Here is a 57,671-nt window from a genome sequence, read left to right on the forward strand (position 1 = left end):
GCGCCGGAATGCACGAGTGGGTCGAGCATCTCAGCGCGGCTCTGCTCGACTCCACGGCACCACCCCTCGAAGCTGCCCGTACAGCAAACGGCTTCTCCTCGGAGCAGGCCGCGGACCTCGAGCAGCGCTGGGGTCTGTCCGGCCGTCCTTACGTGTGGACGGCCCTCGAGAACCGTTGTGCGCCTGGCACACTCGAAGTCGGGGTGACCGCCTCGGGAACCGCGGCGCTTCTCGACGCCGCAGTGCACCTCGCACGTTTGATCGATGCGTCGCACGACGGACTGATGTTTCCGGCGGCGGTGGAGACGATGACCGTTGCACCGGCCCGGCCGGTCACCACAACGCACGGCGAGGCAACCGTCGAGGTCCGGTATCGCGAGGCACGCCGCGGTGGCTTCGCCGCGGACGTGACCGCCGGGGCAGGGGCACCGTTCACCGTCGATATCCGGGGCCTGTGTTTCGTTCCCGCGGCGCCGGCGGCGGGCCCAGCGATCGGCGGAGCGCCCGACGCGGCCATCGACGCGCCAGACTGGGAGCTGCTATCCGAGCGAGAGACCCGCTCGGAACTGGTGAGCCGGATGCGGGTGATCCTGGCACGTGAACTGGGCATGCCGACCGACGCCGTGCGCACGGATCAGCCGTTCCCGGAGCTGGGTCTCGACTCGATGATGGCGATGACGGTGTTGCGCGATGCCCGTCACCTGGTTGGCCTCGACCTATCGGCGACCATGCTCTGGAACCATCCCACCATCGACGCCCTGAGCGAGATGCTCACCGGTCTTCTCGCCCCCCGCCGGGCGGCGACGCAAGCCGCCGCGGCCGAGGCGCGAGGCGAGCAGCAGAACGAGGTCAGTGTGCTCGACAGTCTCTTCGACAGCGTCGAATCCCTCTCGGATCCGTTGGCCGGGTCCGAGTCCCTGTCCGACACACAGCCCGTGTCGGCCGTCCCCGAGAGTGGGCAACGATGAAGACCACCTTCGATCGCGTTTCGGCGATGACGCCGGCGCAACGCAGCGCCTTGGTTGAGCAGTTCGACAAGGCCGCACGCATCACCGGTGCCGAACCCATCGCCGTCACCGGCATCGGGTGCCGCTTCCCGGGCGGCGTCCGCGGACCGGAATCGTTCTGGGAGTTGTTGACCCAGGGCCGTGACGGAGTGGTGGAGGTACCGTCACAGCGATGGAATGCCGAGGAATACTACGACCCGGATCCGATGGTGCCCGGCCGGATGCCGTCCAAGTGGGGTGGATTCCTGGAGGACATCGCGGGTTTCGACGCGGACTATTTCGGGATCACCCCGCGCGAAGCGGAGGCGATGGATCCCCAGCAGCGCATCGCGCTCGAGGTGGCGGTCGAGGCGCTCGAGGATGCCGGCTACCGTTCCGACGCCCTCACCGGGGTGCGTGCGGCAGTCACCCTCGGTGTCTATTACAACGAGTACCAGAGCACCTCGGCGTCGCATCCGGAGTCGATCGACGCGTATTCGGCAACCGGTAACGCACACAGCATCACTGTGGGACGCATCGCCTACCTGCTGGGCCTGCGGGGACCGGCCGTGGCCGTCGACACGGCGTGCTCGTCGTCGCTGGTCGCCCTGCACCTGGCGTGTCAGAGCCTGCGTTCCCGGGAATCCGACCTGGGGCTGGCCGGCGGTGTGAGCGTGATCCTTCGGCCGGAAACGCAATTGGCACTGGGCAAATGGGGAATGCTGTCGCCTCGCGGACGATGCAATGCCTTCGACGTGGCGGCCGACGGTTTCGTCCGCGGTGAAGGTGCGGGCGTAGTGGTCCTCAAGCGCCTCGCCGACGCGGTCCGCGACGGTGACCGGGTGCACGCGGTCATCCGCGGTTCAGCGGTCAACTCCGACGGTCGGTCCAACGGCCTCACCGCACCGAATGCGCCGGCCCAACGCGAAGTGATTACCCGTGCACTCGCGGCCGGTGACGTGCCCGCATCCTCAGTGAATTTCGTCGAAACCCATGGCACCGGAACATCTCTGGGCGACCCCATCGAGTTCGACGCCTTGTCCGCGGTATACGGCCGCGAGTCGTCTTGCGCTTTGGGGGCGGTCAAAACCAACTTCGGGCACCTCGAAGCGGCCGCGGGTATCGCCGGCTTCATCAAGGCGGTCCTCACGGTGGAGCACGGGCTGATCCCGCCCAACCTGCATTTCACCCAATGGAACCCGGCCATCGACGCCCGGCCGACGAGCATCGTCGTGCCCATCGAGACGATGCAATGGCCGCAGACCGATACGCCCCGCCGTGCCGGGGTCTCCTCCTTCGGCCTGGGGGGTACGAACGCGCACATCGTCATTGAGCAGGGGCCCGGATTTGCCGCGTCGAGTGGCGCGCCGGCGACGCCGACCGTGTCACGACTGTCGGTGACCGGTCGATCCGAGCATCGTGTCCGCGACCGCGCCCGTGCACTCGCGCAGTGGCTCGAGGCCGGTCGGTCGGTCGCACTGACCGACGTCGCGGCGACCCTGGATCGGTTGCGCACCAACACCGATCCCGTCGGCACCGTGTGTGCCCGCGACACCGACGAGGCACTGGCCGGTTTGCGCGCGCTCGCCGACGGAAGCCCACGGCCCGGTGTGCTCGCCCCGCGCCGGTATCCGACTCGGGCCGGCACGGTGTTCGTGTTCTCGGGGCAGGGGTCGCAGTGGGCGGGGATGGGTCGTCGGTTGTTGGTGGCGGAGCCGGCGTTTGCTGCTGCGGTGGCGGAGTTGGAGCCGGTGTTTGTTGCGGTGGTGGGTTTTTCGTTGCGGGAGGTGTTGGCGTCGGGGGAGCCGGTGGTCGGTATTGACCGGATTCAGCCGGTGTTGGTGGGTGTGCAGTTGGCGTTGGTGTCGTTGTGGCGGTCCTATGGGGTGTGTCCGGATGCGGTGATCGGTCATTCGATGGGTGAGGTTGCTGCGGCGGTGGTGTCGGGGGCGTTGTCGGTGGCTGATGGGTTGTCGGTGATCGCGACGCGGTCGCGGTTGATGAAGACCCTCTCGGGCCACGGCGCCATGGCGCTCCTTGAAGCCGACGCGGCGACCGCAGACGCACTCGTCCGGGCACACCCCGGGCTGTCTACAGCCGTATACGCCTCCCCACGGCAATGCGTGGTAGCAGGTGCGCCCGAGCAGATCGACGCGGCGATCGCCGAGGTCACCGCCCGCAATCTGCTCGCCCGGCGCGTCGAGGTCGACGTCGCCTCGCACCATCGGACCGTCGATCCCATCCTCGACGACCTGCGGGCGGCACTGGCCGACCTCACCCCCCAGCGGCCGACGATTCCCATGGTCTCGACCGTCGAAGACGCGCAGACCGCTCCGGTGACCGACGCCGACTACTGGGTCCGCAACCTGCGCAACCCGGTGCGCTTCGGCGAGGCGATCACCCTTGCCTCCGAAGACTATTCGACCTTTATCGAGATCAGCCCGCACCCGCTGCTCACCCATTCGATCCACGACACGCTGGCCGCCGCACGTCCCGGCGGCGACGTGGAGGTGCTGGGCACGCTCGTGCGCGATGACGACGAGACCCTGACCTTCCACGGTGCGCTCGCCGTCGTCGAGTCCATCACCGCGGAACCCGGCCCCGGCAAGTCCGGGACCACCGACCCCGCCGTCATGCCCCCGCCCCCGGTGACACTCGCCCCGACGAGTTGGCAGCACACGCGCTATTGGCCGACGGTTCGGGCCACACCCCTTCGGTCCGGTGAGCACCCACTCCTCGGCACTCATGTCGAAGTTCCTGGGGGAGAACATATTTGGCAGGGCGACATCGGCACTGATCGTCTGGCGTGGCTCGGTGATCACCAGGTGCACGACCGTGCCGTTCTCCCGGCTGCGGGATTCGCCGAGATGGTGCTCGCCGCGGCCGCCGAGGCGCTGGGAGCGTCGGGGACAGGGCTCGAAGTGCATCGTCTCGAGGTCGAGGAGATGCTCGCCGTGGACACCGCAGTGGCGGTGACCACGCGCCTATGCCGCGCGGCCGATGGAGAGGTGCGCGTCGAGATTCATTCCCGCACAACCGAAGGCGCATGGCGCAAGCATGCCACAGGGCGGGTGGTCACCTCGACGTCGGCGGAGATCCCCGCCCCGGTCGCGTTGATCGGTGGAACGACAGTGGCGCCCTCGGACTTCTACTACGCGTTGCGGAGAACTGGCGCTGCCCACGGTGAGGCGTTCGCCGCGCTCACCCACATTCTTCGGATGGGATCGACCGATGATGCCGGCCGACGTAGCGGGGCATCGGAATCGCGTATCGAGCTTCCCGCCGCGGCCGGCGTCCACCGCGGTTTCCGGCTGCATCCGGTGTTGCTCGACGCCGCCCTGCAGGGCGTGGCGGCCGCCATGCCCACGGAGTCGACGTCGGTCACCGCAGCTGCCGGCGCCGACGCCGCGACCTACCTTCCGGTGGCCATCGACTCCCTGCGCGTCACCGGCGTGATCGGTCGTCGCGCAACGTGTTCGGCACGGGTGACCGAGATCCCTGGCACCGCGGACAAGCTCGGTTCGTTCATCCTGTCCGACGAGTCCGGGGCAGCCGTTGCCGTCGCATCCGGTATCTACCTGCGCAGGGTCGAACGCCACTCGGTGCCGCTGCCCCTCGAGCAGAAGCTGTTCGACACCGAGTGGGTCCCCGCCGATCTCCCGAGCGACGCATCGGGACAACTTGCCGACGGCAGCTGGCTGATTCTCACCGGGCTCTCATCCACCAGCGAGTCCTCGGCCGACGACCTCGCCGATGTACTGGGTCGCTCGCCGTCGCGGCGGGTGATCCGCGCGATGCCGGCGGGAACGACCGGATCAGGGACGACCGGATCAGGGGCGGCGCACACCGAAGCCGCGATTGCCGATCTCCACGCAGATTCTGCGGCGCCGGCCGCCGGCGTGGTTGTGATGCTCGACACCGAGACCTTCGATCCCTGCGGTGCGGCGTCCGAGCAGTCCCGCGAACTCGTCTGGTCGGTCACCTCCGCGATACGGGCGGTCGCCGCCCGGCCGGGTCACGCGCCTCGTGTCTGGCTGGTCACGCGCAACGGAATCGGCGTCGGCGCAGATGAATCGGGCAGTCCTACCGTTGGAGCGCTGGAAGGGCTCGTGCGCGTGATGACCTATGAACATCCCACGCTGCGCGTCACCCTGGTCGACCTCGACGGTGATGAGAATGCTGCGCTGGTCGCCGAACTGGCCGCCGATTCCCGTGATGACGTCGTCGCCTGGCGCGCCGGTGCGCGTCACGTCCGCCGTCTGCGTCGCGCTTCGCTCGCCGCCCCCTCGGTCACCCCGGTCGCGGCCGGCGCGGCCTACATCGTCACCGGTGGCCTCGGTGGCCTCGGCACCCTCATGGCACGTCACCTCCTCGACGCAGGCGCCGGACGAGTGGTGCTCAATGGTCGTCGAGCGATCACACCCGACCAGCAGACGCTCATCGATGACCTCTCGCACAGGGGTGAGGTGACCTACATCGCCGGTGACATCGCCGAGCCCGGCGTTGCCGCCGCACTGGTCGACGCAGCGGGGGAAACGGGCCGGGTGGTTCGCGGTGTGCTGCATGCGGCCGCTGTCATCGACGACGCACTGCTCAGCGCACTCACCCCCGACAGCCTGAGCCGGGTGTGGGCGCCCAAGGTCGCCGGTGCAATCGCACTGCACGAAGCGACAACACATCTGCGACTGGACTGGTGGGTGGTGTTCTCCTCGGCGGCGTCATTGCTCGGCTCGCCCGGGCAGGGTGCATACGCGGCCGCCAACGCCTGGGCCGACGCCTTCGCGCTGTGGCGCCGCCACCAGGGATTGCCGGCCACCGCGATCAACTGGGGCCAGTGGGCCGAGGTGGGTGTGGCAGCCGCCCTGACGATGGACGCTCTCGACCCGATCAGCCCGGCGGAAGGAATCGAGGCGTTCGACGCCCTGGTGGCCGCCGACGCCACCCGAGCCGGCGTCATCCGCCTCCGGCTCGACCGCGCGGCCGTCGCATTCCCCGAACTCGATCACGTGGGCTACTTCGGCCCACTCGTCGCCGAACTCCACGCTCTCTCCGACGACACCTGGGGCGGGGTGGAAGCCTTACGCGACCTTGATGCGACCACGACACTCGAGGCCGTCACCGACCGTGTGCGCACCCGGATCGCGGCCATCATGGGCTTCGCCGACAGCCGGGCCGTCGACGTCGACAAGCCGTTGACCGACCTGGGTATGGATTCGCTGATGGCCGTACGCATCCGCAACGCCGTGCGCGGCGATTTCGGGGCCGAACCACCGGTGGCATTGCTACTTCAGGGCGCGAGTCTGCGTGCGCTCGCCGCCGATCTCATCCGTCAGCTCGATCTCGCCGTCGCCGACGACACCGACGCCTCGGGCGGACTCCGGGAACGAGCACAACTGCGCGCCGCCGCACGCCAACGGGCCGGCCGGCGCAGAACAGGACAGCGGGCATGACAGAAGCTGGCATGACACAACCGGGAACTTTCGAAGCCGTAACGTCAGAACGATACGGAGCCAACGCAATCGCGATCGTCGGTATGGCCGGCCGCTTCCCGGGATCGGCGTCTCTGGCCGAGTACTGGCGCAACCTCGAGTCCGGTCGAGAAGGGATCGAGACCCTTACCGCCGAGGACCTCGCCGCGCACGGAGTGAGCCGCACGACCCTCGACAACCCGGCCTACGTGCGGCGCGCACCGCTGCTGACGGGCCTTGAGGAATTCGATGCGGAGTTTTTTGGGTTCACTCCTCGCGCCGCCCGGATGATGGACCCACAACACCGACTCTTCCTTCAGACTGCGTATCACGCGCTTGAGGACGCCGGACTCGATCCGTATGACATCGAGGCAACCGTCGGGGTCTTCGGAACGAGTTCGGCCAGTGGATATCTGCTACACAACTTGATGTCGCACCTCGATCCCCACCGCATCATCGGCGAGGGCGCGAGCTTCGAGATGATCAATCTCTCACTGGAGAACGACAAGGACCACTTGGCCACCCGCGTCGCCCACCAATTCAACCTGCGCGGTCCCGCGCTGGCGGTGCAGACGGCCTGCTCGTCGTCGCTGCTCGCGGTGCATCTGGCCGCCGCGAGCATCCTCAGCGGCGAATGCGAGATGGCGTTGGCCGGCGGATCCTCGATCCGGGTGCCCAACCGGGTGGGTTACTTCTACGAGCCCGGGTCGATGGCCTCACCGACCGGATATTGCCGACCCTTCGACTCGCGGGCCGACGGCACCCTGTTCGGTTCTGGCGTGGGGATCGTGGTCCTCAAGCATCTCGACGACGCGCTGGCACAGGGTGATCGCATCCATGCGGTGATCCGCGGGTCGGCGATCAACAACGACGGTGCGACCAAGATGAACTATGCGGCGCCCACCGCGGCCGGACAGGCGGAGGTCATCGCCGAGGCACATGCCGTCGCCGAGGTCGATGCCGCCACCATCAGCTACGTCGAAACACACGGCACGGCCACACCACTGGGTGATCCGATCGAGGTGGAGGGGCTGCGGCAAGCCTTCGAACTGGCCGAGCAGCAACGCCTCGGTCCGTGCGTCCTGGGATCGGTCAAGGCCAACATCGGTCATCTCGAGACGGCCTCGGGTATCGCGGGTCTCATCAAAACCGTGCTGTGCCTGGAGAATCGGTCGTTGCCGGGCACCTTGCACTACACCCAGCCCAACCCGGAACTGCATCTCGAGCGCACACCGTTCGAGGTCCGGGCGCAGACTACCGACTGGGAGAGCGACGGTCCGCGCCGCGCCGGGGTGAGTTCGTTCGGTGTCGGCGGGACCAACGTCCACGTGGTGCTCGAGGAAGCACCACCGGCCCCACTGCCTCCGGCGACGCGCGGCCCGGTGATCGTGACGCTGTCGGCGCAGCAACCCGATTCGCTCACGCAGGCGCGCACCGCACTCGCCGACGACCTGCAGGCGCGCCCTGACCTCGACGTAGGCGTTCTCGCGCATACCCTGAACCGGCGGCACCGGTACCGACATCGCCTCGTCGCCGTCGTCGACGACGCCGCCCACGCCGTCGAGGTCCTGCGCACCGACGAGCACGACAACGTGATGATCACCGACGAGGTCGCAGGCGCCGACACGGCGTCCGATCGCGTCGCGTTCCTCTTTCCCGGCCAAGGCGCGCAACACGTCGGCATGGCGCGAGGTCTGCTGGACTCTGAGCCGGTCTTCGCCGAACACTTCGCGCAGTGCGTCGCGGCGTTCGACGCCGAGCTCGGAATCGACCTGCGCGCGGAGATCTTCGAGGGCAGTGCACGGTCACTCGAACGCACCGACCGAACCCAACCCGCGTTGTTCGCCGTCGAATACGCACTCGCGCGTCTCGCACAATCACGCGGGGTGCATCCCGCGGTGCTGGCCGGGCACAGCATCGGCGAATACGTCGCAGGCACCCTTGCCGGGGTGTTCGATCTGCCGACCGCGGCATCGGCGGTCGCGATGCGCGCCCGGCTGATGAATGCGGCGCCACGTGGCGTGATGGTCGCCGTGCCGGCCGAACCCGCCGTGGTCACACCGTATCTGGCCGGTGAGGTCGACATCGCCACGATCAACGATCCGGGTGGATGCGTGGTCGCCGGCACCGATACCGCGATCGCCGCGTTCACGGCACGGCTGGCGCAGGCGGGGATCACCGCACGGCGGGTCCGCACCTCCCATGCGTTCCACTCGCGGCTGATGGACGGCGTAGTGGCCGAGTACACGGCCTTCTTGTCGCGAATAACATTGCGCGAGCCGCAGATCCCGCTGTTGTCGAACGTCACCGGCACCGTGATGTCGGCAGCCGAGGCCACCAACCCGGCTACCTGGGCACGGCAGATCCGGGCAACGGTGCGGTTCGCCGACGAGATGGGGACGTTGCTCGAGAACCCCGCCCGCGTCCTGGTCGAGGTCGGGCCCGGCGGAACGCTGTCCAGTGCCGCCACGCGCCACCCCCAATGGGGAGATGGGCACCGAGCGGTGCGCCTGATGCGTCACCCCGCCCACAATCGGGACGACCGCACCACCTTCCTGTTGGGCCTCGGTCAACTGTGGTCGGCCGGAGTTCCGCTAGACCTCGACGACGACCGTGATCGACCGATCGTCACACTTCCCGGATATCCGTTTGCCCGCCAACGTCATTGGGTTGACCACAATCGGTCGGCACGAATGACGCGCACGGGTGCGCCCGGCGCCGTGGGCGACATCGCCGAGGGCGCCGCGACGACGGAGTCATCGGCGACGGAGGGTCGCACGCCGATGGAGACCACGCTGGGCCGGATCTGGGCCCAGTGTCTGGGAGTCGAGTCGGTCGAGCGCACCGCCAACTTCTTCGAGATCGGTGGGGATTCGCTGATCGCGATCAGCGTCGCGATGGGCGCGGCGAACGAGGGGTTGGAGATCACCCCGCAGGATCTCTACGAGAACCAGACCGTTGCCACCCTCGCCGCGACCCTGACCCAGCGCTATGCCGCAGGCGGCCTGGGCCGTGCGGTGACGGCCGATCCGGACCATCTTCCCCTGACGCCCACCATGATCCGGTTCCTGGACTTCGGTATCACCGACAGCAACCGCTGGCGCGTACCGCTGATCCTGCGTGTCCGTGACGACGTCGGCAGCGAGCGAATTCGCGACGTTCTCACTGCGGTGGTCAATCAGCATGACGCACTGCGCATACGGATCGTGGAGGAGAACAGCATCCGCGAGGTCCGTCTCGCAGCACCCGTCGAGGCGGCCGACCTCACGGTCGCGGCAGTGTCCGGGGCGCAGGAGATCCCCGAGTTCCTCCGCACACTCACCGGAGACGGAGACCTCACCCCCTACGTCGCCGCACATGTGCAAGCCGGTGACGGACACTCGTATTTCGCGATGAGCGTGCACGGGTTGGTGGCCGACGAAGAAGCGCGCGACATCCTGATGACCGATCTGTTCACCGCATTCGGCCAGGTGCTGGCCGGCGAGGACATCGCGCTCGCGCCCGTGCCCGTTGCGTGGCGCCAGTGGGCACAGCTGTCCTCCGATCTCGCCGCCCATCCGGCTGTTCTGGGCTCCCGCCGGTATTGGCTGAACGGGCGCGGGCGGGCCACGCGCAGACCTACCACTGGCGATGCGATGCGGACGACCTCCACTGCGCTGGAGCGTATTTCGACGGCGTTGACGACGACCCACACGATCGAACTCGACGACGCGCGTCGCAGACTCACCTTCCCGGTGGATCGCTTCCTGCTCACCGCACTGGGGCGCGCGCTGGCGCAGACCTTCGGCGACGGCGTGATCGAGGTCGACATCGCCGGACCCGGCCGACGGGTCCTGCGGCCCGACCTCGACCCGCGTCGGACGCTGGGATCGTTCACCGCCCTGTACCCCGTGGCACTCGGCTGCACTGCGCTCAGCGGGGAGCCGACTGCCGCGCAGATCGAGGCCGTCCACCGGGTACTGCTCGAGGTACCGCATCACGGCGTCGGCCACGGCGTCCTGCGCCACCTGCACGCCCCGAGCGCGCGCGCTCTGGAGGCGACTGCGGCACCCGATATCGCGCTGGTCGTCGGCAGCCCCATTCCCGATCTTCCGACCACCGACGACCAACCCGTATCGATCGATCCGACGATGGCAGATGCACTTCGGGCATCGGCACCCGGTTTCGGGCACGCGGTCGAGATCCGTGCCCAGCGCAGCGGGGGAATCCTCCACGTCGACTGGTGGTACGACCCCGCTCGCATCAGTGCCGACGTCGTGTCCCGGCTCGCCGACGCGTGTATTGCGTCGCTCGCCGACCTGGCGCGCGAGGCCATCGTCGAGGACGAGGCGGAATCCGCCGACGGCGAGCTGGAACTGATTGACCTGACTGCCGACGTGGATCTGGGGGAATCCGGTGCCCTTCACTGACACTCACGGCCACATCCGCTATACCGACCTCGGTGGTGGTCGGCATCGCCGCCCCGACGAATCACACGCCGCGGTCGTCGTACGGGATCTGCGCAAGAACTTCGGCGACTTCCAGGCGCTGCGCGGTATCAGTTTCACCGTGGGACGCGGCGAGGTCCTCGGCCTCCTCGGCCCCAACGGCGCGGGCAAGACCACCACGGTGGACATCCTGTGCACCTTGAGTTCTCCCGATTCCGGAACCGCGCTGGTCGCCGGGCACGACGTCGCGCGGGACCCGGCCGCAGTGCGGCGTTCGATCATGCTGACCGGGCAGCAGGTGGCCCTCGATGACATGCTCACCGGCCGGGAGAACCTTGTGATGTTCGGCCGGTTACAGGGATGGCGCAAGTCGATGGCGCGCCGCCGGGCCGACGAGCTGCTCGAACAGTTCGACCTGCAGTACGCGTCGAACCGGCCGTTGGGAACCTACTCGGGTGGCATGCGGCGTCGTATCGACATCGCGTGCGGTCTCGTCGTCCGACCGGAGGTCGTGTTCCTCGACGAGCCGACCACCGGGCTCGATCCGCGCAGCAGGCAGGCGGTGTGGGATCTCGTCGAACGGTTCAAGTCCGACGGCATCGCCACCGTCCTCACCACGCAGTACCTCGAGGAAGCCGATACCCTCGCCGACCGGATCGTTGTCCTCAACCGGGGCACGGTGATTGCCGAGGGCACAGCCGATCAGCTCAAGGAACGCACCGGGGCGACCTACTGCGAGATCGTGCCCCGTCACACCTCTGCGATCCCGGCGATCGTCGCGGCGTTGACCCCGATGATGCCGCCGTCGCGGCGCGCAACGGTGACCGCCCATCCCGACCGCGTCTCCATGCCGGCACCGCACGGTGCCGACACGATGGTCGAGGTGTTCGGTCGGTTGCACGGCACCGGGATCGAACTCGCCGACGTCGCCTTGCGACGCCCCTCGCTCGACGAAGTGTTCTTGGCGCTCACCGCCGAGACCGCCCGGCCGGCCCAGGACGAGGTGGCGCCATGACACCGACGTCGTGGTCGTCGGGGCGGTTCACCGGCGCCGGCAGTCGAGAGACCTACCCGTCCGGAGTGCAGCAGTGGTGGGTGCTGACCACCCGGAGCATCGTGCCGACGCTACGCAACGGCGAACTCCTCACCCAGGTCGCGGCGTCGATCATGTTCACGGCGGGCTTCTACATCCCACTGAAGAACTTCATGGGGCTCTACGCCGCCGAGATGAGCAGCTACGCGCAGTATCTGATGCCGCTCATCGCACTTCAGGCGATCAGTTTCGCGGCGATCTCCGGTGCTTTCCGTTCGGCGTCGGATGCCATCGAGGGGATCAACCGGCGGTTCCGGGCACTGCCGATCTCCCGTGTCACCCCGCTGGCGTCCCGCATGACCGCCAGCATGTATCGCTGCACGGTCGCGCTGGTGATTTCGCTGATCTGCGGATATGTCATCGGATTTCGGTTCTACGCAGGGACCCTCTACACCGTCGCGTTCTGCGGACTTGTGCTAGCGATCGGACTCACCCTGTCATTCCTGGGGGAGGTGGTGGGCACGGCGTCACGTAATCCCGATGCCACCACCCATCTGATGATGTTGCCGCAGTTGATCTTCGGACTACTGTCGGTCGGGGTCCAGCCGGCGTCGGCGTTTCCGCGGTGGATCCAGGGCTTCGTGCGCAATCAACCGATCTCACAGTTCGTCTACGCGTTGCGGGCACTGGCCGGCGACCGGATCCCCGGCGCGGCCGGTGCCATTACCTGGCAGACCATCGGGCCATCGTTGGCCTGGATCGCTGCGCTGTGGGTGGTCCTGATGCCCGTCTACGCGGTGCTGACAGGTCGGAAGGGATGAGCTGTTGACCCCGCTCACCGATGAGATGACACCTGCCCCAGCACATCCGATTCCGGCTGCGCCGCGCAGGCCGGCGGAGTGGTCGCCGCGCGCTCTGCTCTGGCACACCGTGACGCTCACCTCTCGCACTATGCGTCGTTGGCTGCGCGATCCGGCGAGTACCTCGGAGACCATCCTGGTTCCGGTGGCGTTCCTGGTCGCTCTGAATATCGTTCTCGGCGACGGCATCACCCGGGTCACCGGCATCGGCGCACTGTACGGCAGCGTGCCCTTGGTGGCGATGGTCGCCGCCACCCAGGGCGCCACTGTCGGCGGCTTGTCACTGATGCACGAACGCGACAGTGGGTTGCTGGCGCGGCTGTGGGTGTTACCCATCAACCGCACGGCCGGGGTGATCTCTCGGCTGCTGGCCGAGACCATCCGCATCGTCGTGGCCACCCTCGCGCTCCTGACCGCGGGTTACGCCATGGGATTCCGATTCCACATGGGTGTCGCCGCCGCCCTCGGCTGGGTGTTCGTGCCGTGTGTCTTCGGGCTCGCCTTCGCCGTCGGTGTCGCCACACTCGCGTTGTACTCGGCCAAGACGATCGTGGTCGAAGCGACCGCGCTCGTGTCCGGGGTATTCATGTTCTTCAGCACCGGATTCGTACCGCTGCATCAATATCCCGAGTGGATCCAGCCTGCTGTGTGGCATCAACCACTCAGCTACACCGTCGACACCATGAAGGGCCTTTCGGTGGGCGGGCCCATCGCCGCTCCGCTGACGGGTCTGCTCGAGTGGTCGGTGAGCATCATCGTGGTCTGCGCGATCCCTCTGGCCCTCGGCTACCGAAAGGCCAGCATGCACAGCTGATCCGGAGAAGCCCGCACTGACCGTCATCGATCACCAGGAGGACCCGTGAGCGCCTCAGCAGTCATCCGCCACCTCGCCAAGAGCGAGCAGATGTTCGCCGAGACACACAATTTCGTCGGTCTCGGAGCCCACCTCGACGGACCCGTCGACACCGACGCGCTCGCCGAGGCCTTCGACACGCTGCTCGAGGTGCATCCCGTCTTGGGCGGCCATCTCGAACGCGACGCCGATCAACGCTGGCAGATCGTCGTCGACGATCTGATGCATCCGGGAATCATGGTAGTGGACAACCATGACGGCAGCGTCGAGGTCGTACTTCCGAATTTCGATCAGACCGAGGCGCTGGTACACCTGCGCGTGGTGCTGCTCGACGGTGGAGCCCAGCCGACCCTGTACGTCCACCACAGTCTCGCCGACGGACATCACCAGTTCGCCCTGATCGAGGAATTGTTTTCCTACTACACCGATCTGGTCACCACCGGAGACACGCGGCCGGGCCCAGTGGAGCCGGCGCCGGACTCACTGGAAACCGTTCTGGCCCAGCGCGGGATCACCAAGCTCCACCGATCTGGTCTGGAGCGCTTTATGCCCGCGTTGTTCGCCTACGAGTTGCCGCCGTCCCGGCGCACCACATCGAATGCGCGGCCCTCGGCTCCCCAGCAGGTACCGATGGCGTGGTGTGGGCTCGACGAACGCCAGACCCGGGCCATCGTCGACTACGCGCGCAGCAACGGCGTGGGGCTCAATGGCGTCCTCGCGGCGGTGATCCTGATTGCCGAATGGCAGGTGCGAGGCCGCAGGCGAATCCCGGTGCCCTACATCTATCCGGTCGATTTGCGCTACGTGCTCAGCCCGCCGGTATCCGCGACGGCCGCCACCAACCCTGTCGGGGTGGGCACCTTCCTTGCCGAGATCGACCCCGGCACCCAAGTTCTCGATCTCGCCACCCGGATCTTCGAGGCGTATCGCGCCGACCTCGCCGACGGTGTCATCGCCCAGTCCCTGCTGCACTTCACGCCGAGCTACGAAGGCAACCCGCCCGGCCTGCCCGACGTCGTCATGATGACCGACAACGGTATGGTGCCACCGATGCGCACCCCACCGGGTGTGCGACTGACCGCGGTTCACGGGGAACTGCACTTCCAGGTCGGCGGAGGTATTGAGATGTACACGAGCAAGATCTTCGACGGGCGGCTGATGGTCGAATATCACACACATGGACCGGACCCGCAGCGGTCGATCGACGCCATCGCGACGTTGCTCGCCGAGATCGCGGCACCGGCCGATCCCGTCATCGGAGCGGGGGCGCTCCGATGACGCGGCCGTCAGAACGCATATCGGTGGTACTGAAGAGCCTTTCGGCCCGCAGGAATCGCCCGCGACAGCACTCCCGCGCCCGCGAACGGGCCATTCACCCGGGCGAAGGTCTTCGCGGAGAAGAGAGTGGCCGAGTCCACGACATGCAGAGCCGGGATTTCACCGACGATGTCGGCGGGGGAGTTGACCGCCCAATGCAGTCGAGACCCCGATCGCCGATTGAGCATGTGTACGCGCTGGGTGGCGATCGCCAGCCAGTTGTAGAAGTCGATCTGGACCTCGCCGGTCCGGAAGCGCTCGACAACCCGCGAGATCAGGCCGAGTCCTTCGTCGCGGGTGAGGTACATGCTGATGCCCTCGGCGAGGAACAGCACTGGCCGATCCGCGGGGATGGCGTCAAGCCACGATGGATCGGTCGCCGACGTCGCCACCAACCGGTAGTGGGCGCGATCGGGATACACTTTCTGCCGCAGCTCAATCACCTCCGGGAAATCCGCGTCGATCCATTCGACGCCGGGTCCCGGATCGAGGCGGAACACCCGCGAATCCAGGCCGCACCCGATGTGCACGACAGTCGCCTGAGCATGTGCCGCAAGGAAGTCACGCGCCCAGAGGTCGTACTGCGCGGTGCGCACGGTCACGATCGGCGCCCACCGCGCGGTGACGCCCAGCTCGCTCCAGTCGACATCGAGTCGCTCCACCGCCAGCGGCGCGAAGCGATCTCCGAGGACCGGTTGCGGAAGAGCCGCATCGAGCGACTTCAGATACAAAGTGGTGAGCATGGTCTTGGCCGCACCATGCAGGTCAACGGCAACCTTGGTCGTCATACCCTTTACTGTAGTACCGAATATGACTGTGCGCCAAGGCTATTGGATTTCCATCTCGGCCGGATGATAAGGGAGTCCGGAGATGGTACCCGCTAATCCGGACGCGGTCGGCGCGCCGCAGCCCCGGGTTCTGCTGCTGTACTACAGCTACACGGGGCAGACCCGGGCCATACTGACGGCCGCCGGAGACGTCTTCGCCGCGCACGGCTATGCGGTCGACGAGGCGGCGATCGAATTCACCGACGACCGGTACGCGCGCCGATTCACGCGGTTTCCGATGGCGCGCGTGTGGCCCGACATGCTCAGCGTCCTGCCGGCGCAGGTACGTAAGAAGACCGGATCGATTTGCGTGCCGGATTTCGTGACCGAGCGCCGCTACGACCTGGTCTGCATCGGATCGCCAACCTGGTGGAGTGCACCGGCGATGCCGATGCGCTCGTTCCTAGCCTCACCCGCGGCCCGGCAAGTGCTGGCGGGCACTGCCTTTGCGGTATTCGTTGTCTGCCGTGACAGCTGGCGGAGAAATCTGAGAGAGGTCCGCGCACAGGGCCGCTGGCAGGGCGGGCGCTACCTCGGCAGCCTCGTCACGACCTATCCGGGTGGTCAGCTACGCTCAATGCTCTCGCTGACCAGCTTTCTCGGCTCCGGGGAGTACCGTAAACGCTATCTGGGGGTACCGATCCCGATGACCAACGTCGGACCCCACGACTTGATCCGCGCACGGGACTTCGCCGAGGACATCTGCGCTCAACTCACCACCGCGGGAAGTGCCTGATGCCGCGCACATTCGAGGTTGCCGTCACCTCCCCGCACAGCACCCGACAGGTCTTCGACGCGTTCGCCGCGACCACGTACTGGCACGACCGTTACGCCGCCTTCGGGTCATCGATGACCCTCGACGAACTCGACAGGACATCGACGCCCGACGGCGAGTCGGTACGGCTGGTCATGACCGAAGACCTCCGCGCGGATCGCCTCCCGTCCGTGATCGCACGGGTCTATCCCGGTGAGCTCAAGGTGCGCACAACCGAGCACTGGCAGGTCGGCGGCGACGATCGCGTCCACGGTACGATCGAGATCACTGTGCTCGGGGCTCCCGGTTCCGGTCGCGGACATGCACGTATCGAACCCGCATCGGGCGGGTCGCGCATGGTCGTCGATGGCACCGTCGAGGTACGCCTCCCACTGGTCGGCGGGCGCGTTGAGAGTGCCATCGGCGCCGAATTCCGACGCCTCATACCCGATGTCGGCCGGTTTACCACCGAATGGATCGACAACCATGACTGAGATCGCCACGCCATCGACACCGCCGCCACCACACGAACCCGCACCGATACCGACCGTCGATGAGGCCTTGCAGCGACTGACGATGCCGTTGCAGGAAGCCATGATGACCCAGCGCGCGATTCGGCGGGTGCGTCCCGACCCGGTCGACGACGAGATCATCCTGACCTGCATCGAACTCGCACAGCATGCACCGACCGGCAACAACGGCCAGCAATGGGAGTTCATCGTCGTCAAGGACCCCGTGGCCAAGGAGAAGCTGGCGCGACGGTACCGGCAAGCGTGGAACCTGTACTCACGCTTCGCGCTCCGTCATCTGGTCCGATCCGACGATGCTACGCGGCGCACCATCAAGGCCGTCCAGTGGCAGGTTGACCACTTCGCCGAGATCCCGGTCCTGGTGGTCGCCTGCCTACGCCTCGGTGTACGCGAGGGGCGCCTCACGGGTGTGCGAATGCCGCATCCGGCCGAATCCGGCTACTGGGGATCGATCTATCCCAGCGTGCAGAACCTGCTGTTAGCCGCCCGGGCAATGGGTCTCGGTGCATCGCTGACGACGATGCCGTTGTGGAACCTCACCTCGGTACGTCGAACCCTCGAGCTGCCCGTCAACGTCACCCCGCTGTGTATCGTGCCCCTGGGCTGGCCGCGGGGGCGGTACGGCCCAACGGCACGGCGGCCTGTCGGGGAGGTCACCCATCTCGATGGTTACGGGGGCCGAGTCTGGCTCGGGCGACTCGAGGAAGAATCACCGAATGACAACCCGTGACGACTTCGATTTGCACCCCCGGCAACGGAATTCTCTCGATCCGCGCAGACCTCGCCCCGCTGGTCGAGGGGTGAGCACCCGCGGCCCCACCGCCAGGGGTCAGACTGTCAGATCATTCGGGGGACCAGCACCAATTTCATCGAATTGTCCAACCGCGATCCACGCGCGGCAACGGGAGGGAACACATACTGATGACGACAACAGCGGTGACGACAACAGCGATGACGACGACAGCGAGTCAGCGCTCACCGCACCGGGGTTCGCGATCGGTGGTCGCCGCCATGGCCGGTGCGGGAGTGGCCGCAGCGATCGGCGCGCAGGTCGCCGCGCCCGGCGCGCAGGCGCACGCCGAGGCATCCATCGCCAACATCCCGACGAACATCTACCAGACCTTGGCCAATATTCCCGCCGTGCAGTATCAGGCACTGCGACAAACCACCAAGGCGTTCAACGACTCCGGCAACTGGTGGGTGTACATCCCCACCAATGTGGTCGGCTTCGACCAGCAGGACTACGAGAAGGTCAAGGCGATCAGTCTGCTGCTGATGCCGGTGCCGTTGGTCGCGGATGCGCAATCAGAGCAACTCTGGATGACATTGGCCTCGTTCGCACCGATGACACCGAACTGCACCGGCGTTCCGGGGCCGTGTAGCGATCCGCTGTACTTCCTGCAGTACGGGCAGGTTCCGGCCTGGGAACTGGTGACGGGCTACACCTTCCCGGAAATCAGCAACACGATCGATCCCAACGACGCGACCTACACCACCGCTGACGGAACGGTGGTGAACATCCAGCCCTTCTGGTCGGGTGAGACGGTCCACCTCGATCTGCTCGGCCCGCTCAAGGCAGTGTGGGAAACTCTCACCCAGGACCCGACCGGCGTGCGGCAAGGGCCGACCACCGCACAGTGGGCCAGCGCCTACGGCGACTTCGCCAAAGCGGTGTGGAACGGGCTCAATCCGTTTGTGCCGGGCACGTTCTGCTTGCCGTGCCAGCTGTTCGGCGCGCAGGGCGCGCCCGGGTCGTTGCCGAAATTCGGGCTGTTCGGCAAGTACTACACGGCCTTCGACCTCGGCCAACAACTGACCGACGGCAACTGGGTGGACAATCCCGCCCCCGGTTACGACAATCCGGATCGCCCCGACTACGTCGAGGTCACCAACCTGTGGACCGCGCAGGCATGGGAGCAGATCTATGCCGACGCCATCACCTCAGTGGATCAGTCGCTCGCGATGATTCCACAACTGCCCACCCTGATCCCGCAGAATCTCGAAGCCTTCGCCACGCAGGTGGAAGCGTTCGCGAGACTGTTGGCCGCCAACGTAATCACCAACATCAACGGACTCGGCCAGGCAGCCGAGATGACCGGCACCTCGGCCGAGCAGCTCGCCACAATGATCGGTGAATCGATCCTGAACGCCGTGCCCTCCATCAGCTCTGCCACCACCAACACCGGTACCGCCGCACCTGCTCTCGCAGCGACATCGCCGACGAAGGCCGTCACGAGTTCGGTCACGCTGACCTCGGAGCAGGCATTGCGCGGTACGTCGGCGACGGCAGCCCCGGGTGACACGCCTGCCACGAGTTCGCCATCCACCACCGGTACAACCGCCCCCGCGCCGACTCCGAGGGAATCGACCACCACACCATCGAACCCGTCGACAACCACGAGCTCCGGTGCGCCGAGCGCCTCCGGTTCCGCGTCCGGTTCGAGCACCGGAAGTTCGAGCACAGCAAGCTCGAGCACAGCAAGCTCGGGAACGACAGACTCCGGGGCACTCGGCTCCGGCGCCGTGAGCACGTCGTCCTCCGGGGCAGCGTCGTCGGACGCACCTTCGTCGACCGCCTCGTCGTCCACAGGGTCGGGTGCATCCTCATCCGACGCATCCTCATCCGGCGGATCGTCGTCGAGCACCGGGTCGGCGCCATCCCCGTACGTCGGCAAGCATCGTGCCGCCGACTAGCCGGTCAGCGTTTGCTGCGCTGGCCGTCGCTGATGGCGGCCACCAGCCGGTCGCTGTGGGTGACACGGGCGAGCGCCGCCGAGGTGGCTGGTGCAAGTCCGCCGAGCGTCGTGGCCAGTCGCAGTGGCAAGGGCGCCACCGTGGTCTCGAGCCGATTGCGTTCGATGGCTCGGATCGTGGCGGCGCCCACTGCGGCAGCGGTGACCGTGCCCGCACGCGGCAGTCGCACCCGGGAATCGGCGATCATGCCGGCGTCACGCACCGGTCCGGGATAGATCGATGACACGCCGATCCCGTGGGGCCGCAGATCCTCCCGCAGCGCCAACGCGAACCCGCGAAGACCGAATTTCGTCGCGTTGTAGAGAGACGTGTTCGACGATACCGATTTTCCCGAGAGCGACGACATGAACACCAGGTGGCCACCTCCACGCGGAATCATTTGCGTCGCAGCCGCTTTGGCCATGAGGATCGGAGCCCTGAGGTTGATCTCGAGAGCGCGATCGATTTCGTCGGTCGCGTATTCCAGCACGGGCCCTGACGCCGGCAAGCCGGCGTTGGCGACGAGGATGTCGACGCGACCGGCTTGTGCGATCACCTCGGCCGGGGCTTCCGGCTCGGTCAGATCGGCGATGATCACCCGGCCGCCCACTCGATCGGCGAGCTCGGCGAGCGCATCGGAGCGCCGCCCGGTGAGTGTCAGCTGGGCCCCGCGACGGGCCAGCGCGATCGCCAGGAATTTGCCGATCCCGCCGGAGGCGCCGGTGAGGAGCACGTGCGCATTCGAGACGTCCATATCGACCAGAGTAGGCAGCCCGATACGCGAGTCGTCAACTCCCACAGGAAGGTAGTTATGAATTCCGCGGACCAACAGTCACCAGAGAAGGGCTATTCATCGCAGCCGGGACCCGAACTCCACGACGTGATCATCGTCGGTGCGGGATTCGGCGGGATCGGTGCCGCGATCGCCCTGAAACGACTCGGTTATGAGAACTTCGTCATTCTCGAGCGCGAGGACGACCTCGGCGGCACGTGGCACGTGAATCGATACCCCGGTCTGGCCGTGGATGTTCCGTCGCCCACCTTCTCATTTTGGTTTGAGCCGAACCCCAACTGGTCGCGGTTGTACGCGCCGGGAACAGAACTCAAGCAGTACGCGGTCGACGTCGCCGACAAGTACGATGTCCGGCGGCACATGAGATTCGGTGTCTGTGTCGACGGCGCGCGGTGGGATGCCGAGACCAACACCTGGCGTGTCGACCTCGCCGGCGGGGCCACGATGACGACGCGATTCCTTATGTGCGCCACCGGATTTCTGTCCCAGCCCGCCACCCCCGACATCCCCGGTATCGATACCTTCGCCGGGCGGGTGATGTATGCGTCACGGTGGGATTCCGACTACGATTTCGCCGGCAAGCGCGCGGCGGTGATCGGGACTGGATCGACTGCGGTGCAACTGATTCCGGAGATTGCCGATCTCACTGAGGAGTTGACGGTCTATCAGCGCACGCCGATGTGGGTGATGCCCAAACTCGACGCACCCATCCCCGCTCCGGTGCGCGCTCTGTTCCGGCGGGTCCCGGCCAGTCAACGGGCGATGCGCTGGGTCACCGATGTGACCCAGGAGATGGCCATGCTGATCGCGATGTGGCGTTTCCGACGATTTCGCCGCGTCAACGAGGCCGTCAAACGTATTGCCGCGCTCTTCCGGCATCTGCAGGTGCGTGATGCGCAGATGCGTCGCGACCTCACACCCGCCTACGACTACGGCTGCAAACGCCCTACGGTCTCCAACGACTACTATCGCACGCTCGCACGCGAGGACGTGAACCTCGACACCACCGGGATCGATCACATCGAGCCCGACGGGATCGTCACCGCCGACGGCCGTATCCGTGAGATCGACGTCCTGATCCTCGCCACCGGATTCGACGTGTGGGAGAAGAATCTCCCGGCGATCGAGGTGATCGGACGCGACGGTCGCAATCTCGGAAAGTGGTGGCGGGAAACCGCATTCGCCGCCTACGAGGGTCTGACGATGCCCTACTTCCCGAACTTCTTGAACTCCGCCGGCCCCTACTCGTGGGTGGGTTTGTCCTGGTTCACCACGGTCGAATGCCAGATGCGGCATATCACGCGGCTTTTCGGGGAGGTCCGACGCCGGGATGCAGCCTCCTTCGAGGTCCGTGAAGAGGCCAACGAGAAGTTTCTTGACGACATGACCACCCGGATTGCCGATTCTGTGTTTGCCCTTGGCAACTGCGCTCGGTCACGTTCGTACTGGTTCAACGCCAAGGGGGAGACCCCGTTGTTCCGGCCGACCTCTGTGGCCGAGGCGGTGCGGGCACAGGACACGTTTCCGCTCGAGGACTACCTGTTCTCGTGAACCCGGCGCGTGTGATAGCCGTCGGGGCCGGCCTCTACCCGCAGATGTGGCTCGGTGGGGGAGCCGCATCTGCGCTCGCACCCGACCCAGTGCTCGCGGTCGGTCACCGGCTCACCAACCGCGACCCGGTTTACGAGATCGGTACGCACCGGCGCGTGCGCATTGGCGCATCCCGGGGCCCCGGCACACGAAGTGACCCGCACCCAGGGTGAGGCGGCGTCGAAGATCAGGCCCATTGGCGCGAGGACGCGGACAACGGTCTCGGCGATCGACTCGGTCAGATCGCAGAGAAGGATTTCCCGGTCGGTGGTGATCGTGATCGGTGCCCCGACGGCAGCCAGGAACTCGGCGAGCCGCGACGGCAGTCGACCCAGCTCGACGACCGCACCGAGCAGTACCCGGCCGTCGTCCTGCCCGAACCATCCGACGATCGGTTCCGGCGTCGCCGCGTTTGTCCACGTCTGGAGTCCGGGTGGTCCGAGGCGGCGCCGGGCCGTGTCGATCACCGACACGCGCGCCGCCGCGTCGAGATCGCGGATGCGCCAGCGGCGCGGCGCGGTCAGCGCCGCCATGGCGCGCGCAACGTCGAGGAGCGCCGGCGCGACAGCCGCGGTCGCATCGACCGAACCGGCCACCTCACCGTCGACCACGATGTCGGCCACCCCGTCCTGCGCCGGATGGCGCAGGACGGCACACACATCGGGCCGGCGACGCACCACGTCACCGCGTCCGTCGTCCACCCCGAACAGAAACCTGCCCGAGAGACCGTCGAGTCCATCGGCACGACGCAGTTCGGCATCGAGCGCGTCGGCGATCGGCGACGCATCGGCGTGCCCCCCGATCCGGCCGGTCAGCGGACTCACCACGATGTTGCGGATCTTCTCCCGGCCGCCGACGTCGACACCCCCGACCCCGTCGTCGGATAGCAGCCCGGCCGCGGTCAGTGCGTCCGCGACGGGCTCGAGGTCGCTGATCCCGCGTAGCTGGATATTGGCGCGCGCAGTCAGCTCGAGGTACCCGTCACCGTGCTCGGCACTGACCTCGGCCAAAGTCTGCAGCTGTGCGGCGGTGAGCACCCCGCCGGGCAGTCGGATCCGCGCGAGTGCGCCGTCGGCGGCCGGGTGCGGAGTGAACACACCGGGACACCGGTCCTCGGCGCTGCGCTGACGGGGTTCGGTCACGGGATTCAGCGTAGACGTGGGTGTGGGCCGCCCACGGTGCCTGCACTACGCTCCAACCACACGTCCAGTGCATCAGAAGCCGGTGCGAGTCCGGCGCGGTCGCGCCACTGTGTCGGGGGTGTCCACAGATGCGCCCGGAGTCAGACCTGTCGCTGGGCACCCCGACCACACGACCGGGCGCGCCACCCCGGTGAGGAGTTCTCATGATTGTGTTGCTGTCGACCTCCGACACCGACCTCATCACTGCCCATGCCGGTACCGCCGACTACGCGATCGCCAATCCGTCGCGGCTGCTGGTCGATGACATCGCCGATCTCCTCGCGCCGGCCGACATCGTCGTCGTGCGAATCCTCGGCGGGCGTCGCGCGTGGGAAGACGGACTGGAAGCTGTACTGGCCGCCGGTCGCCCGGTCGTCGTCCTGTCCGGTGAGCAGCAGCCCGACCCCGATCTGATGGCGTGCTCCACGGTTCCCGCCGGAGTTGCCCAGCAGGCCCACAACTACCTCGCGGCGGGGGGCGTGAGCAATCTGGAGAACCTGCACAACTTCCTCTCCGACACCCTGCTGCTCACCGGCCTCGGCTTCGATCCACCCGCCCAGACCCCCGCCTGGGGAATCCTCGATCGAGCCGGCACCAGGCGGGCAGAGGCTGCCCATGCGGGCGGGGACGGGTCGTCTCCGACAATCGCCGTGCTCTACTACCGGGCGCAGCATCTGGCGGGCAACACTGCCTACATCGACGCGTTGTGCCGCGCCATCGAGGACACCGGCGCCCGCGCACTGCCGGTGTTCTGCGCGTCGCTGCGTACCGCTCCCGACGATCTCATCGAGCTGCTCGGTACCGCCGACACGCTCGTCGTCACCGTCCTCGCGGCCGGCGGCGCCACCCCGGCCACCGCGTCGGCGGGCGGTGACGACGATGCCTGGAACATCGAACGCCTCGCCGCCCTGGATATCCCGATCCTGCAGGGCCTATGCCTGACGTCCTCGCGGGCCGACTGGGACTCCAACGACGACGGTCTCTCGCCACTCGATGTCGCCACTCAGGTCGCAGTGCCCGAGTTCGATGGTCGGATCATCACGGTGCCGTTCTCGTTCAAGGAGTTCGACGAGAACGGGCTGCCCACCTATCGTCCCGACCCCGAGCGGTGTGCACGGGTCGCGGGCATCGCCGTGGCCCATGCCCGGTTGCGCCACACCCCCGCGGCCCGACGCCGTATCGCGTTGATGCTCTCGGCATATCCGACCAAGCACGCCCGCATCGGCAACGCCGTGGGTCTGGACACCCCGCGCAGTCTGGTGTCGTTGCTCCGGGCCTTACGGGACGCGGGATACGACATCGGCCCGCAATCCGGCCCGGACGCCATTCCCGGTCTGGCCGAGGATGATTCCGATGCCCTGATCCATGCCATCATCGCCGCGGGCGGTCAGGACGCGGAATGGCTGACCGAGGAGTCGTTGGCCGCCAACCCGATTCGGGTGTCCGCGGCGGACTATTCCCGCTGGTTCGCGACGCTGCCCGCCACGTTGCGTTCGGCCGTGACCACACACTGGGGGCCGCCGCCGGGGGAGTTGTTCGTTGATCGCTCGACCAATCCCGAGGGTGACATCGTTGTCGCCGCACTAGTTTTCGGCAACACTGCGATCATGGTGCAGCCACCACGCGGATTCGGGGAGAATCCGGTCGCGATCTATCACGACCCGGATCTGCCACCGTCGCACCATTATCTGGCGTCATATCGATGGGTCGCCGGGCGGGCGGACCGAGCGGGCGACATACCGGGCTTCGGCGCCGACGCGGTGGTGCACATCGGCAAACACGGCAACTTGGAATGGTTACCCGGCAAGACACTTGGCATGTCCTCGGACTGCGGGACCGACGCCGCCCTCGGCGATCTCCCACTGGTGTACCCGTTCCTCGTCAACGATCCCGGCGAGGGCACCCAGGCGAAGCGACGCGCCCATGCGGTGCTCGTCGATCATCTGATCCCGCCGATGGCGCGCGCCGAGTCCTACGGCGACATCGCCCGCCTCGAGCAACTCCTCGACGAGCACGCCAACATCTCCACCCTCGATCCAGCCAAGCTGCCGGCCATCCGTCAGCAGATCTGGACATTGCTCACCGCGGCGCAGATGCATCAGGATCTCGGGCTGACCGAGCGCCCCGACGAAGAGGTCTTCGACGACATGCTTCTGCATGTCGACGGCTGGCTCTGTGAGATCAAGGACGTGCAGATTCGTGACGGACTGCACGTGCTCGGGCAGGCTCCCGCCGACGAGCACGAGGTCGACCTGGTCCTTGCGATGCTGCGTGCCCGACAGTTGTGGGGCGGGAGGGCGGCCCTCCCGGGATTGCGTGAGGCGCTGGGGCTGACCGAGGGCAGCGGCGAAGCCGCGCGCACCGACGTCGACGCGGTCGAACACCTCGCCCGCGAGCTCGTGCAGTCGTGCGCGGCGGGGGACTGGTCGGAGCAGACGGTCGCCGAGGTGGCCGTCGGACATCCGCCCGCGGTCGCCGACATCCTGCGCTTCGCGGCCACCGAGGTCGTCCCGCGGCTGCGCCAGACCTCTCAGGAGATCCCGCGCGTGCTGCACGCCCTCGACGGTGGTTTCATCCCGGCCGGGCCCAGCGGATCGCCGCTGCGTGGTCTGATCAATGTGTTACCCACCGGCCGCAATTTCTATTCGGTCGACCCCAAGGCCGTGCCCTCCCGCCTCGCGTGGGAGACAGGGCGGGCGATGGCCGATTCTCTGCTCGAGCGCTATCTCCGCGACCACGGCGAGTACCCCGCGTCGGTCGGGCTGTCGGTGTGGGGCACCAGTGCGATGCGTACCTCGGGCGACGACATCGCCGAGGTGCTCGCGCTGCTCGGCGTCATGCCCGTGTGGGACGAGGCGTCGCGTCGGGTGTCGGCGCTCGAACTGATCGACCTGCCCGAACTCGGCCGGCCCCGGATCGACGTGACCGTCCGTATCTCCGGCTTCTTCCGAGACGCGTTCCCGCATGTGGTCACCATGCTCGACGATGCGGTCGCACTCGCCGCCGATGCCGACGAGCCCGATGTCTCCAATTTCGTTGCGGCCCATGCTCGTGCCGCACTGGCCGAGCACGGCGACCGGCGTCGGGCCACCACCCGTATCTTCGGGTCCAAACCTGGAACCTACGGTGCCGGTCTGCTCGAGCTGATCGATTCGCGCGACTGGCGTACCGACGACGATCTGGCACGGGTCTACACCGAATGGGGTGGGTACGCCTACGGGCGTGACCTGTCGGGTATCCCGGCGGTCGACGACATGCGCAGCGCCTACCGGCGGATCTCGGTGGCCGCCAAGAACACCGACACCCGCGAGCACGACATCGCCGACTCCGATGACTATTTCCAGTACCACGGCGGCATGGTAGCGACGGTGCGCGCGTTGACGGGTCGCTCTCCGGAGGCCTACATCGGCGACTCCACCCGCCCGGACGCCGTGCGCACACGCACGCTGTCGGAGGAGACCAGTCGCGTGTTCCGGGCGCGCGTGGTGAACCCCCGGTGGATCTCGGCGATGCAGCGCCACGGGTACAAGGGCGCCTTCGAGATGGCGGCCACCGTCGACTATCTCTTCGGCTATGACGCCACCACCGACGTCGTCGCCGACTGGATGTATGAGAAGCTCACCGAGTCCTACGTCCTCGATGAGCACAATCAGAAGTTCATGGCGGAGTCGAACCCGTGGGCGCTGCACGGCATTGCCGAACGACTGCTCGAGGCCGTCGAGCGCGACATGTGGCACGAGCCACCCGCGCAGATGCTCGACGACCTCCGGTCGGTGTATCTGCAGACCGAGGGTGACATCGAGGGCCGCGACGGCGAGTAGCGCGGGTTTCACAGCATTTCCCAGAACTGGTGGGCCCGGGTTGCGGAGCAAAACCGGCGTCTCGTTCGTTGAGCGGTGCAGACACGCAACGAAAGGACGATCCATGCGACTCGCCTATGCCCTCCTCTATCTCGCCGTCGAGATCGGCGTGTTCGTGGCGATGACCATGAGCGTCGGCTTCGGGTGGGCGGTGCTCATCACCGTCGCTGCGTCCGTCGTCGGCTTTCTCATGCTGCGCTGGCAGGGAGCGAAGCTCTTCGGCGAGCTCCGACGTGCCGCCCGCAACGAGGTCGACGCGCGGACACCCCTCGCCGACACCGCCATCATGGCCGGATCCTCGATCCTGCTGGTCATTCCCGGCGTGGTCTCTACACTGGCCGGAATCGTGCTGCTCGCACCGCCCACCCGACGCCTGGTCCGGCCCGCGGTGACCGCGTTCGGCGCCCGCCGTCTCGTGGTGGCGATGGATCGCGCCGGAATCTATGCGACCTCGGGTTTTCGACGTGGCTCCGTCATCGACGGCACCGTCGTCGATTCGCCCGCTCCCGGCGATCCGGCGCATGCAGGTGCCACCTCGGCCCGCGACCGGCACCTGCCGCCCGGACACTGATCACCGACCCGAGCCTCACTGCACCAAACCCCCCGGCACCAAACCCCCCGGCACCTTCCGACCCCACTCAGGGCACACTGGACGATCGTGGCTACCGAACTCCTGCTCGGCGGACTCGTCTATTCGTCGAGCGTTCCCGACGCGACCGCGCTCGCCGTCACCGACGGCGTCGTGACGTGGGTCGGCTCCGACGCCGTGGGCCGAGCCCTGCACCCCGATGCCCGGGTCACCGATCTGGCCGGGCGCTTCGTCGCACCCGCATTCGTCGATTCCCATGTGCATCTGACGTCGACTGGACTGGCCCTGGATGGATTGACACTGAGTGAGTCCACCAGCCGTACCGATTGTCTCGGCCGCCTCGCGGCCGCAGCGGCCGGAGCCGACGAGAACGAGCTGATCTGGGGGCTCGGGTGGGACGATTCCACCTGGGCGGGCGTCGATCCGGATGACCGCAGATGTCCCACCACCGCCGAGATAGACGCCGTCGTCGGTCATCGTCCGGTGTATCTCGCGCGCATCGACGAGCACTCGGCGGTCGCCTCCACCGCGCTGCGCCGGTTGGTCACCGACCTTGACGCCGCCGAGGGATACGACCCCGATGGACCGCTTGTCGCCCACGCACATCACCTCGTGCGTGCCGCTGCCCGCACGCTGGTGACCGCTGCGACCCGCGCCCGGTGGCAGCGCCGGGCACTGGACGCCGCGGCCGCCGCCGGAGTGGTGGCGGTACACGAGAACGGCGGACCCGAGATCGCGGGCCTCGACGATTTCCTCGCCCTGGCCGACCTCGAGCATCCGGTCGAGGTGCGCCGCTATTGGGGCCAGGCGGCGCAGGACGCCGATCAAGCCGCCGAACTTCTCTCCATCACTCGCGCCGACGGCCTGGCCGGCGATCTGTTCGTCGATGGGGCCCTCGGCTCGCATACCGCCTGGTTACGCGAGCCCTACACCGACGATCCGGACACCAGCGGTATCAACTATCTCGAGCCCGAGACCGCCCGTAGGCATATCCACGCCTGCACCCTGGCCGGCGTGCAGGCGGGCTTCCATGTGATCGGCGACGCCGCGACCAAGATGGTTGTCGCCGCGTTCGCCTCGGTCGCCGACGAACTCGGAACACCGGCTCTGGCGCGCTGCGCCCACCGGCTCGAACACGTCGAGATGACCGACGCCACCGACGCAGCGATCCTCGCCCGCTGCGGGGTGATCGCAAGTATGCAGCCGCTGTTCGACGCCGAATGGGGTGGACCTGAACGGCTGTATGCCCAACGGCTCGGGCCTCGCGCCGACGGCCTCAATGATTTCGCGATGCTCGCCAAAGCCGGTGTGGCGCTCTCGTTTTCCTCCGATTCGCCGGTGTCGACGATCGACCCGTGGGCATCCATCCGAGCCGCGGTACACCCACATCGGGCGTCGTCGGCGATTTCGGCGCGGGCGGCATTCGGCGCCTGCACACGCGGCGCGTGGCGCGCCGGCGGCGTGCATGACGGACTGACCGGCACGCTGGAACCCGGTGCGCGGGCCGACTATGCGGTGTGGGAAGCCGACGACCTCGTGGTTGCCGGCTCGCACGCCGGGGTGCAGCGGTGGTCGACGGATCCGCGGTCGCGTGTACCCGCACTGCCCGACGTCTCACCCGATGCCCGGCTGCCACGATGCGTGCGGACCGTCCGCGCCGGGTCGATCATTTACGATGCCGACGGAGGCGGTCGGTGACGCCGGCATCGGGAACCGGCGCCGTCCCCGGGACCGATGCCAATGCGGATCGCACCGCCGGTACCACGCAGAACTCACCGCGGCGCTGGGATCGGCTGGCCGACCGTTGGACCACCGCCTCGCCCGCCGCACGCCGCCGAACGCTGTGGGCGGTACGCACCGTCCTCGCAGCCCTGGCCGGGCTCGCCATGTTCTCGGCCTTCCCGCCCCGCAACTGGTGGTTCATGGCGGTGGTGTCACTCGGACTGCTCTACGGGCTGCTGGCTGAGGGTCGTCCCCGCGCGCGGAGCGGGGCCTGGATCGGCTTTGTCTACGGCCTCGGGTTCTTCGTCGCGCTGCTGCCCTGGATCGGTGTGTACGTCGGACCCCTGCCGTGGTTGGCGCTCGCCGCCGCGCTCGCCGCCTACCTGGCCCTGTTCGGGGTGTGCGCGACGCTGACGATGCGACTGCCCGTGCCGCCGTTGTGGTTCGCATTGTCGTGGGTATTGGTCGAGGGACTGCGGTCGTCCTTTCCCTTCGGTGGATTCCCTTGGGGACGAACCGCATTCAGTCAGGTCGACGGCCCGTTGCTGCCGCTGGCGTCGGTCCTCGGGGCGCCCGGGGTATCTGGGGCGGTTGCACTGTTCGGCGCATCCGCGGTCTGGGTGATTCAGCTCGCCACCCGCCGAGAAGCCGCCGTCGGCATGGGCACCCGATCCACTGTCGTCCGGAGCGCCGCACTGGGCGTCGTCCTTGCCTTGCTCGCGCCGATCTCGGCGATCGCGTTGCTGCCAGACACCGTCGACCGCAATGTTTCAGGTGCCTCGGCACAGATTGCGGCGGTCCAGGGCAATGTGCCGCGACTGGGACTCCAGTTCAACGCCCAGCGGCGCGCCGTTCTCGACAACCATGTCCGAGAAACCATGACGCTCGCCGACGAGATCAACGCCGGCCACATCGAGCAACCCTCGTTCGTCGCCTGGCCCGAAAACGCCTCCGACATCGATCCGCTGGCCAATCCCGACGCCGCCGCAGAGATCACCGCGGCCTCCGACGCCGTCGGCGCACCGATCCTGGTGGGCACGCTGATCGTCGAACCAGACGGCCGTCCGACCAACACCGTGCTGGTGTGGGACGGCAGCCGTGGCCCCATCGCGCGGTACGACAAGCACATCATCCAGCCTTTCGGCGAATACCTGCCGTGGCGTCCGTTCTTCCGGGTGTTCTCGTCCTACGCCGACATGGCAGGCAACTTCCGCCCCGGCACCGGTTCGTCGGTGCTGACCGTGCCGGGACGTTCCGGCGACGTCACCGTCGGGGTCACCACGTGTTGGGAGGTCGCCTTCGACCGGGCCGCACGCGATGCGGTCGATCAGGGCGCCCAGATCCTGTACGTACCCACCAACAACGCCACGTTCGGTCGCACGAACATGACCTATCAGCAGCTCGCGATGTCGCAATTCCGGGCGGTCGAGCACGGTCGGGCCGTAATTGTGGCCGCGACCAGCGGAGTCAGCGCGCTCATCGAACCGGACGGAACGACGACGTCGGAATCGGACATCTTCACCCCGGCGATTCTCGCCGATCGGCTTCCATTGAGTTCCGCCACGACGATCGCCACCCGTCTGGGAGCATGGCCGGAACGCATCGCGATGCTCCTCGCGGTGGTGGCGCTTTTGGTCGCGGTGGCAATGCGTACTAGGTTCACTCAGAGATTCACGGCGGTGCGGCCTCATCAGGGTGCCGACCCCGCCCCGGAGAAGTCGGAGGAGTACGCCGGTGACGAACAGTGACCGATCACCCGCCGGTGGTGTCGAGCGACCCACCGTGGTCGGGCCCGATGGCGAGAAGGCTCTGGTTGTCATCCCGACCTTCAACGAGCGCGAGAACCTGCCCCTCATCATCGGTCGCCTGCAGACCACGCTGAGCGCCATCCACGTGCTCGTCGTCGACGACTCCAGCCCGGACGGCACCGGTGAGGTCGCCGACGAGTTGGCCGCCGGCGATGCCGCGGGCCGTATCCACGTCCTGCACCGGGCCGACAAGGACGGACTGGGCAAGGCATACCTGGCCGGATTCGACTGGGGGCTCACGCGTGACTACGAGGTCGTCATCGAGATGGATGCCGACGGCAGCCACGCCCCCGAACAACTGCCCGCTCTGCTTGCGACGATCAACGACGGCGCCGATCTGGTCATCGGCTCGCGCTACGTCCGGGGCGGCGAATTGGTCAACTGGCCGCGTCGGCGCGAGATACTGTCCCGCGGCGCCAACACCTACGCGCGTGTCGCGCTCGGTGCCGGAATCCACGACATCACGGCCGGTTACCGCGCGTACCGCCGTGCGGTGCTGGAGAAAATCAGCCTCGATACCGTCGAATCCGCCGGGTACTGCTTCCAGATCGACCTGGCATGGCGGTCGATCCAGGCGGGCTTCGACGTGCGCGAGGTTCCGATCACCTTCACCGAGCGCGAGATCGGTCAGTCGAAGATGAGCGGTGGCGTCATGTCGGAGGCATTCGTCAAGGTGTTCCGCTGGGGTGTGCAAAGTCGGCTTGCCCAACTCGGCGTTCGGCGCTGACGCCACCAGACAGACAGACAGAACGACGGGCGGCCCAGGAGGACAATCTCCCAGGGCCGCCCGTCGTCAGTGTGCCTGAGTCGGCGATGATCAGACGATCAGTTCGTCGCTCCGCTGAGCTCGATCAGTTCGTCGCTCCGCTGAGCTCGATCAGTTCGTCGCTCCGCTGAGCTCGATCAGTTCGTCGCTCCGCGACGGCGCTGCTTGAGCAGGTCGAGGCGCTCATTGAGCAAGACCTCGAGCTCTTCCTCGCTGCGCCGCTCGAGCAACATGTCCCAGTGGGTACGCGGCGGCTTGCCCTTCTTCTCCTCGGGCTCGGCGCCCTCGAGGATGGTGCCCTCCATGCCGTTCTTGCACGGCCACTTCGACGGCACCTCGGCGTCGTCGGCGAACGGGACATCGAAGATCTCCCCGTTGTCGGTGCGATATTGGACAATCCGCCGCGGCGCGAGATCGTGATCACGATCGGTTTCGTAGCTCACCGCACCGAGGCGGCTACCCCGAAGTACTCGATCTGCCATTTGCTACTGCTTTCCTCTCGGCTTGCTCGCTGACCAAACCAGCTGCTGAACAGAACCATTCTACTCTTCTTGATTCGTGACCCCCGACGCACGCGACACCGACCTCTGCCTGTGTCGCGATGAGTACCGCGCACGGTACGGTCTGTGCCGTGGATGCGATCCGTTCCCGGCGAACCTACGCGTGCGCGTGGTGCGGCTCGATCATGACCGATTCCGAGATGGGTCGGCGCCGCAAGTACTGCAAACGCTCATGTCGACAGCGAGCGTACGAACAGAGAGCGCTCGTAGCGGGCACCTCTATTCCCGACGATGCGGTCATCTTGTCCTCCGCCGAGGTCGCGGAGTTCGGGGACCGGATGTTCGCCCTGCGATGTGCCGCCGAGGATCTCGCCACCGCGGTGGGCGAAGACGCCGATCGCGCCACTCTGTCCGGTCTCGCCGATGATCTATTGTCCTTGGCGCGAGACGCGGAGCGACTGCGGTGAACGCCGGCGGCACTCCCGACTCACCCGACCCGAATCCCGAACCGCCACCGCTGAGTGCCCGGGCCGCAGATGCCCTCGCCCGCGCCGACGCCAATTCCACCGGTATCCGGGCGATCCGCGCGGTCCGCGGGTTGCTGCCGGACGCACCACCATCGATCACCGACTCCGGACCGTCGGACCGGCTGGCTCGGTTGATCGCCGGCGCCAGATCTGAAAAGCCAAGTGCCACCAGAGAGTTGGGCCTCGCCGCGGTACAGGCCTGGCAATCGCTGACCCGGCGGCGCGGGCACTCCGCGGACACTCCGATCGAGGTGACCATTCTGTTCACCGACCTCGTGGCATTCTCCACCTGGGCTCTCGCGGCCGGCGATGACCAGGTGCTGCGTCTCTTGCGCGAGGTGAATATCTCAACCGAGCAGGTGATCCGGCAGCATGACGGCCGGATCGTCAAGAACCTCGGGGACGGGGTCATGGCGTTGTTCACCGATCCCGACGAGGCGATCGCGGCCGCCTACGAGGCAATCGGCGCGGTCAGCTCGCTCACGATCGACGGTTACCGCCCTCAGTTGCGGGCCGGCCTGCACACCGGTACACCTCGCGCGGTGGGCGACGATGTCGTCGGTGTCGACGTCAACATCGCGGCGCGCGTTGCCGGTGCCGCCGGGGCGGGCGAATTGCTCATCAGTGACGTGACTCTCAACAGCGTCGACCCGCACCGCTACACACGTCGTCGGCGCCGACGTTTCAAGGCCAAGGGTGTCCCCAGGGAACTGACCGTATACGCGGTGGTTCCCCGATACGACGCATAGGGCAGCGGGTCCGACCGGTTCCCGCCGACCGCGTCGCGACGCTTGACCCCACGATGAGGGATAGGTACTCCCAGATAGTTCCTGCACGCCCACCACAGCGAGAAGGCACGACGTGGTCGGCCAGTGCGACAAGGTGTTTCGATGCCGGTGGAAAGGGCTCGCGGCGATTAACCTCAGCGGTGCACAAATGACTGCCCTCGGTCACCGTCGCGGTGTACAAAGGACGTCAACCGCACTCCGCGACATTCTCGGACGAGCCAAGACCGAGAGTGTTCTGAGTGCACGGGAACACCACGATGGTTGGGCGGCACCATGACAGTGATCAACAATAAGCAACAGCAGATGATCGACTTCGAGACGAGTTGGTACACATTGGGCGGCGGGTCGTCCCGTGAGATCACCGAGCAGTTCGGGCTGACCGATCGTGACTTCTTCGCGCAAGTGGATCAGCTCGTTGACGAGGCACCACCGATCGGGCTGAGCAATTCGGAATTGCTGCGGATGCGCCAAGTGATCCGCCGACGGTTGTGGATGGCGCGCTGACGCGGTGACATGCCGACGGGGATGGCAGGCTGGATATGTGCCCACCCGATCAGGCAAGCACCCGGATGCTTGCGTTCGACACAAGACATCGACGCACTGTTGTGCATCGCCGGTGCTGCTGAGATGACACCGTTCTCCGACGACGACCTCGAGCAGTTCTATCGGGGTATCGAGTCCAGGACCGACGCGACGCCGCGGCATCCACGGCGGTCGGCGCCGGTGTATCGGCCATGTCCCACGCCAGATAAGGACGCATTCGGCTCAGAGGCGGCAGCCAATGAGGGGATCGGCCGGATTCGGCAGGTCGGTCGGCGTGCGCCGACACTGCGGTGTTATCGCTGTGACTGCGGGTCATGGCATATCACCAGCAGCCCACCGCGCGTGCAACCACCCGCGCGGGACCGTCGCGGCCGACACCGACGATGAGGAGTGCTTCTCCGATGGCCGACACTGACATCCCGAGCGGGATCGAGACCGGACTCACCGACACGGCACCGACCGGACCGCCCAATCCGGTTGCCGTTGTCGACCTCGGCACACCCGACGTCGATGCATCGGCCGCGGCATATGCGAGACTGCTGGGCTTGCCGCAGCCGACTGTTGACATGGACGTATCTACAGCACGAATCCGACTGCGAACCAACACATCCGGCGATCAGAACCGGATACTCTTCGGGGTCCCCGACGCCGACGGCCATGTACGTCTGCTCCGTCGGCGTGGGCTGGATCTGTCGGAGCCGACGGGAGCCGAGATGGCCGGGGAGTGGCATGTCGATACCATGCCCTTCGGGGTCACGCCGGCCGAACCGGTGACCGATCCAGCGCGGACGGCGTCGTCACCCGAGGTCGCCGCTGACATCGCCGGCATCGATCATCTGGTGTTCTCCAGCCCTGATCGCAACCTTGCGGTCGCGTTGTTCGGTGCCACGCTCGGACTGGATTTCCGGCTCGACCGCCGAGTCGTCCACGGTCTGCGGCACTTGTTCTTCCGCCTGGGTGATCTCGTCATTGAAGTTGTCGTCTCTGACAGTGCGCCCGCCGACGAGCCCATCCGCCTGTGGGGTGTTGCGTGGGGGAGCACCGACATGGTGGCCACCCATCGTCGCCTGACCGACGCCGGAGTCGGCATCTCCGAGGTCCGAGAAGGCCGTGCACCGGGTACCACGGTGGCCACCATCAACGACGACGCGCTTGCGACACGGTCGATCATCATCGGCACTGACCACCCACGCCCTACCGCATCCGTCCACGACGAAGGAGTCCGATGAGCCTGTTCACCTCCGCAGCAGCGCTGACCAACAAGGCGGTCATACCGGTGTTCGGGTTACCGGTCGTGGGTCCGGCGCTGGGCAGGTCGATGACCGTGGTGACCTACACCGGCCGTCGGTCGGGCGCCGTGTTCCGGCTGCCGGTCGCATATCGACGCGGCACTGCGACCTCCGCGGACGGGGTACCCCGTGACACCGTCCTGATCGGGGTGGCGCTGCCGGAGAAGAAGACGTGGTGGCGCAACTTCACCGGGAGCGGTGGACCGCTGTCGCTATTGCTCGACGGCGCCGAGCGGACGGGACACGCTGTCGCGACACGCGCCAAGAAGGGTTCGGTGTCGGTGCGGGTGGTGCTCGACCGGGTCGGCTGAGTGCGGCGCCCGCCTCTGCGTTGCTCCTGAACGTCACGACGAGACCCGGCCGGCGGCCGCAGGCTTGTCGACCGGCATCACCAGTGCGGTGAGTTCGCCACGATCGGCCGAGCGGATTGTGGCGGTCTGATCTCCATCGCGGAGTTCGACGAGTATGTCCGCACAGATCGCGCTGCCGATCGCCGGATAGAGCGTCGGCATCCCGAACCAGAGGGTCAGTGGCACACCCGTCACCTTGGCCACGAGGCACATCTCGTCACTGATATCGGTGGTGTCGAAGTCGGCAGCGCCCCGAGCAGTGCGCGACGGACCGGGAAGGTGTCGTCGATCAATCGGCAGTGACGCCGGCGCCGGCCGGGAAGCGTGATCGTGAGGCCATCGTCGTCGGCTGCCAGCTCAACGACGGGGTGCTTCGCATCGGGCTGTGCCGAGTCGAGTATCTACCGCACCCCACGATGGGCATGCCGATCTCTCGCGGGCGTCGTATCAGGACCGCACGGTCACCTTGGCCCGTGGCGTACCGGTGGTAGCCCGAGCCTGGATCGACCCGATCTTGTCGCAGCGGCCCGGCGTCGTCGAAGAAGTGGAGGGGCGCTCGTCGTCAGACCGCACGCAACGGCGAACGTGCTGCCCATCTCTCTCAGTGTGCGTTTGTTCACTCGAAGAGTCGCCGCGGCGGCTCGATACCCGCATTAGCGGTTGGATAAACGGCACCAATCGAACATATGATCGGATGTGTGGGCATGGCTCGGATAGGCGGCGACAGCGGGCGACCCCACCGGCCCGCGTTCGTACGCGTCGGCCACCGGGTGGTGCTGATCGATCTCAACGCACTGTATCCGCAGACCCCGCACCACAGTGGCACCTACCACCCCGACGGCCTGCAGATCCGGAAAGTCACCACCGGCGTGCTCACCGAGTGGGGACTGTCGGAGTGGGGAGAGTGGTACGGCAAGGTCACTTACACCCTGAGTGCACGCGACCGGCAGGAGTCGGTCACCCACTGGGTTCCGGCGTGGGCCCTGCGCCCGGCCGACGGCGCCGGCCGGGTCAGGCCGGACCGGAGAAGATAGTGGGGCCCAACAGTTGACAGACCGTCAATGCAAGGGCGAGATCGAGCCGGTCGCGATCCCCGTGTACCTCGGCCAGCGCTTTGCCAACCCGGTACTTGACCGTGTTGCGATGCAGATTGAGGCGAGTCGCGGTATGCAGATGACTCTCCCGGGTTGCGTAGTAGACCGAGAGAGTCTCGCGCAGCGTCGCCGCCGTGGGTGAGTCGTCGGCGAGACCACCGAGCACTTCACGCACCCAGGCCGTGGTGGCCGGCAAATCCTGCGCGAGCATAGACGCGATGGCGACTCCGCGGTCGGCGAATCCCACGATCGATCCGGTGCCGCTACCGGGCATGTTCGCCACCGTATAGGCCCCGCGAGCCTGCTCATGGCTACGGCGGAATCCGTTGACGCCCGCGGCGACCAGACCGAACGCACCCCGGAGTCCAGGAGGCAGGTCGAACTCACCGACCGCACGCTCACCCGACACCGTGCGCAGCGGGATCCAGACCCACAGCGTCGACCGGTCCACGGCTGTGAGGATCGGCCGGCCGTCGGCACGCAGGCGAACCGCGAGTTCCTCGGCGCCGCGGTGCAGGCGCGGCAGACCCACAGCGTCGTCATCGGACCAGATGATCGCAGCGAGATGCGGGCGGTCCAACCGGTATCGAGTCTGCTCGGTGAAGGTACGGCCGTCGATGTCCGTGCCGTCGAGCACTCGACGTATCGCGGTCGAGGACAGCGTGGCGTCGGCGCCGACCCAGCGACGGCGTTCGTCCTCGTACGCCTGGAACACATAGAGGGTGATCCAGTCGATATACCCGAACATGACGGCGGAGATGTGTCGGGTGACCGCCATTGCCCGGTCCGCGTCCAGCCCCAGCTCGCCGATCATCTGATAACACAACAACATCACCTCGTTCTGACCAAGGTGATAGGCACGCACAAGAGAATTGGACGGAACGTCTCGTTGGGCGAGACGCAGTGCGTACTCGACCGCCGCTGTCGTCGGCTGCAGGTGATCGACCGGGATGTCGTTGGCGAGTACGTGAATAATCGTCGAGACGTTGCCGTGCACACTCGCCTCGAGCATCTCGACGAGCTTCGGATCCGCATCGAGATGGTCGATCTCGCGGGCCATCTTGACACTGAGGTCGGCAACGATGGTCGCCTCTCGCGCATGAAGCCGTCGAGCGATCTCCGTGACCACCTCATGCAATTCGGCATCGGCGGTCGCGGGCATGCGGGCCAGCCTGGCGCGCGCCCGCGCCCCTCGATCACCGTCGACTTCGGTCACCGGCGCCCCCGCAGTGATGCCAGGGCCGCTGACGCCGCGTGGTAACCGCACAATCCATGCACGCCAGCACCAGGTGGCGTCGACTGGGAGCACAGATAGACGCCATCAACGCCGAGCGCATACGGGTTGGTCGACAGACGTGGGCGCGCCAGCATCTGCAGCCCGTCATTGGCTCCGCCGATGATGTCTCCGAGAGCGAAATTGGGGTTGTCGGAATGTAATTGGCGGGTACCGGTACTACGCACCGTGACGATCCGATCACGGAATCCGGGGGCGAAGCGTTCGATTTGGGCGGTCACCACGTCGGTGGCGTCACCGTCGTATCCGCGAGGTACGTGGGCGTAGGCGTAGATCGGATTGATCCCGCCGCGGCTCCGCGATCGATCGGCGAGATACTGCTGCCCAAGCAGGACGAACGGCCTATCCGCCATGATCCCCGTGGCCCGCTGCCGCTCGGTGTGCCACACCTCGGAGGCATCACCACCGAGATGAACGGTGCCCGCGCGTCCGCAGGCGGGAGTGGTCCAGGGGATATCTCCGTCGATGGCGTAGTCGACCTTGAACGCCGACGACCCCACACGGTAGCGCGCAAGCGCGCGTCTCACCCTGCCCGGCATCTCATCGCCATAGATCGAGAGTGCTTGCGCGGGTGAGATGTCCAGCAAGACCAGATCGGCCGGCGGGATATCAGAGCGCGCCGAAACCAGTGTGCCGGTCTCGATCTTGCCACCGTGGTCAGCGATCGCGGCGGCCGCGGCGGCTGCGATCGCACCGGACCCCCCGCGGGCGACCGGCCAACCGTGACGATGTCCGCTCGCCGCGATCATCATGCCCAGCGATGCGGTGAGCGGCCGGTCGAGCCGGGTGAATGCATGCGCAGCAATACCGGCGAACAAGGCTCGACCACGATCGGTCCGAAACCAGCGGGCCATCACGGTCGCGGGCAATACCGCACGCGGCCCGAAGGCCGCCAGCCGCAACGGATGTCGCGGCAGATGCACGACCGGCCGAAGGAGATCCTCGCCCAGCTCGTCGAAGCCACGCGCGAGATCGCCGAAGGCCAGACGCCAACGCCGACCGTCAGGGCCGAGTCCGTCGGCGGTCTGATCGATGCTGCGATACAGGAGTCCCGCGGTCCCGTCGTCGAGCGGATGAGCGCAGTCGATGTCCGGGTGGCACCAGGTCAAGCCGTAGGATTCCAGGTCGACGCTGAGCCAGAACGGTGAGCCCATGGCCAGTGGGTGAAAGGCTGCACAGTGATCGTGGATGAGGCCGGGTTCGGTCAGCTCGCCCGACCGACTACCCCCGCCGACCTCGTCGGAGGCCTCGAGAACGGTGACTTCGACACCATTGCGGGCGAGATGCAGGGCGGCGGCGAGCCCGTTGGGCCCGCCGCCGATGACGACGGCAGTCGTCACTGTTGCACCTGCCGCGAGGTCGTCGAGCGCATCTGGGGTTCGATCACGATCTCAGGATCGGTGAGCGCACGGCGGGCGTCAATGTCGAGCGTCCAGTCGACCTGCATCGGGATCGGCCCATTGGGCAACCACGGCTGCTCGGCAACCGCGTCGGCAACCCGGTAGGTGCCCGTCTCGATGACGCCGAGTGCAGCGTCGATCACCTTGTAGCGCTGGGTGCCCTTGTGAATGGGCTGCGATTCGATCCAGGCGATCGTGAACTCACCGGGCGCGAAGTCACAACGGCGTTGCAGGGCCGCGATCATCTTCTCGTCATGCAGGTGTCCGTCACCGAAATTGAAGGCCACCAATGAATTACACGAGAACTCGGCCTCTCGCAGAGTGTAGGTGTTGATGTCATCTCCGAGGTGACGCATCATGAGCGAGAACAGCGCACGCCCCTGACTGTGCATGGAACGCCAGGCCAACATCTGGTGCATGATCACGTCGGCGACCTCCGGCGGATACGACGCGAGCAGCTGAGTCTTGGTGTTCTTCGACGAGCGGACCACGCACCGGTCGAGTTTGTCCTCGGCGCCCGGGGCGAAAGCCCACGTGGCCGATGCCCAGTTCCCGGCATACTGCCGCATCGACGGCAGGAACGACACGAGGTCCGGGCGGAGATTGCCCAGCACCGGGAAGAAGCACAGCGCTGCGGCGATCAGGGCGAGCACCCACGGAATGGTGGTGTCGGTCAACGCGAAGCCGTCCCACGCGGGGTGCCCCCAGAACAAGAAGAGCGACGTGTAGGCAAACAGAATGTTCCACTCCAGCGGGACCGCGAGGGGGAAGGTGGAAAAGATGAACAGGTGGAAGCAGACCATCAGCACCACGCCCGCCAGCGTGAGCCACTTGTTGGTGGAGAACAGCAGCACCAACGGAATCACGATCTCGACGATCGTACCCAAGACGTGCCCGACCCCCGCGGCGAGTCGCGACGGTCGCATGTCGTGCGGGAAGTCACGGTAGTGGGCCCGTTTGATCGACCGGAACAGCAGCCACGGAGTGTTGGACAGCATCGGCGGGATGACCATCGAGAAGTGATGTCCCAGTTTGGAAATACCGGCGCCGACCCAAACGGTGACGATCAGGAGCTTGAGCGCCAGAATCATGTCCACGTAGGGCAGGAAGGCGAAGAACACCATAGCTGGCAGGTACTGCTCGGACCGTGCCGCGATGAAGATGACCTTGTCGCGGAACCCGATGACCACGAAGAGCGCAATGAGCGGGTAGAGCACCACCGGATTCACTACGCCGTGATCACTGGCGACGACTGCGTTCATCGACGAAGACGTAACGCCCGGGAGTGCCAGTGCGACGACGATGTTGATCAGGATCGCCGCGTAGATCACGACATCGGCGATAGTTCGGGTATCACCTTTGGTGAACGGCACACGTCCCGGCCACGGTGGCAGGCGGATGGTCTCCGGCCGCAACCAGAACAGAAACCCGCCGGTCATTGGCTTGAAATGGCCGGCCAGCGGACCCCACGACCCGCCGAGCCCGAGGGTTTCGAGCAGGACGGTCCACAAGACCATCTTTTGATACACGATTAGTTCGTTCCACCAGGAACCGACGTCGACAACGTTGAATCCCGAACTGAACGTTGCGATACACAGTCCCGCAGCGATATACAACACGCATATCTTGAGCAGGTAGATCGTGTGGACCAGCTTGGGAGTGCCGAAGCCGTATTCGGCCCAGTGCGCGCCGAGAACGCGCAGTCGATCGAGAAACGGTCTGTCGAGAAAAGTCTCCGGTTCCACGGGCGGGAAATTCGGGGTCGTGAATCCCATGGGTACTCCTTCGGGGTGGGGTGATTGCTGGGTGGTGAGGGTACGGGCACGATCGATCGCTTCCGACACCTTCGCGCGGCCGGTCGGCGAGGGGAGCATGCGATCGCGCAGGACTACAACAGCGCGGACTACAACACTGTCGGCGTTGCGAATTGCCGCCGGAGAGCGGGCTTGTCGATCTTGCCCACCGGGTTTCGGGGCAGGGCCTCGACGATGTGTATCGATTCGGGGATCTTGGACTTGGTCAACAGCGAGGCGAGATGCCTGGTGAGCGCGTCGGCGTCGACGGGGTGATCGGGGTACGGGACGACGAAAGCGATCGGGATTTCTCCGTACACCGGATGCGGTGCACCGACGACAGCACTCTCGAGAACTCCCGGATGGGTGGCGAGTGCGTTCTCGATTTCCTTGGGATACAAGTTTTCTCCGCCGCGGATGATCATGTCCTTGATGCGGTCGACGAGTGTCAGGTAGCCGTCGGCATCGAGTCGGCCGACATCGCCGGTGTGTAGCCGGCCATTGACAACTGTCATTGCGGTGGCCTCGGGACGACCGAGATAGCCGCGCATCACATTGGGTCCGGTGATGACCACCTCACCGACGTCACCGGTGGGAAGGTCGGCACCGTCGGGTCCGACCACATGGATGCGCTGGCCTTCGATCGCCGGCCCCACGGTGCCTCGCTTGCGAATCCCGTGACGCGGGTTGCACGTTGAAGCGCATGTGCCCTCGGTGAGTCCGTAGCCTTCGAGAATCGGGATCCGCAGGGTGTTCTCGACGCGATCGAGAAGTTCCGCGGAAATGGGTGCGGCGCCACAGATCGCGAAACGCAGGGAGTCGAGCGCTTGTGTCCGGCGCTCGACGTCGGGATGAGAAACCAGCAGGGCATAGATGGTCGGCACGGCGGAGAAGTAGGTGGGTCGCAGACGTTCCACGTCATCGAAGAATCTCGAGACCGAGAACCGTCCCGTGATGCTGAGTCGTCCGCCGGCAAGGATCGGCGCCAGGAAGCTCACGCAGATCGCATTGACGTGGAACAGAGGCAGGATCAGTAGTGCGTGATCGTCGGCGTCGAGTTCGAGTTGGCGCGCCATCGCCGTGGCCATGTAGTTCAGGTTCGCGTGGGTCAGCCGAACCCCCTTGGGACGTCCCGTCGATCCGGAGGTGTAGATCAGCAAGGCATCGTCGGCGTCGGCGGGTTCCGATGGCGCCCGCCACCCCGTGGTGGGGGCCGGAGATAGGTCGTCGACGTGGAGCACGGGCCGCTCGGCCCGCAGATCCGCGACGTCGGATACGACGACCGCCGCGCCGGAATCCACAAGCTGATACTGCATTTCGTCAGCGGTGAAGGTGGGGTTGACCGGAGTCGCCATCGCGCGCAGGCGCCAGGCGGCCATCAGGACGACGAGCAGTTCGGCACGGTTCGGCAGAACGGTCGCCACGACGTCACCACTTGTGACGCCAAGTCGCTGCAGCGCCTGTGCACACGCGTCGACCCGATCGGCGAAGGCGCTGTAGGTGAGGTCGACGACGTCATCGGCGACGCAGGGCGCGTTGCCGCGATCTCGGAGATCCCAGGCGAAGAACGAGGAGCTGGTCACTGGTGCATACCCTTTCGCGTGTCTGTGATGTACGACACTAGAAGAAGGCAATGTGATACGTAACGGTCTCGAGAGCCAGAGTCCGGCCGTGCGTTTGTCCCCGGAGGACAACGACGAGGAGACGCCCTGCAGCGATTCCCGTGGTGGGTTGGGTCTGTCAGCCGTGACTGACCCTGGTGCCGAACATGATCGCGGCATCAGTGGTGGCGAGGGTGATCCAGGGACGACGACCCGCGAGATACCCCAGTGGTCCGTCGGGTGCAAAGGACCATTGCGCCCGCGCTGTGCGGAGTCGGGCCACGATCCGGTTGGTCGACCACGAGCGACGACCGTCGAGGACCTGGGCGGTCGGTAGGGGGATCTGGTGCGTTCCGGGGAGCAGGGGCGGTCCCAGCCGCGCATCGAGTGTGGCGACATCGTGGCCGTCCACGGTCATCGCGGTGGCGATCCGGCGGCCGGATCGTTGGCAGGTGATTTCACCGAGGTGCTTGGGGATTCCCCACAGCTCGCGTCCGCCCGTGCGTGAGTTCGGGCTGGTCACCCAGATATCGGGGATGCTGACGCGCACACCGTGGCGTGCCGACACCACCGGGTAGGTCGTGAGCAGTTCTTCGTAGGGCAAAACCCCGCCCTCGGTGTACTGCAGGACGGCGGCGACGACGAGAGTCTTGCCGGCCACCGTGAGCAGGCGAGCGCCGGAGGGTATGGCGTCGAACGCCTCGGCTGGCAGGTCGGCGCGCGGGACAACGAACGCCGACATGAGAGCATCGCCACCGAGATACCACGGTGCGGGTGGGTAACTCACCCCGTCTGCGCCTACGTGCCAGGCGCGGTCGATGGTGACCGGAATCCTGGTGGTCGTCATCAGTGGATACCCCCTGGCCGATGGTCGGGTCACGCCGCAACGCAACACCCCTGATGGAACGAACCTACCGATACGTCTCAGCCATGTGCACGCCGGGAGACCCACCACTACAGCCAGAGCCCACCACAACAAGAGACTCCGATCGAGAATGCCGGGTCGGGGGTCTGGCACTCTCGATCGGAGTCATAGGTGAGATCGTCGGGGGTGGCGAGGGCGTTACATATCGTCGGAAACAAATTCCCCAAACGCCGAGCCGGCTCGACATCACACCGCCGAACACCCGAGGAGCACACCCAGCAATGACCGATCCCACCGTGTACGCCGATGATCTCCAGCCTGGTCAGCGCCATGATCTCGGCGTTCATACGGTCTCCGAGTCCGAGCTCGTCGACTTCGCGTCGCAATGGGATCCGCAGTCGTTCCACGTCGATCGCGCAGCTGCCGATTCGGGGGCATTCGGTGGCCTGATCGCCAGCGGAATCCACAGTCTGGCGATCGCGCAGCGACTCGCCGTCAGCTCGGTTCTGCGGTCGTGGAGCGTGATCGCCGGACGCCGGCTCCGGGAGATGGAGTTCTTGGCGCCGGTACGGCCCGGGGACACATTGTCCGGATCCATGCGGGTCGAATCGGTCGACCTCGACGCGCGCGGCCGTGGCCTGGTGACCTACACGACCGAACTGGTGAATCAGACCGGGGTGGCGGTCCTGCGCTTCGACGCCGATGTCTACCTCCGATCCCGGGGCGCGCACTGAACGAATACGTGCTGAACGAATACGTGCTGTCACCTATGCGAGGATCGTCCATGTGACCGCGAAACCAGACCGCGACCGGCGCCGGGCAGACCTGCGCCGCCTGCGACAGGTGCGCGACCGGATCGACCGCGACTACGCCCACCCTCTCGATGTGGAGGCGCTCGCGAGCGGCATCGCGATGTCGGCGGGACATCTGAGTCGCGGATTCAGGCGCGCATACGGTGAATCGCCGTACTCCTACCTGATGACGCGGCGTATCGAACGCGCGATGACCTTGCTGCGGCGAGGCGATCTGTCGGTCACCGACATCTGTTTCGCCGTGGGCTGTTCGTCTCTGGGGACCTTCAGCACCCGCTTCACCGAGCTCGTCGGTATGTCGCCCACCGATTATCGCCGTCGCGCCGCAGACGAGACCCTGGGCATTCCGACGTGTCTGGCCACACAGATCACCAGACCGGTCAGGAATCGAGAAGTCTCACCGGCCGGGCGCCGCTAGCGTTGTCGGCATGGACATCACCATTGCCTACACCTTTCTCCCGCAGACCGATCCCGACGCGGCGCTCGGGTTCTACCGCGACACCCTCGGATTCGAGGTGCGCAACGATGTCGGCTACTCCGGCATGCGCTGGCTCACCGTGGGGCCCCCAAATCAGCCGCAGACCGCCGTCGTTCTCCACCCGCCCGCTGTCGATCCCGGCATCACCGAACAGGAGCGGGAGACGATCCTCGATCTCATCGCCAAGGGAACCTACGGCGCAGCACTGACGTTGGCCACCGACGACCTCCAAGGTGTGTTCGACAAGCTCCAGGCGGCCGGGGCCGAGGTCATCCAGGAACCGATGGACCAACCGTACGGTGTGCGCGACTGCGCATTTCGCGACCCGACGGGCAACCTGCTGCGCATCAACCAGACGCCCTGACATCCGGGCCCACGTGACGCCCAAGACCTTGCCACCCCACCCGGGAAGCCCGACCGCAACGGAGAGCCGATGAGCCGGACGCCGACGAGATCGACGCCCCATCCCGCCGACACCCACGACATCATCCGGGTGCATGGCGCCCGGACGAACAACCTGCGCAACGTCGACGTCGAGATCCCCAAGCGGCGCCTGACGGTGTTCACCGGGGTATCGGGGTCGGGGAAGAGCTCGCTGGTGTTCGCGACGATCGCCGCGGAATCGCAGCGGATGATCAACGAAACCTACAGTGCGTTCGTCCAGGGCTTCATGCCGAGCCTGGCCCGGCCCGACGTCGATGTGCTCGAGGGCCTGACCACGGCGATCATCGTCGACCAGGAACGCATGGGCGCCAACCCGCGGTCCACGGTCGGCACCGCCACCGACGCCAACGCCATGTTGCGCATCCTGTTCAGTCGCCTCGGTGAGCCCACTATCGGTTCGCCGCAGGCGTTCTCGTTCAATGTGGCCTCGATGTCGGGAGCCGGGGCGGTCGAGATCGAACGCGGCGGACGAAAAGTGAAGGAACGCAGGGAATTCAGCGTCACCGGCGGGATGTGCCCACGATGCGAGGGGCGGGGAGAGGTCTCCGACTTCGACCTGACGGCCCTCTACGACGAGACGAAATCCCTCAACGAGGGCGCGCTGACGATTCCCGGCTACTCGATGGACGGCTGGTACGGGCGCATCTATCGCGAGTGCGGATTCTTCGACCCCGACAAGCCCATCGCCACATTCACCAATCGACAACTGGACATCCTGCTCTACTCCGAACCCCAGCGAATCAAGGTCGAGGGCATCAACGTCACGTTCGAGGGCCTGATTCCCAAGATCCAGAAATCCATGCTGGCCAAGGACCGGGAGGCGATGCAGCCGCACATCCGAGCCTTCGTCGACCGCGCGATCACCTTCACCGTGTGCTCCGACTGCGACGGCACGCGGCTGTCCGAACTCGCACGATCATCGAAGATCGACGGTCGCAGCATCGCCGACGTCTGCGCCCTGCAGATCACCGACCTCGCCGACTGGGTGCGGGGCCTGCAGGGATCGTCGACCGCATCGGTGAGTCCGCTGCTGGCCTCACTGTCGGAACTGCTGGATTCCTTCGTCGCCATCGGTCTGGGCTATCTCTCCCTGGATCGACCGGCAGGCACCCTCTCGGGCGGAGAGGCTCAGCGCACCAAGCTGATCCGTCATCTGGGCTCCTCGCTGACCGACGTCACCTATATCTTCGACGAACCCACGATCGGGCTGCATCCGCACGACATCGAGCGGATGAACGATCTCCTGCGACAACTACGCGACAAGGGCAACACGGTGCTCGTCGTCGAACACAAACCGGAGGCCATCGCGATCGCCGACCGCGTCGTCGACATCGGTCCGGGCGCGGGCACCGAGGGTGGCCAGGTCGTCTTCGAGGGCAGCGTCGAGGGACTACGCGGCGCCGACACCCTCACCGGCCGCCACCTCGACGACCGCGCCACACTCAAAGCGACCGTGCGTGAGGCGACCGGCATCCTCGAGATCCGCGGCGCGGACACCCACAACCTCCGTGATGTCGACGTCGACATCCCGCTCGGTGTGCTCGTGGTACTGACCGGCGTCGCCGGATCGGGGAAGAGTTCGCTCATCGGCGGATCCGTGGCCGGACGCGACGGGGTCGTCAGCATCGATCAGGGTGCGATCAAGGGTTCGCGGCGCAGCAACCCCGCCACCTACACGGGCCTGCTCGAGCCCATCCGCAAGGCGTTCGCGAAGGCCAACGGCGTCACACCGGCGCTGTTCAGCGCCAATTCGGAGGGTGCATGCCCCAACTGCAAAGGTGCCGGCGTCATCTATTCCGATCTGGCAATGATGGGCGGGGTCTCGACAATCTGCGAGGTCTGCGAGGGCAAGCGATTTCAGGCCGAGGTACTCACCTACACCTTCGGCGGCGCCGACATCGACGAGGTGCTGGGAATGTCGGTGGCCCAGGCCGAGCGGTTCTTCTCCGACGGAGATGCGAAAATTCCTGCTGCACATAAGGTCTTGCAGCGACTGTCCGAGGTGGGGCTGGGCTATCTGCGGATCGGACAACCGCTGACGACACTGTCCGGCGGGGAACGTCAGCGCCTCAAACTGGCCGCACAGATGGCGGAGAAGGGTGATGTCTACATTCTCGACGAACCCACCTCAGGCCTGCATCTGGCAGATGTCGAGCAGCTGCTCGGGCTACTCGATCGCCTGGTCGACGCCGGGAAATCGGTGATCGTCATCGAACACCACCAGGCCGTGATGGCCCACGCCGACTGGATCATCGACCTGGGACCGGGGGCCGGACACGATGGCGGTCAGGTGGTGTTCACCGGCACCCCGGCCCAATTGGTCTCGGAGTCAACCACACTCACCGGCCGCCACCTCGCCGACTACGTCGGCGCCGGACGGCTCAGCCGTCGGCAGAAACGATGACGATCGCGAAGACCAACGTGTCCCCGGCGTTGATGCCGGCCGCGGGATTGCCGTCGGGGTAGCCGTCGGCTGGGGCGATCGCCACCGCGACCGTGGAGCCGACGCGCTGGCCCGCGATCGCCTTGCTGAATCCCGGAACCACCTGCGCCAGTGAGAATTGCGCGGGCTGACCACGGGTGTAGCTGCTGTCGAACTGCAGTCCGGTGCGTCCGTTGACGCCGACATAGTTGACGGTGACGTTGGCGCCCTGCTCGACGGTCTGGCCGTCGCCGCCGCTCAACGTGTGCACCTGCGTCTGGGCCACCGCGAACGGAGTGGTCACCGATACCTGCGGGGCGGAGTTGTCGTTCTTCGCCGTGGTCACCGTGACCCGTCCGGTCGATCCGTCCAGTGACCAACTCGGCGGCGCGTCGTCGGATGAGCCACATCCGGCCACCATCACCACCGCCAGAAGGGCGATCCAAGCGAGGACTCCTCGAAGCATGCGCATGCCGCGCAAGGCTACTCCCTACGCGGTCTCAGCGACCAGCGACGCCAGACGGCGTACCTCCTCGACACTGCCCGGCGAGACCAACATCGTGGTGACGCCTGCCTTCTCCCAGACCGCGATCTGTTCCCGGACATGATCCACATCGCCGACGATCGCCGAATCGTCGACCACCTCGTCAGGGATGATCGCCGCGGCGTCGTCCTTGCGCCCGGACCGGAACAGCGACGTGACCTCGTCGACGACCTCGCCGTAGCCCATGCGCCGGTAGACCTCAGCGTGGAAGTTGGTGTCCTCGCTGCCCATTCCGCCCATGTAGAGAGCCAGGAACGGTTTGATCGCGGCATAGGAGGCGTCGCGGTCGTCGGTGATGACGATCTGGGCGGTCGCGCAGATCTCGAAGTCTTCCCGACTGCGGCGCGCACCAGGCCGGGCAAAACCCTCGTCGAGCCACGCGTTGTAGGTGTCGGCCATCCGTGGCGTGTAGAACAACGGCAACCAGCCGTCGGCGATCTCCGCGGCAAGGGCGATGTTCTTGGGTCCTTCGGCGCCGAGCATCACCGGGATGTCGGCCCGCAGCGGGTGAACGATCGGCTTGAGCGGCTTGCCCAGTCCGGTCGCACCGGGCCCGGTGTAGGGCAGCCGATAGTGCGGACCGTCGCTGACCACCGGCGCCTGCCTCGCCCATACCTGCCGCATAATGTCGACGTATTCACGGGTGCGTCCCAGCGGCTTCTCGAATTTTTGCCCGTACCAGCCCTCGACCACCTGCGGACCCGACACACCGAGGCCGACGATGTGCCGACCGCCGGAGAGATGGTCGAGGGTCAGGGCGGCCATCGCGCAGGCAGTGGGTGTGCGCGCCGAGAGCTGCACGACTGAGGTGCCCAACCGCATCCGCTGCGTCGAAGCGCCCCACCAGGCCAGCGGGGTGTAGGCATCCGAGCCCCACGCCTCGGCGGTGAAGACCGCGTCGAACCCGGATTCCTCGGCGGCGCGCACGAGTTCGTGGTGAGTCGGTGCCGGCTGCGCACCCCAATATCCCAGCTGCAGTCCGAGTTTCATCGTTCTCCTTCGCGGCGCGTGAGGCGCGACCATCGTGGACGAGAGGCGCGTTCCTCGACGGTATCCCCCGACGGTGCCCGGCTCAATACCCAATAGAGGCAATTTTTTGATTACTCTGGGTGCATGTCGTTGCGTCACGCGATCCTCGCCGAACTCCTCGACGACGGCGCCAGTGGATATCAGCTGGCCAAGACCTTCGACGTGGCCGTCGCGAGCTTCTGGTTCGCGACGCGGCAGCAGTTGTATGCCGAACTGTCACGCCTGGAGGCCGACGGTCTGATTCGTGGTCGCGAGGTGATCCAGCGGGGCCGACCCACCAAGCGCGTCTTCACCCTGAGCGACGCCGGGCGTGCCGCACTCGTCGACTTCGTCTCGGCCGCATCCAAACCCACATTCTTGCGCGACGATCTGCTGGTCAAGGTGCGGGCGTGCGATGTCGGCGAGGCGGCCACCCTCATCGAGACCCTGCATGCCCGTCGGGCGCACGCGTTGGCCAAGGCCGAGCTGATCGAATCGCTGCTCGCGACGATGCGCGGGGAGATGTCCGAGGACCGGTACCTGGCCGAGAGTCCACGCGTGGGACCGTATCTCACGGGGCTACGCGGCATCGCCTTCGAGCGCGAGAATGCGGCGTGGTGTCGCCGTGCGGCCGACGTCCTGTCCGCGCGCCTCGACCACACCGAGCCGCCGCACTGACGGAGACACACCCTATCTGCTCTCGGTCGTCGCTCCGCTTTCGGCCTCGGCGCGAATCCGGTCCAACTGCGCGCCCATCGCCTCGGCGAGCGCGGTGGCCCCGGACAACGGTCGGACCATCACCATCAACTCGTCGATCCTGCCGTCGGCGTCGAGATGGAGAAAGTCGCAGCCGGTGATCACCTTACCGTTCACGGTCGCCTCGAACACCAGGGCATGATCGGGCGCTCCGGGCGCACCGAACTCCGTGACGTAACGGAAGTCCTCGAACACCCGGAGCACGCCACGCAGGATGGCTGCGGTGATCGGTTTGCCCCGATAGGGCGCAAAGGCGACCGGACTGATGAAGGTCACGTTCTCGGCGAGAAGCTCATCGACGGCTGCCAAATCCCGGTTCTCGACCGCCTTGCGAAACGGGTGCATTCGATCACGGCTCCTGGGGCAATTAATTGACTATGTGGGGCCCGACAGTAGACCGCCTGCTATCGGTATGTCCAGCGTCACTGGGGGACAGGTTGCCGTCGACCATTCGGTACACGGCGTTCATGCGCGCGAGGTGCGTCCGATCGTGGGTGACCAGAATCGTTGCGGTATCCGCGGTGGCGGTGAGGTCGATCAGCATCGAGAGCACCTGGGCCCCGCGTTCGGTATCGAGGGCCGAGGTGGGCTCGTCGACGAGCAGGAGACCGGGTTCGTTCATCAATGCCCGCGCGATGTTGACCCGTTGACGCTGGCCACCGGAGAGGTGGGCGGGGAGCCGGTGTGCCATACCGTCCAGACCAACGGCAGCCAGCAGGTCGCGCGCCCGAGCCGTGGTGGCGCGGCGCCGTGCTGCGCCGACTATCCGGGTTTGTCCGAGGTGCGCGGTCGCCTGAAGTTGCTCGAGGACGGTCAGCGACGGCAACAGATTGGGCTGCTGGAAGACCAGACCGATTCGCCCGCGGCGCACTCTGGTGGCCGCACCAGCGCTCAATTGGGCCAGATCGACTGTCCCGTAACTACTTTCCAGAGTGGGCGAGGTGCCTGTGGATAGGAGAACGCGGCCACTGTCGGGACGGCGTAGCGCTCCGGCCACGGCGAGCAAACTGGATTTCCCGGATCCCGACGGACCGATGACGGCACTGATCGTTCCGGAGTCGAAGGTTGCGTTCACGTCGTCGAGGGCGGTGAGGTGGCCGGTGCCGTCGGCATAGGTCATCGTCACGTGCTCCAGCGTCAGGATCGGAGTGCGTCGTGGTGTGGTCATCGGTTGCTCCCGAGTGCGGTGAGGGGATCGGTGGTGATGAGGAAGCGCAGTGCCGCGCAGGCGCCGAGGACGCCGAGCCCGATTGTGGCCAGCGCGGGCAACACGGTGGTGGAGGCGGTCACGACGAACGGAATCGAACCCAGCAGGGCGCCGCCGCCGACGGCAAGCGCCACGCCGAGTCCGCACCCCACGACCAGAATGAGCACGGCCTGGCCGAGGGCGTCGCGCACCAAGGAGGCGGTGCTCGCCCCCAGTGCCTTGAGTATCGCGATGTCGGGGACGCGTTGCACGGTCCACACGGTGAAGAACGCGCCGATGACCAGTGCTGAGATCAGCAACAACATCACCGTCATCAGTGTCAGCGACGAGTTCTCGGCGCTGTAGGACGCCAACGCCGACAGCGCATCGGACCCGGAGCGGATGGTGGTGCCACTCGAGGCGGCCACGGACTGCGTATCGGTACCCACACGCGGTGTCACCGCGAGTACTGTCGCGGCGCCGGACTGTGGTGCCAGGTCGCGCCACGTGTCGATGGGCAGGTAGATGACCGGGGTGTGGGCGTACCACTCGTCACCGACGATTCGTCCGACGGTCATCGTCCGCCCGCCGACTCCGATGGTCTGGCCTCCACGGACCCCGAGAGACGCGGCGATCGGCGCTGCGACGTCGACGGTGCCGACGACCGGGCGGTCCTTTCCGCCGAGGCCGAAGAGCGCCACCGGCATCGGATCGGCATGCGTGGTCGAGGTCGCGCGATCTCGCGAGATACCCACGGGTACCACGTCTTCGGCACGGTGTTGCCAGATCTCGATCTGCGAGGTGGTCAGCACCGACTGATCGAAGGAGGGCGCGGACCCGGTGTCGGCGAAGACGATCGTCGAACCGGGCAGTGATTGCAGGGCGGAAATGTTCTGGTGGCGCAATCCCGCGGTGAGTCCGCCCAGGAAGGTGACGAGCACCGACACCAGCACCACCACCAGGGTGATGAGCGCGAATCGTCCTCTGGCTCTTCGGAGATCACGAATGGCGATGAACATGGAGGGTCCTTTCAGTGTTCGGTTGCCAGTGTGGCGGGCATCGGGGATGCGGCGCGTCGAGAGTTGGAGGGTCACGAGGTGCATCGTTCGGCACCGGCGACTCGCACTTTCGATGGATGCGCGGCCGCGCACCGCCGATACACTGGGTCGACATGCACTCCTCACCGTTGGCCCCGGTTTTCACCGCCCTGCGCGCGGCCCTGCACACCATGGCCGCAGTGCTCGCGGTAGTGGTCGCGGTCCGCGCGGTGGGCAGCGGCGGCGCGACGTCGGTGGCGGCGATGACACTGGCCGCACTGTGGTTCGCGATCTATGCCTCGGGCGTGGTGCTGGTGCGCTCGAGCCGTGCCGGGTGGTGGTGGCTCGCGGCGCTGAGCCTCGTGTGGTTGGGATGCCTATCCGTCAGCGGCGAGGCCGTGTACCTGGTGTTCGTGATGTTCTTCCTCTACTTGCATCTGGCCGGGATGCGTTGGGGCACCGTATGTGTCGCGATGTCAACGGGGGCCGCGGTGGTGGGTTTCGGGATGCACAACGGCTGGTCGGTCGCCGCGGCGATCGGGCCGATCCTCGGGGCCGCGGTGGCGGTGGTGATCTCGGCCGGCTATCAACGACTCTTCGACGAGGTACGCAGCCGGCAACTCCTCATCGACGAACTGCTCGCCACCCGCGCCGAACTCGCCGACGAACAGCGGGAAGTGGGGCGGGCGCGGGAACGGGAGCGACTTGCCGGCGAGATCCACGACACGGTGTCACAGAGTCTGTCGAGCATCCAGATGCTCATCTACGCGGCCGAACGGCGGGCCGGTGGGCATTCGCCCGAGCTGCGTACCGCGCGTACCGCGGCCGCCGACGCCCTCGCCGAGACCAGAAGACTCATCGACGAACTCACGCCGGCACCGTTGGACGGACGCTCGTTGAGTGCGGCACTACAACGGGTGACCGATGATGCGGGCGGTCACGGTCTGAGTACCCGGCTCGTCGTGGACGGCGAGCCGTTCGGGCTGCCCATGCCGGTCGAGGCGGCACTGGTGCGGGTGGCACAGAGCGCCATCGGCAATGTTGTGCAGCATGCGCGGGCGAGGGTCCTGCGGGTCACGCTCACCTACAGTTCCGACGAGGTCCATCTCGACATCGTCGACGACGGAGCGGGTTTCGACGCCGACGTCGCGTCGGGCTTCGGTTTGACGACGATGCGGCGACGCGTGCGCGAGCTCGGCGGCGACCTCGACGTCGTCTCTGAACCCGGCCACACCTCCGTTGCGGTCGGCTTCCGGGTCGAGGCCGGGCTCCGATGACCCCACCGACCGCCAGGTCGTCGCCCTCGGTGCCTCCGATCCGCGTCCTGATTACCGACGACCATGCGATCGTGCGAGCCGGTCTGCGTGCGCTGCTCACCGAGTCGGACGGCATCCGGGTCGTCGGGGAGGCCGCCACCGGCGAGGAGGCGATCGCCCGGTGCACGCCGCCCGCTCCCGTACCCGACGTGGTGTTGATGGATCTGCGGCTCGGGCCGGGCTTGTCCGGGGTGGAGACCACCCGACGACTGCTGACGCTGCGACCGGCGCCCCGGGTGCTGGTGGTCACCAATCACGACACCGACGCCGACATCCTCGCGGCCATCGAAGCCGGCGCGTCGGGCTATCTACTCAAGGACACCCCACCCACCGAACTCATCGCCGCGGTGCACGCCGCAGCTGCCGGCGAAAGCGCGTTGTCGCCTATGGTGGCCACACGCCTGATGTCACGGATGCGGACGCCGGCCGACGCGGTGCTCACCGCGCGCGAGATCGACGTGCTCGTCGAGGTCGCCGCCGGACACAGCAACCGCGAGATTGCCAAACGTCTGCTGCTCAGCGAGATGACAGTCAAATCCCATCTCGTGCACATCTTTTCCAAACTCGGTGTACGTTCACGAACCGCTGCCGTCGACCGGGCGCGACGCGACGGTCTCATCGGCTGACCCGTCCTGGTCGACTGACCCGTTCAGCCCAGCGCGCTGACCACGTCCACGAGGTCGGCGATCAGCGGTTCGGTCCCGGCACGACGATGTGACCACGCCGCGACCGTGCTGATGTGCGCGCGGGTGTCACGCAGCGGGATGACCTGCACGGCCTCACCGGCGAACATCCGGCCACCGATACCCTCGCCGAGTGAGATGAGGGTGAAGGCCTGGCCACTGGCAACCAGATGCGCAAGGCCCGCGAAGTTGTCGTCGGGCAACGTGATTCGCTTGCGGACGCCGTGTCGGTCGAGCAGCCGGTCGAGGTTGCGATAGATCTCGGGTGCGGCCTCGTGGTTGATCGAGGCGAACGGCACGTGCGACAGTTCGCCGAGAGAGATCGAATCCCGTTGTTCCCCAAAGATCTTGGTGCCAACAGCTACACCGACCGGGCTGCGTTCGAGGAGCAGGCTGTCGATTCCCTCGCCGGCGACGGGACCGTGGACGAGTGCGACATCCACCGCTCCGGCACGCAGATCCCGCAGCAACGGTGCGGTGCTCGCGGGCAGCAGTTGTGCGGCAATGTCCGGGTGGCGGTCGGCGAGCGTGTCGAGAACGTTGTCCCGCACGGTCGGCGAAACCTCCGGCGCGATGCCGATCACCGCCGGCCGCAGGGTGTGCCGCTGCGCGTCGGCCACGACCACGGGTAAGGAGTCCACCTGGTGGAGGATGTCACGGGCGCGGGGCAGCAGCGCCTCACCGGCATCGGTGAGGTCGATCCGATGGTGCGCGCGGATGAACAGCGGTGCACCCAACTCACGTTCGAGGTCCTTGATGCGCTGGCTCAGTGGCGAGGCCGCCATGTGCAGCCGGGCGGCGGCTCGGGTGAAGCTGCGCTCCTCGGCGACGGCGACGAAGTAGCGCAGATGGGGCAGGTCCACGACCTTCACGATAGGACACCGAACCATCGCCATCCGCCGGATGCGCCGATGACCGCCACGATCATCTCGCCGTTCGCGAATCGGTCGTGGTTGGCGTCGGACGATGTCGATAGCGTCGGTGGCGACGCGAAACACCGATATCGGCCGCCTACGGCCGATCGATGCCAGGCAGACAACGCGAAGGAGCGTATCGATGACCGCGCGACGACCCATCCGCATCGCCAATTTCTCCGGCTACCTCGGCGACCGCCGGACCGCCATCGACGAGGCCATCGCCGGCGATCCCGTCGACGTCCTGATGGGCGACTATCTCGCCGAGATCACCCTCGCCTCACTGTCGGCGGTGCACCACCGTGACCCCTCCCGCGGATACGTCGAGTACTTCGTACGTCAACTGCGCCCGCACCTGGCCACGATCGCCGAGCGCGGCATCAAGGTCGTGACCAATGCAGGCGGGTTCGCACCCGACCGGCTCGCCGAGGCATTACGGACCGAACTCGCCGACGCCGGGGTCACTTTGAGCGTCGCGCACGTCGAGGGCGACAACATCCTCGCCGACCTCGCCGACCTGCAGACCGCCGGTCATCGCTTCGACAACCTGGATTCGGGTGCGCCGCTCGACACCTGGGCAGCCAAGCCGATCGCGGCCAACGCCTACCTCGGCGGCTGGGGAATCGCCGGTGCGTTGCGCGCCGGGGCCGACATCGTGGTCTGCGGCCGCGTCACCGATGCGTCACTGACCGTCGGTCCGGCGGCCTGGTGGCATGACTGGTCCGCCGACGACTGGGACGCGTTGGCCGGCGCCGTGGTCGCCGGCCACATCATCGAATGCGGTGCTCATGCGGTCGGTGGGAACTTCTCCGGCTTCCTCGAGATCCCCAACCGCACGACGCCGGGTTTCCCGATCGGTGAGGTCGCCGCCGACGGCACCTGCGTCATCACCAAACACGCCCGTGACGGGGGAGCGGTCACCGCCGACACCGTCACCGCTCAACTCGTCTACGAGATCCAGGGCCCGATCTATCTCAACCCCGATGTCACCGTCCACCTCGACCACGTACGGGTCGATCAGGCCGGCCCCGATCGGGTCACCGTGTCCGGCGCGGCCGGAACGCCGCCGCCACCGACCACCAAGGTCGCCCTCTTCGGCGCAGTCGGCGCGAGCGTGGTCAACACGGTGTTCGTTACCTCACCGCATGTCGATGAGAAGATCGCCCTCATTCGCGACCAACTGAACCGGGATCTTCCCGACGGGGTGCAGATTGACCTCACCCAGGTCGGAGAGCCTGCCGACGAACCCGAATCCCAGTGGGCGGCAACGGTGGCGTTGCGTGTCATGGCGGTCGCCGGCGATGCCGAAACGCTGACACGCGCGGAGATGGGGTCACGCCTGGGCAGCCTGTACCTGCAGGGTATCCCCGGCTACTTCCACGACGGTGCCGCCGGACTGCATTCGCGTCCCCAACCCCGGGTCGACTACTGGCCGGGCCTCCACCCACAGAGTGCACTGCACCACCGGGCGATCCTCGACGACGGCACCGTCATCGACGCAACCGTGCCACCCGCGACCGAGACGGCCCCCCAACCCGTGCATCCCGAACCGGGTGAGGCACCGCTACCCGAGCGGGTGACCCGCGCCCCGCTGGGCACCGTCGTCCACGCGCGCAGCGGTGACAAGGGCGGCAACTCCAATGTCGGTGTGTGGACCCCGGATCCGCGGGTGTGGCCGTGGCTGCGGCGATTCCTGTCCACCGACGAGATCCGCCGCCTGATCCCCGAGACCAAGGACATCGACGTGGTGCGCCACGAGTTCCCCGATCTGCGGGCGATTCACTTCGTGTTCAAGGGCCTGCTCGGCACCGGCGGATCGGCGAACCTGCGAATCGACCAGGTGGGCAAGGCGATCGGGGAGTATCTGCGCTCGCGTCAGGTGCTGATCCCCGACGACCTGCTGACCGCCGACGCGACCGTCCCCGACCTC

General features: G+C 66.7%; 47 protein-coding genes (2 of these 47 cut by a window edge). 31 read left to right on the plus strand and 16 right to left on the minus strand.

The window, feature by feature from the left end; genetic code table 11:
* The 7 genes in view from EF294_RS01550 to EF294_RS01580 are tightly spaced (at most 45 nt apart) and all read left to right on the plus strand, a layout consistent with a single transcriptional unit that may run on beyond the window.
* Positions 1-968, plus strand: the 3' portion of a protein-coding gene (locus tag EF294_RS01550) for an SDR family NAD(P)-dependent oxidoreductase (protein ID WP_123925247.1). The gene continues 4,540 nt to the left of window position 1, outside the view; only the last 968 of its 5,508 coding nucleotides appear in the window; its start codon lies beyond the left edge, outside the window; its stop codon occupies positions 966-968.
* On the plus strand, positions 965-6,436 hold the full coding sequence (locus EF294_RS01555; protein ID WP_123925248.1) for a type I polyketide synthase: 5,472 nt from the start codon (positions 965-967) through the stop codon (positions 6,434-6,436). The genes EF294_RS01550 and EF294_RS01555 overlap by 4 nt, the downstream gene beginning before the upstream one ends.
* A complete protein-coding gene (locus EF294_RS01560) occupies positions 6,433-10,863 on the plus strand; it encodes a type I polyketide synthase (protein WP_425459383.1) in 4,431 nt (1,476 codons plus the stop codon). The genes EF294_RS01555 and EF294_RS01560 overlap by 4 nt, the downstream gene beginning before the upstream one ends.
* A 13-nt stretch (positions 10,864-10,876) precedes the next feature.
* Positions 10,877-11,896, plus strand: coding sequence for an ATP-binding cassette domain-containing protein (locus tag EF294_RS01565; RefSeq protein WP_185090916.1), 1,020 nt, complete (start codon positions 10,877-10,879; stop codon positions 11,894-11,896).
* Complete coding sequence (locus tag EF294_RS01570; protein WP_123925250.1) at positions 11,893-12,735, plus strand: ABC transporter permease; 843 nt, start codon at positions 11,893-11,895, stop codon at positions 12,733-12,735. The genes EF294_RS01565 and EF294_RS01570 overlap by 4 nt, the downstream gene beginning before the upstream one ends.
* A gap of 25 nt (positions 12,736-12,760) precedes the next feature.
* The gene (locus tag EF294_RS01575) at positions 12,761-13,588 is read left to right on the plus strand and encodes an ABC transporter permease (protein WP_246007604.1); all 828 of its coding nucleotides are present in this window, start codon (positions 12,761-12,763) and stop codon (positions 13,586-13,588) included.
* A gap of 45 nt (positions 13,589-13,633) precedes the next feature.
* The gene (locus EF294_RS01580) at positions 13,634-14,905 is read left to right on the plus strand and encodes a phthiocerol/phthiodiolone dimycocerosyl transferase family protein (RefSeq protein WP_123925252.1); all 1,272 of its coding nucleotides are present in this window, start codon (positions 13,634-13,636) and stop codon (positions 14,903-14,905) included.
* A gap of 8 nt (positions 14,906-14,913) precedes the next feature.
* Here EF294_RS01580 and EF294_RS01585 read toward each other — a convergent pair whose 3' ends face one another.
* On the minus strand, positions 14,914-15,732 hold the full coding sequence (locus EF294_RS01585; RefSeq protein ID WP_123925253.1) for a class I SAM-dependent methyltransferase: 819 nt from the start codon (positions 15,730-15,732) through the stop codon (positions 14,914-14,916).
* A gap of 82 nt (positions 15,733-15,814) precedes the next feature.
* Here EF294_RS01585 and EF294_RS01590 point away from each other — a divergent pair, with 82 nt between their 5' ends.
* The 4 genes from EF294_RS01590 to EF294_RS01605 all read left to right on the plus strand — a co-directional run bounded on the left by EF294_RS01590 (position 15,815) and on the right by EF294_RS01605 (position 19,749).
* Positions 15,815-16,507 (plus strand): flavodoxin family protein, encoded by a 693-nt coding sequence (locus EF294_RS01590; RefSeq protein WP_123925254.1) that lies wholly within the window; start codon positions 15,815-15,817, stop codon positions 16,505-16,507.
* Positions 16,507-17,019, plus strand: coding sequence for a DUF2505 domain-containing protein (locus EF294_RS01595; RefSeq protein WP_123925255.1), 513 nt, complete (start codon positions 16,507-16,509; stop codon positions 17,017-17,019). The genes EF294_RS01590 and EF294_RS01595 overlap by 1 nt, the downstream gene beginning before the upstream one ends.
* Positions 17,012-17,785 carry a nitroreductase family protein gene (locus tag EF294_RS01600; RefSeq protein WP_123925256.1) on the plus strand — a complete coding sequence of 258 codons (774 nt, stop codon included), beginning with the start codon at positions 17,012-17,014 and terminating at the stop codon, positions 17,783-17,785. The genes EF294_RS01595 and EF294_RS01600 overlap by 8 nt, the downstream gene beginning before the upstream one ends.
* A gap of 191 nt (positions 17,786-17,976) precedes the next feature.
* Positions 17,977-19,749: a hypothetical protein gene (locus EF294_RS01605; protein ID WP_246007605.1), complete on the plus strand. Its 1,773-nt coding sequence runs from the start codon at positions 17,977-17,979 to the stop codon at positions 19,747-19,749.
* A 4-nt stretch (positions 19,750-19,753) separates the two neighbouring features.
* Here the strand turns inward: EF294_RS01605 and EF294_RS01610 are convergent, their stop codons facing one another.
* Complete coding sequence (locus EF294_RS01610; RefSeq protein ID WP_123925257.1) at positions 19,754-20,542, minus strand: SDR family NAD(P)-dependent oxidoreductase; 789 nt, start codon at positions 20,540-20,542, stop codon at positions 19,754-19,756.
* A 57-nt stretch (positions 20,543-20,599) separates the two neighbouring features.
* On the opposite strand from EF294_RS01610, the gene EF294_RS01615 reads away from it, so the two are divergent.
* The gene (locus EF294_RS01615) at positions 20,600-22,132 is read left to right on the plus strand and encodes a flavin-containing monooxygenase (RefSeq protein ID WP_246007606.1); all 1,533 of its coding nucleotides are present in this window, start codon (positions 20,600-20,602) and stop codon (positions 22,130-22,132) included.
* On the opposite strand, the gene EF294_RS01620 is transcribed toward EF294_RS01615, so the two are convergent.
* Entirely contained in the window at positions 22,117-23,313 is a 1,197-nt protein-coding gene (locus tag EF294_RS01620; protein ID WP_123925258.1) for a nitrite/sulfite reductase, read from the minus strand. The genes EF294_RS01615 and EF294_RS01620 overlap by 16 nt on opposite strands.
* A gap of 203 nt (positions 23,314-23,516) precedes the next feature.
* Between EF294_RS01620 and cobN the strand changes: the two genes are divergently transcribed.
* The 5 genes from cobN to EF294_RS01645 all read left to right on the plus strand — a co-directional run bounded on the left by cobN (position 23,517) and on the right by EF294_RS01645 (position 32,058).
* Positions 23,517-27,173, plus strand: coding sequence for a cobaltochelatase subunit CobN (cobN, locus tag EF294_RS01625; RefSeq protein WP_123925259.1), 3,657 nt, complete (start codon positions 23,517-23,519; stop codon positions 27,171-27,173).
* A 103-nt stretch (positions 27,174-27,276) separates the two neighbouring features.
* Positions 27,277-27,783 (plus strand): FxsA family protein, encoded by a 507-nt coding sequence (locus tag EF294_RS01630; protein WP_123925260.1) that lies wholly within the window; start codon positions 27,277-27,279, stop codon positions 27,781-27,783.
* Positions 27,784-27,870: 87 nt separating this feature from the next.
* Positions 27,871-29,499: an amidohydrolase gene (locus tag EF294_RS01635; protein WP_123925261.1), complete on the plus strand. Its 1,629-nt coding sequence runs from the start codon at positions 27,871-27,873 to the stop codon at positions 29,497-29,499.
* Positions 29,496-31,271 (plus strand): apolipoprotein N-acyltransferase, encoded by a 1,776-nt coding sequence (lnt, locus tag EF294_RS01640; protein WP_123925262.1) that lies wholly within the window; start codon positions 29,496-29,498, stop codon positions 31,269-31,271. The genes EF294_RS01635 and lnt overlap by 4 nt, the downstream gene beginning before the upstream one ends.
* Positions 31,258-32,058: a polyprenol monophosphomannose synthase gene (locus EF294_RS01645; RefSeq protein WP_123925263.1), complete on the plus strand. Its 801-nt coding sequence runs from the start codon at positions 31,258-31,260 to the stop codon at positions 32,056-32,058. The genes lnt and EF294_RS01645 overlap by 14 nt, the downstream gene beginning before the upstream one ends.
* A gap of 176 nt (positions 32,059-32,234) precedes the next feature.
* Here EF294_RS01645 and EF294_RS01650 read toward each other — a convergent pair whose 3' ends face one another.
* The gene (locus EF294_RS01650; protein WP_006372801.1) at positions 32,235-32,579 is read right to left on the minus strand and encodes an RNA polymerase-binding protein RbpA; all 345 of its coding nucleotides are present in this window, start codon (positions 32,577-32,579) and stop codon (positions 32,235-32,237) included.
* 119 nt (positions 32,580-32,698) lie between these two features.
* Here EF294_RS01650 and EF294_RS01655 point away from each other — a divergent pair, with 119 nt between their 5' ends.
* From EF294_RS01655 to EF294_RS01680, 5 genes are all read left to right on the plus strand, one after another.
* Positions 32,699-33,064, plus strand: a complete 366-nt coding sequence (locus EF294_RS01655) for a hypothetical protein (RefSeq protein WP_185090898.1) — start codon at positions 32,699-32,701, stop codon at positions 33,062-33,064.
* A complete protein-coding gene (locus EF294_RS01660; protein WP_123925265.1) occupies positions 33,061-33,873 on the plus strand; it encodes an adenylate/guanylate cyclase domain-containing protein in 813 nt (270 codons plus the stop codon). Before EF294_RS01655 ends, EF294_RS01660 begins: the two co-directional genes overlap by 4 nt.
* Positions 33,874-34,194: 321 nt before the next feature.
* Positions 34,195-34,416 carry a DUF3263 domain-containing protein gene (locus EF294_RS01665; RefSeq protein WP_185090917.1) on the plus strand — a complete coding sequence of 74 codons (222 nt, stop codon included), beginning with the start codon at positions 34,195-34,197 and terminating at the stop codon, positions 34,414-34,416.
* A 440-nt stretch (positions 34,417-34,856) separates the two neighbouring features.
* The gene (locus EF294_RS01675; protein ID WP_123925267.1) at positions 34,857-35,684 is read left to right on the plus strand and encodes a VOC family protein; all 828 of its coding nucleotides are present in this window, start codon (positions 34,857-34,859) and stop codon (positions 35,682-35,684) included.
* Entirely contained in the window at positions 35,681-36,055 is a 375-nt protein-coding gene (locus EF294_RS01680; RefSeq protein WP_123925268.1) for a hypothetical protein, read from the plus strand. Before EF294_RS01675 ends, EF294_RS01680 begins: the two co-directional genes overlap by 4 nt.
* 33 nt (positions 36,056-36,088) lie before the next feature.
* On the opposite strand, the gene EF294_RS21750 is transcribed toward EF294_RS01680, so the two are convergent.
* Positions 36,089-36,280 carry a hypothetical protein gene (locus EF294_RS21750; protein ID WP_246007607.1) on the minus strand — a complete coding sequence of 64 codons (192 nt, stop codon included), beginning with the start codon at positions 36,278-36,280 and terminating at the stop codon, positions 36,089-36,091.
* Positions 36,281-36,798: 518 nt separating this feature from the next.
* Between EF294_RS21750 and EF294_RS01690 the strand changes: the two genes are divergently transcribed.
* Positions 36,799-37,128, plus strand: coding sequence for a hypothetical protein (locus EF294_RS01690; RefSeq protein WP_123925269.1), 330 nt, complete (start codon positions 36,799-36,801; stop codon positions 37,126-37,128).
* Here the strand turns inward: EF294_RS01690 and EF294_RS01695 are convergent.
* From EF294_RS01695 to EF294_RS01715, 5 genes are all read right to left on the minus strand, one after another.
* Positions 37,106-38,404 carry a PucR family transcriptional regulator gene (locus EF294_RS01695; RefSeq protein ID WP_123925270.1) on the minus strand — a complete coding sequence of 433 codons (1,299 nt, stop codon included), beginning with the start codon at positions 38,402-38,404 and terminating at the stop codon, positions 37,106-37,108. The genes EF294_RS01690 and EF294_RS01695 overlap by 23 nt on opposite strands.
* Positions 38,401-39,822: a phytoene desaturase family protein gene (locus tag EF294_RS01700; protein ID WP_123925271.1), complete on the minus strand. Its 1,422-nt coding sequence runs from the start codon at positions 39,820-39,822 to the stop codon at positions 38,401-38,403. Before EF294_RS01700 ends, EF294_RS01695 begins: the two co-directional genes overlap by 4 nt.
* Positions 39,819-41,657, minus strand: a complete 1,839-nt coding sequence (locus tag EF294_RS01705) for a DUF3556 domain-containing protein (protein ID WP_123925272.1) — start codon at positions 41,655-41,657, stop codon at positions 39,819-39,821. Before EF294_RS01705 ends, EF294_RS01700 begins: the two co-directional genes overlap by 4 nt.
* Before the next feature lie 128 nt (positions 41,658-41,785).
* On the minus strand, positions 41,786-43,258 hold the full coding sequence (locus EF294_RS01710) for a class I adenylate-forming enzyme family protein (RefSeq protein WP_123925273.1): 1,473 nt from the start codon (positions 43,256-43,258) through the stop codon (positions 41,786-41,788).
* A 157-nt stretch (positions 43,259-43,415) separates the two neighbouring features.
* On the minus strand, positions 43,416-44,123 hold the full coding sequence (locus EF294_RS01715; protein WP_123925274.1) for an acetoacetate decarboxylase family protein: 708 nt from the start codon (positions 44,121-44,123) through the stop codon (positions 43,416-43,418).
* A 299-nt stretch (positions 44,124-44,422) separates the two neighbouring features.
* On the opposite strand from EF294_RS01715, the gene EF294_RS01720 reads away from it, so the two are divergent.
* The 4 genes from EF294_RS01720 to EF294_RS01735 all read left to right on the plus strand — a co-directional run bounded on the left by EF294_RS01720 (position 44,423) and on the right by EF294_RS01735 (position 48,279).
* Positions 44,423-44,875: a MaoC/PaaZ C-terminal domain-containing protein gene (locus EF294_RS01720; RefSeq protein ID WP_185090899.1), complete on the plus strand. Its 453-nt coding sequence runs from the start codon at positions 44,423-44,425 to the stop codon at positions 44,873-44,875.
* Positions 44,876-44,927: 52 nt separating this feature from the next.
* Positions 44,928-45,371: a helix-turn-helix transcriptional regulator gene (locus EF294_RS01725; RefSeq protein ID WP_123925275.1), complete on the plus strand. Its 444-nt coding sequence runs from the start codon at positions 44,928-44,930 to the stop codon at positions 45,369-45,371.
* Positions 45,372-45,381: 10 nt separating this feature from the next.
* Complete coding sequence (locus tag EF294_RS01730) at positions 45,382-45,795, plus strand: VOC family protein (RefSeq protein WP_094600549.1); 414 nt, start codon at positions 45,382-45,384, stop codon at positions 45,793-45,795.
* A gap of 69 nt (positions 45,796-45,864) precedes the next feature.
* Positions 45,865-48,279, plus strand: coding sequence for an ATP-binding cassette domain-containing protein (locus EF294_RS01735; RefSeq protein ID WP_123925276.1), 2,415 nt, complete (start codon positions 45,865-45,867; stop codon positions 48,277-48,279).
* Here the strand turns inward: EF294_RS01735 and EF294_RS01740 are convergent.
* Both EF294_RS01740 and EF294_RS01745 read right to left on the minus strand, forming a co-directional pair.
* Complete coding sequence (locus EF294_RS01740; RefSeq protein ID WP_123925277.1) at positions 48,257-48,769, minus strand: FKBP-type peptidyl-prolyl cis-trans isomerase; 513 nt, start codon at positions 48,767-48,769, stop codon at positions 48,257-48,259. The genes EF294_RS01735 and EF294_RS01740 overlap by 23 nt on opposite strands.
* Before the next feature lie 18 nt (positions 48,770-48,787).
* Positions 48,788-49,831, minus strand: coding sequence for an LLM class F420-dependent oxidoreductase (locus tag EF294_RS01745; protein WP_123925278.1), 1,044 nt, complete (start codon positions 49,829-49,831; stop codon positions 48,788-48,790).
* A gap of 123 nt (positions 49,832-49,954) precedes the next feature.
* On the opposite strand from EF294_RS01745, the gene EF294_RS01750 reads away from it, so the two are divergent.
* Positions 49,955-50,527 (plus strand): PadR family transcriptional regulator, encoded by a 573-nt coding sequence (locus tag EF294_RS01750; protein WP_123925279.1) that lies wholly within the window; start codon positions 49,955-49,957, stop codon positions 50,525-50,527.
* A gap of 12 nt (positions 50,528-50,539) precedes the next feature.
* Here EF294_RS01750 and EF294_RS01755 read toward each other — a convergent pair whose 3' ends face one another.
* Genes EF294_RS01755 through EF294_RS01765 form a run of 3 tightly spaced genes read right to left on the minus strand, consistent with a single transcriptional unit; the run spans position 50,540 to position 52,810 of the window.
* Positions 50,540-50,950, minus strand: a complete 411-nt coding sequence (locus tag EF294_RS01755; RefSeq protein WP_123925280.1) for a nuclear transport factor 2 family protein — start codon at positions 50,948-50,950, stop codon at positions 50,540-50,542.
* 22 nt (positions 50,951-50,972) lie between these two features.
* Entirely contained in the window at positions 50,973-51,773 is an 801-nt protein-coding gene (locus EF294_RS01760) for an ABC transporter ATP-binding protein (RefSeq protein ID WP_123925281.1), read from the minus strand.
* Positions 51,770-52,810, minus strand: coding sequence for an ABC transporter permease (locus tag EF294_RS01765; protein WP_123925282.1), 1,041 nt, complete (start codon positions 52,808-52,810; stop codon positions 51,770-51,772). Before EF294_RS01765 ends, EF294_RS01760 begins: the two co-directional genes overlap by 4 nt.
* 152 nt (positions 52,811-52,962) lie before the next feature.
* Here EF294_RS01765 and EF294_RS01770 point away from each other — a divergent pair, with 152 nt between their 5' ends.
* Both EF294_RS01770 and EF294_RS01775 read left to right on the plus strand, forming a co-directional pair.
* Complete coding sequence (locus tag EF294_RS01770) at positions 52,963-54,105, plus strand: sensor histidine kinase (RefSeq protein ID WP_185090900.1); 1,143 nt, start codon at positions 52,963-52,965, stop codon at positions 54,103-54,105.
* A complete protein-coding gene (locus EF294_RS01775; RefSeq protein WP_123925284.1) occupies positions 54,102-54,770 on the plus strand; it encodes a response regulator in 669 nt (222 codons plus the stop codon). The genes EF294_RS01770 and EF294_RS01775 overlap by 4 nt, the downstream gene beginning before the upstream one ends.
* Positions 54,771-54,793: 23 nt before the next feature.
* On the opposite strand, the gene EF294_RS01780 is transcribed toward EF294_RS01775, so the two are convergent.
* Entirely contained in the window at positions 54,794-55,690 is an 897-nt protein-coding gene (locus EF294_RS01780) for a LysR family transcriptional regulator (RefSeq protein ID WP_246007608.1), read from the minus strand.
* 193 nt (positions 55,691-55,883) lie between these two features.
* Here EF294_RS01780 and EF294_RS01785 point away from each other — a divergent pair, with 193 nt between their 5' ends.
* Positions 55,884-57,671 carry the 5' portion of an acyclic terpene utilization AtuA family protein gene (locus tag EF294_RS01785; RefSeq protein WP_123925286.1) on the plus strand. Its footprint extends 30 nt past the window's final position, so the window shows 1,788 of its 1,818 coding nt (coding positions 1-1,788); the start codon lies at positions 55,884-55,886; its stop codon lies off the right edge, out of view.

This window comes from Gordonia oryzae, assembly GCF_003797185.1.
GTDB classification, from domain to species: Bacteria; Actinomycetota; Actinomycetes; order Mycobacteriales; family Mycobacteriaceae; genus Gordonia; species Gordonia oryzae.

What these genes read in the sequence shown, in the direction of transcription:
- EF294_RS01770 (WP_185090900.1), top strand. Translation starts at nt 52,963, where the DNA reads ATGCACTCCTCACCGTTGGCCCCGGTTTTCACCGCCCTGCGCGCGGCC.
- EF294_RS01760 (WP_123925281.1), bottom strand. Translation starts at nt 51,773, where the DNA reads ATGACCACACCACGACGCACTCCGATCCTGACGCTGGAGCACGTGACG.
- EF294_RS01615 (WP_246007606.1), top strand. Translation starts at nt 20,600, where the DNA reads ATGAATTCCGCGGACCAACAGTCACCAGAGAAGGGCTATTCATCGCAG.
- EF294_RS01555 (WP_123925248.1), top strand. Translation starts at nt 965, where the DNA reads ATGAAGACCACCTTCGATCGCGTTTCGGCGATGACGCCGGCGCAACGC.
- EF294_RS01650 (WP_006372801.1), bottom strand. Translation starts at nt 32,579, where the DNA reads ATGGCAGATCGAGTACTTCGGGGTAGCCGCCTCGGTGCGGTGAGCTAC.
- EF294_RS01590 (WP_123925254.1), top strand. Translation starts at nt 15,815, where the DNA reads ATGGTACCCGCTAATCCGGACGCGGTCGGCGCGCCGCAGCCCCGGGTT.
- EF294_RS01745 (WP_123925278.1), bottom strand. Translation starts at nt 49,831, where the DNA reads ATGAAACTCGGACTGCAGCTGGGATATTGGGGTGCGCAGCCGGCACCG.
- EF294_RS01630 (WP_123925260.1), top strand. Translation starts at nt 27,277, where the DNA reads ATGCGACTCGCCTATGCCCTCCTCTATCTCGCCGTCGAGATCGGCGTG.
- EF294_RS01595 (WP_123925255.1), top strand. Translation starts at nt 16,507, where the DNA reads ATGCCGCGCACATTCGAGGTTGCCGTCACCTCCCCGCACAGCACCCGA.
- EF294_RS01775 (WP_123925284.1), top strand. Translation starts at nt 54,102, where the DNA reads ATGACCCCACCGACCGCCAGGTCGTCGCCCTCGGTGCCTCCGATCCGC.
- EF294_RS01730 (WP_094600549.1), top strand. Translation starts at nt 45,382, where the DNA reads ATGGACATCACCATTGCCTACACCTTTCTCCCGCAGACCGATCCCGAC.
- EF294_RS01715 (WP_123925274.1), bottom strand. Translation starts at nt 44,123, where the DNA reads ATGACGACCACCAGGATTCCGGTCACCATCGACCGCGCCTGGCACGTA.
- EF294_RS01585 (WP_123925253.1), bottom strand. Translation starts at nt 15,732, where the DNA reads ATGACGACCAAGGTTGCCGTTGACCTGCATGGTGCGGCCAAGACCATG.
- EF294_RS01675 (WP_123925267.1), top strand. Translation starts at nt 34,857, where the DNA reads ATGGCCGACACTGACATCCCGAGCGGGATCGAGACCGGACTCACCGAC.
- EF294_RS01680 (WP_123925268.1), top strand. Translation starts at nt 35,681, where the DNA reads ATGAGCCTGTTCACCTCCGCAGCAGCGCTGACCAACAAGGCGGTCATA.
- EF294_RS01765 (WP_123925282.1), bottom strand. Translation starts at nt 52,810, where the DNA reads ATGTTCATCGCCATTCGTGATCTCCGAAGAGCCAGAGGACGATTCGCG.
- EF294_RS01560 (WP_425459383.1), top strand. Translation starts at nt 6,433, where the DNA reads ATGACAGAAGCTGGCATGACACAACCGGGAACTTTCGAAGCCGTAACG.
- EF294_RS01600 (WP_123925256.1), top strand. Translation starts at nt 17,012, where the DNA reads ATGACTGAGATCGCCACGCCATCGACACCGCCGCCACCACACGAACCC.
- EF294_RS01705 (WP_123925272.1), bottom strand. Translation starts at nt 41,657, where the DNA reads ATGGGATTCACGACCCCGAATTTCCCGCCCGTGGAACCGGAGACTTTT.
- cobN (WP_123925259.1), top strand. Translation starts at nt 23,517, where the DNA reads ATGATTGTGTTGCTGTCGACCTCCGACACCGACCTCATCACTGCCCAT.
- EF294_RS01605 (WP_246007605.1), top strand. Translation starts at nt 17,977, where the DNA reads ATGACGACAACAGCGGTGACGACAACAGCGATGACGACGACAGCGAGT.
- EF294_RS01690 (WP_123925269.1), top strand. Translation starts at nt 36,799, where the DNA reads ATGGCTCGGATAGGCGGCGACAGCGGGCGACCCCACCGGCCCGCGTTC.
- EF294_RS01755 (WP_123925280.1), bottom strand. Translation starts at nt 50,950, where the DNA reads ATGCACCCGTTTCGCAAGGCGGTCGAGAACCGGGATTTGGCAGCCGTC.
- EF294_RS01575 (WP_246007604.1), top strand. Translation starts at nt 12,761, where the DNA reads ATGACACCTGCCCCAGCACATCCGATTCCGGCTGCGCCGCGCAGGCCG.
- EF294_RS01610 (WP_123925257.1), bottom strand. Translation starts at nt 20,542, where the DNA reads ATGGACGTCTCGAATGCGCACGTGCTCCTCACCGGCGCCTCCGGCGGG.
- EF294_RS01740 (WP_123925277.1), bottom strand. Translation starts at nt 48,769, where the DNA reads ATGCGCATGCTTCGAGGAGTCCTCGCTTGGATCGCCCTTCTGGCGGTG.
- EF294_RS01735 (WP_123925276.1), top strand. Translation starts at nt 45,865, where the DNA reads ATGAGCCGGACGCCGACGAGATCGACGCCCCATCCCGCCGACACCCAC.
- EF294_RS01750 (WP_123925279.1), top strand. Translation starts at nt 49,955, where the DNA reads ATGTCGTTGCGTCACGCGATCCTCGCCGAACTCCTCGACGACGGCGCC.
- EF294_RS01570 (WP_123925250.1), top strand. Translation starts at nt 11,893, where the DNA reads ATGACACCGACGTCGTGGTCGTCGGGGCGGTTCACCGGCGCCGGCAGT.
- EF294_RS01720 (WP_185090899.1), top strand. Translation starts at nt 44,423, where the DNA reads ATGACCGATCCCACCGTGTACGCCGATGATCTCCAGCCTGGTCAGCGC.
- EF294_RS01655 (WP_185090898.1), top strand. Translation starts at nt 32,699, where the DNA reads ATGAGTACCGCGCACGGTACGGTCTGTGCCGTGGATGCGATCCGTTCC.